This window comes from Azoarcus indigens (assembly GCF_004361735.1).
Lineage (GTDB): Bacteria > Pseudomonadota > Gammaproteobacteria > Burkholderiales > Rhodocyclaceae > Azoarcus > Azoarcus indigens.
This window is the reverse complement of record NZ_SNVV01000033.1, coordinates 1-41,187: the sequence shown is the minus strand read 5'-3', so window position 1 is coordinate 41,187 and position 41,187 is coordinate 1. Positions and strand designations below refer to the sequence as shown.

Here is a 41,187-nt window from a genome sequence, read left to right as displayed (position 1 = left end):
CTCGGCAACGACAAGCTCTATGGCGGCACCGGCAGTGACGCCCTCTATGGTGGCGAAGGCGATGATTCCCTCTATGGTGGCGACCACGGAGATGTTCTGGACGGGGGCGCCGGTAACGACCTCCTCAGCGGCGACGCCGGCAGCGACACCTACCTCCTGCGCCTAGGCTCCGGCAACGACACCATCTACAACTACGACACTGCCGCCGCAACCACCAACACCGACACCATCCGGTTCGAAGACCTCGCCTCCACAAGCCCCATCCGCTTGCTCCGCTCCGGCAACGACCTCGTCATCGCCTACAGCGACACCGACTCCGTCTCCATCCAGAACCACTTCCTCAGCCCCTATTACTACATCGACCGTGTCCAATTCTCCGATGGCGTCACCCTCAGCCTCGAGCAACTGCTCGCCGCCTATCCCATCACCCTATCGGCCGGTGCCGACAGTGTCAGCTTCGGCTCCACCAATGACATCGTCCAGGGCCTGGAAGGCAACGACACCATCGATGGTGGTGCCGGCAGCGACGTCCTCTTCGGCAACCTCGGCAACGACAAGCTCTATGGCGGCACCGGCAGTGACGCCCTCTATGGTGGCGAAGGCGATGATTCCCTCTATGGTGGCGACCACGGAGATGTTCTGGACGGGGGCGCCGGTAACGACCTCCTCAGCGGCGACGCCGGCAGCGACACCTACCTCCTGCGCCTAGGCTCCGGCAACGACACCATCTACAACTACGACACTGCCGCCGCAACCACCAACACCGACACCATCCGGTTCGAAGACCTCGCCTCCACAAGCCCCATCCGCTTGCTCCGCTCCGGCAACGACCTCGTCATCGCCTACAGCGACACCGACTCCGTCTCCATCCAGAACCACTTCCTCAGCCCCTATTACTACATCGACCGTGTCCAATTCTCCGATGGCGTCACCCTCAGCCTCGAGCAACTGCTCGCCGCCTATCCCATCACCCTATCGGCCGGTGCCGACAGTGTCAGCTTCGGCTCCACCAATGACATCGTCCAGGGCCTGGAAGGCAACGACACCATCGATGGTGGTGCCGGCAACGACGTACTTTACGGCGGCGAAGGCAACGACAAGCTCTATGGCGGCAACGGCAACGATCTACTCAACGGGGGCTTAGGCGACGACTATCTCGCGGGAGGCACCGGCAACGACACCTACCTCTTCGCCCGCTCCGGCGGTCAGGACACCCTCTACGACTACGACACCACCACCGGCAACACCGACGTCCTCGCCTTCGGTGCCGACATCGCCGCCGATCAGCTCTGGTTCCAGCGCAGTGGCGACAACCTGGACATCAGCCTCATCGGCACGACGGACAAAGTCACCATCAGCGGTTGGTACCTGGGTAACGCCTACCACATCGAACAGCTCAAGACCGCTGATGGACTGACCTTGCTCGATAGCCAGGTCAACGCCCTGGTGTCGGCGATGGCTGCCTTCGCGCCGCCCAGCTCCGGTCAGACCACTCTGCCACAGGGCTACCAGGATGCCCTGTCGTCGGTCATCGCCGCCAACTGGCAGTAGCAAGGAAGAAGGCCGGCCTCTCGAAGGAGAGGCTGGCCTTCCCCTATACAGACGGAGCCGCAGAGAACACCGCCTGGCCGCACGCCTGCCGGCCAAGCCCAATCAGCGCATCTCCCCCGCGATCCACACGCCCTTCACCTGCATGTATTCCTCCAGCTGCTGCGTGCCGGATTCGTGGCCGAAGCCGCTCATCTTGTAGCCGCCGAAGGGCAGCGCGGGGTCGAGGACGTTGTAGCAGTTGATCCACACCGAGCCGGATTGCAGGCGACGGGCGAAGGCGTGGGCGCGGCCGACGTCGCGCGTCCATACGCCGGCGCCCAGGCCGTAGGGCGAGGCGTTGGCGCGGGCGAGGACTTCTTCGGCGCTGTCGAAGGGCATGGCGGCGAGCACCGGGCCAAAGATTTCCTCGCGGGCGATCCGCATGTGGTCGGCGACTTCGCCGAACACGGTGGGGGCAAGGTAGCTGCCGGCGGCCAGCGCGGCGCCGGTGGGGCGGTCGCCGCCGGCGAGCAGGCGGGCGCCTTCTTCCTCGCCGGCGGCGACGTAGCCGCGCACCCGCTCCAGCTGGCGGGGCGACACCAGCGGGCCGATCTCGGTGGCGGGGTCCAGGCCGGAGCCGACCTTGAGGCCGGCGGCGTAGCGGGCGACGGCGGCGACGAAGTCGTCATGCACCGCGCGCTCGACGAACAGCCGGGTGCCGGCGCTGCAGACCTGGCCGGCGTTGGCGAAGGCGGCCCAGGCGGCGGCCGGCACCGCGGCTTCCAGGTCGGCATCGGCGAAGACGATGTTGGGCGACTTGCCGCCCAGCTCCAGCGACAGCCGCTTCAGGTTGCCGGCGGCGGCCCGCATGATGGCCTGGGCGGTGGGCACAGAGCCGGTGAAGGCGATCTTGTCCACGCCGGGGTGGGCGGCCAGCGCGGCGCCGGCATCGTGGCCGTAGCCGGGCACGACGTTGAGCACGCCCGGCGGCAGGCCGGCCTGCAGCGCCAGTTCGGCGAAGCGCAGCGGCGACAGCGGTGCCTCCTCCGAGGGCTTGAGCACCAGGGTGCAGCCGGTGGCGAGCACCGGGCCGGCTTTCCAGATGGAGGCGATGAGCGGGCCGTTCCAGGGCACGATGGCGCCGACCACGCCCACCGGCTCGCGCACGGTGCAGGCGAAGATGTCGCTGGTGGTGGAGGGGGTCACCGTCTGGCCGTAGAGCGCGGTGGCCATGCCGGCGTAGTAGCGCAGCAGGCCGAGCAGCCAGTCCTTGGCGCCGCGGGTGTGGCGGATGGGCGCGCCCATGTCCAGGGTGTCGAGGATGCACAGCTCCTCGAAGTGCGCTTCGACCAGGTCGGCGAGCCTGAGCAGGATGCGCTGGCGTTCGGCCGGCCGCATGCGGCCCCAGGGGCCGTCGAAGGCGGCGCGGGCGGCGGCGACTGCGCGGTCGATGTCTTCGCTGCCGGCGCGGGCGACGCTCGCCAGCCGCTCGCCGGTGGCGGGGTCGTGGCTGTCGAAGGTCTGGCCGGCGGCGGCCTGGGTCCAGTCGCCGCCGATCAGCATGGGCTGCGGGCCGGCGGCGAGGCGGGTCTTGATGGCGGCGATCAGGCCGGGATCGGGTGCGTGCATGAGTGGATTCCTGTGGGCCCGTTCAGGCTGCCGCGGCGAGGCGGGCGAAGCCTTTTTCCAGGTCGCGGATGAGGTCGTCCGGGTCTTCCAGGCCGGCGTGCAAGCGCAGCGCCGGGCCGGGGTCTTTCCACTCGGTGGCGGTGCGCAGCGTGGCCGGCCAGGTGGGCACCACCAGGCTTTCGTAGCCGCCCCAGGAATAGCCCATGCGGAAGAGCTCCATGTGGTCCAGCATGGCGGCGAGCTGCGCCGGCGAGCAGGGCTGCAGCACCGCGCCGAAGAGGCCGGAGGCGCCGTGGAAGTCGCGCTTCCACAGTGCATGGCCGGGGTCGTCGGACAGCGCCGGGTACATCACCCGCGCCACTTCCGGCCGCTGCTGCAGCCAGCGCGCCACATGGGTGGCCGTTTCCTGGTGGCGCTTCATGCGGATGGGCAGGGTGCGCAGGCCGCGCAGCGCCATGTAGACGTCGTCCGGGCCGCCGCAGTAACCGGAACCGGAGGCGGTTTTCTTCACCGGGATGAAGGCTGGCTCGGTGCACACCGCGATGCCCAGCATCAGGTCGGAGTGGCCGGAGATGTACTTGGTGGCGGCATGCAGCGAGACGTCCACGCCATGGTCCAGCGGGCGGAAGCACAGCGGCGAGGCCCAGGTGTTGTCCATGATGGTGGTGATGCCGCGCTCCCGGCAGGCGGCGGCGATGGCCGGCACGTCCACCACCTCGAAGGTGAGCGAGCAGGGCGATTCCAGGTAGACCACCTTGGTGTTCGGCTGGAACAGTTCGCGGATGCCGGCGCCGATCAGCGGGTCGAAGTAGGTCACTTCCACGCCGAAGCGGATGAGGAATTCGTCGCAGAAGGCGCGCGCCGGGCCATACACGCTGTCGATGATGAGCAGGTGGTCGCCCGCCGACAGGAAGGCGGTGAGCGAGGCGGCGATGGCGCCCAGCCCGCAGGAGGTGACCACCGCGCGGTAGCCGCCCTCCAGCGTACTCACCGCGTCTTCCAGCGCGCGGGTGGTGGGCGTGCCTTCGCGGCCATAGGTGAATTGCTCGAAGGCGCCGCCGGCACGTTCGTGGCGGGTGTCGATGAGCTGCTCCACCGTTTCGAAGATGAAGGTGGAGGCGTGATAGACGGGCGGATTGACCACGCCGTGGAAGCGCTCAGGGTGGCGGCCTGCGTGCAGGGCGACGGTGTCTATGCCGTAGCCGGCAAGTGCGGGATCGGCGCCGGGCGGCAGCGCTGCGGCGGAAGGGGCTGGGGTATCGCTCATGTTCTCTCTGTATTTGGTTCGTTCTGGTTCGGGGCTGTGGCTTGCGGATACGCGCTACCTTCGGGCCGGGTTGCTTGCGCCGCAGCGCCGCTACACCACCGTGCCCGCATCCACCACGATGTCCTGCCCGGTGCACATGCGACCGGCGTCCGAGGCCAGGTGCAGCACCGCGCGGGCGATGTCTTCGCCTTCCACCAGGCGGCCGAGCGCGCTGCCGGCGGTGAAGCGCTCCAGCACCGCCTCATAGCTCATGCCTTCGCGGGCGGCGGATTGCTGGAACAGCCTGGTGAGCCGCGGGCCGGCGACGCCGCCGGGCGAGACCAGGTTGGCGGTGATGTCGTGTTCGCCGACTTCGCGCGCCACCGATTTCACCAGCCCGCGCAGGGCCCACTTCGATGCGGCGTACAGTGCCGAGCCGGCCACGCCCTTGTGGCCGTAGGTGCCGCCTATCACCACCACCCTGCCCTGCTTGCGCGCCACCATGGCCGGCAGCACTGCGCGCAGCGCCAGCATCACGCCGAGCACGTTGATGTCGAAGCAGGCGTGGTAGTCGGCGGCATCGCATTCCCACACCGGCTTGCGCGGACTGCCGACGCCAGCCACGCACAGCAGCAGGTCCACCTTGCCGAAGCAGGCCAGCGCGGCCCGCGCAGCCAACTCCATGTCGTCGCCGGCGGTCACGTCGGCGGCCAGCGCCAGCGCCTCGCGGCCCAGCTGGCGGATCTCTGCCGCCACCGCATCGCCCGCCTCGCGGTCGCGGCCGACCAGCGCCACATCGGCGCCGGCCCGGGCCAGCATCAGCGCCAGCTCGCGGCCCAGGCCGCGGGTGGCGCCGGTGATGAAGGCGACCTTGCCGTGCATCACGCCGGTCTCTGCCAGTGGTTTTTCGCTTGCGGCCATTCCGGTTGTTTCCATGTCAGTTGCTCCGCCGCACCCAGCGCGCGCCACACAGGCCGCCTGCGCCGCAGATGGCGAGGGCAATGGGCCCGAGAACACGCTCATCGCGCTCACTGCCCCCACTCGATCACCGCCACCTCGAAGGCGATGGTGAGGGTGAAGAACACGTAGGCGGCGCTGGTGCTGGCCAGCACTGCCGCCCACATCAGCGCGAAGTCCTGCCGGGCGTAGGCATCCAGCATCAGCGAGCCGAGGCCGGGCGCGCCGGACAGCCACTCGGCGAACATCGCGCACAGGATGGCGGTGCCGGCGGCGATGCGCAGGCCGGTGAAGAGGTAGGGCAGCGCGCACGGCAGGCGCACCTTGAACAGCGTCTGCCAGAAGCCGGCGCCGCAGGTGTGCATCAGCTCCATCAGGTTGCGGCCCGGCGCCTGGAAGCCCTTCTTCGCCGCCAGCATGATCTGGAAGAAGGTGAGCAGCACCACCATGCCGACGGTGTTGCCCTGCTCGCGGCCGAACACCAGCACCAGGATGGGAGCCACCGCGATCATCGGCACGGTGCGCATCAGCAGGATCAGCGGCATCACCACCCGGTCCAGCAGCGGGCAGGCGATGAAGCCCACCGCCAGCAGCGTCGCCAGCACCAGGCTGATCGCCATGCCCAGCAGGGTGGCGAACACCGTCCAGCCCACAGCGCCAGCCAACAAGGCCCCCTCGCGCGCCATCGCGGCAAAGCACTGCGCCGGGCTGGGCATGAGGTAGGCCGGCACCTGGAACACACTCACCAGCGCATGCCACAGCAACAGCGCCAGGCCCAGGCAGGCGAGGTAATTGACCAGCCGCGCCAGCGTCACCCGCAAAGGCGCCGGCAGACCGCGGCCCAGGGTGGCGCGACGGATGGCGCCCAGTGCGGGGCTGCCGCGCTTGCTCAAGGTCACCGCGCTCATCGCACCGCCCTCCCCGGCCGGCCGGCAGCCGGCGCCGCCCGCCGCGCGCATGGGTGGAAAAGCCGCTTCATACCGCCTCCCCTTCGCGCAGGTCGGCCGGCAGTGCCAGCCGCTCCAGCAGGCAAACGTAGGCGTAGGCGGCGGTGGACACCACGCAGGCCAGCAGCACCGTCGCCCACAGGCGATCCACCTGCAGGCCGAACATCGCGTTCAGCATTACCACGCCCAGGCCGGACTCCGCCCCGGTCCATTCGCCCACCAGCGCGCCTAGCAGCGCGAAGGGCGCAGTGATCTTCATGCCCATGAAGAGGTAGGGCAGCGCCCCCGGCAGCGCCAGCAGGCGGAAGCGCTGCAGCGGCGTGGCCGCCAGCACGGTAAACAGCTCGGCGGCCGTGGCGCGGCGGGTGTTGAGCCCCTGCACGAAGGCGATCAGCAGCGGGAAGAAGCACACCACCGCGGTGATCGCCACCCGGGTGGACAAGGACAGCCCCAGCCAGATGATGAGCACCGGCGCGATGGCGATGATGGGGATGCTGTTGAACACCGCGCCTACCGTCAGCACCGTGCCCTCCAGCGACTTGTACAGGTAGGCCAGCGAGCCCAGCGCCAGTGCTACCGCCAGGGCCAGCAGATAGCCCCAGGCGGCAGCGAACAGCGTCGGCGCCAGTTCGGCCAGCAGGCCGGCGTACTCCGCCGCCAACAGCCGCAGCACCGCGCTGGGCCGCGCCACCGTCAGCGGCAGCCAGCCCAGCCGCGCCGCCGCCTCCCAGCCGGCGAGCGCCGCCAGCAAGACCAGCGCCGGCGGCAGCCAGCGAATGAGGGCGCGGCCGGCGCCACGGCCCGGTCTGCGCATCTCAAGCATCCTGCAGCATCTCCACCATGTCGCCGAACAGGCTCTTGCGCGCCCGCTCCACGAGGGCGACGAAGTCCGGCTCGCCGATCTGCGACAGCCGGCGCGGGCGCGGCAGGTCCACCTTGATCTCATCGACGATGCGGCCCGGTCGCGCCGCCATCACGAAGATGCGGTCGGCCATCAGCACCGCCTCCTCGATGGAGTGGGTCACCATCAGCGCGGTGGTGCGCGACTCCGCCCAGATGCGCAACAGCTCCAGGTTCATGCGGAAGCGCATGATCTCGTCCAGCGCGCCGAAGGGCTCGTCCAGCAACAGCATCTGCGGCGAAGTCACCAGCGCGCGGGCGATGGCGCAGCGCTGCTGCATGCCGCCGGAAAGCTGGGAGGGCCGCGCATGCTCGAAACCGGCCAGCCCCACCAACTCCACCAGCGCCTGGATGGCCGCCGGGTCCACCGCGCGACGCCCGCCCACCACCTCCAGCGGCAGGCGGATGTTCTCGCTCACCGTGCGCCAGGGCAGCAGCGTGGCATCCTGGAAGACGAAGCCGATGTGGTGCGCCAGCCGCGCCTTGCGTGGCGCCTCGCCGGCCACCGAGATGTGCCCGCTGGTGGGCGACACGATGTCCGCGACCATGCGCAGCAGCGTGGACTTGCCACAGCCGGAGGGGCCGATCAGGGCGCCGAACTCGCCGGGGGCGAGGTCCAGGCTCACCGAATCGAGCGCGGTCACGCTGCGGCCGTCGATGTCGAAGGTCTTGCTGATGTTGTCTATTGCCAGGGCGGCCATCGTCGCGTCCGTGAAATCGTGGAAGGACGCGCCGGGCGCGCCTCGTCGGAATCAAGACTAACCAATGGCCAGCGGCTGGGGAGATGCCATTTCCGCGCCGCGGCGGGGCCGGTTTGGCTACGCCCGCCGGCACGCTTCCCGACTCGCCCGCCGCCGGGGCGAAGGCGGACATTGACCGCCGCCGCCCTTGCCTAGAGAATGAGAACCATTATTGATTAAGTTTTACCCGCGCCGCCGGCAAGCCTGCCGCAGCGGCGGCTTCCCCTGGAGCCTGCAGTGACCGACGCCTGCGCCCCGTCCGACGAAATCGCCGACCTGTACCGCGGCCACTACGGCTGGCTGCACACCATGCTCAGGCGCAAGCTGGGCTGCCGCCACCATGCGGCGGACGTCGCCCACGACACCTTCCTGCGCCTGCTCGGCCAGCGGCGGCTGGACCTCGGCCAGCCGCGGGCGCTGCTCACCCACATCGCCCGCGGCATCATGGTGGACCACTGGCGCCGGCAGGAAGTGGAGCGCGCCTACCTGGAGACCATCGCCCACCTGCCGGAACCGGAAGCGCCCTCGCCGGAGAGCCGCCTGCTCATCCTCGAAGCCCTGTACCGCGTCGAGGCCATGCTGCGCAGCATGCCGGCGCGCACCCGCGACATCTTCCTGCTCTCCCAGCTCGACGGCCTGGGCTATGCCGAGATCGCCAGCCGCATGGACGTCTCCCTGGCCACGGTGAAACGCCACATGCGCAGCGGCTTCATCGCCTGCCTGAAAGCCCTGTGAGCGCCCGCGCCACCGTGGCCAGCGAGATCAGCGACGCCCTGCTGGAAGAAGCCGCCGACTGGCTGGTTCGCCTGCACGCCGGCGAAGACAGCCCGGCGCTGCGCCGCGAACTCGAACGCTGGCGCGGCCAGAGCCCGGCGCACGCCGCCGCCTGGCAGCAGGCGGAAATCGTGCTGGGCAGCTTCCGCCAGGTGCCGGGGCAGATCGGCCGCCGCACCCTGGACGGCCTGCCGCGCCACGGCCGCCGCGGCGCCCTGCGCGGCCTCGGCCTGCTCGCCCTGGCCGCGCCCGCCGGCTGGCTGCTGTGGCGCCATCAGCCGTGGAGCGCCTGGCAAGCGGACTTGCGCACCGCCACCGGCGAACAGCGCAGCCTGCAGCTGGCCGACGGCACCCTACTCACCCTGGCCAGCGCCAGCGCGGTGGACATCCGCTACACCGAACATGAACGCCAGCTGCGTCTCATCGAAGGCGAGGTGATGATCACCACCGCGCCGGACAAGCAGCCCCGGCCCCGCCCCTTCGTCGTCCTCACCGCCCAGGGCCGCCTGCTGCCGCTGGGCACCCGCTTCTCGGTACGCCAGTTCGACGGCGCCACCGAGCTGGCGGTGTATGAAGGCGCGGTGCGCATCCACACCCGCGCCGGTGCCGAGCGCACCGTGCCCGCCGGCGAGCGCGCCCGCTTCGATGGCGGCGCCATCGCCGCCAGCCGCCCGGCCGCCGCCGGCGACGCCCTGTGGGCAGACGGCATGCTGGTCGCCCGCGACATGCGGCTGGCCGACTGGGTGGCCGAGATCGGCCGCTACCGCCCCGGCGTGCTGCGCTGCGACCCGGCGGTGGCCGAGCTGCGCGTCTCCGGCGCCTTCCCGCTGCAGGACACCGAGGCCAGCCTCGATCTGCTGCTCAAGACCCGCCCGCTGGCCGCCCGCCGCATCACCCGCTACTGGATCAGCCTGGAAGCGCCGCCGGAAGGCGTGTGACAGCCGCCGACCGGGCCGGGGCCGGCATTCGTGCCGCGGGGAATCACGCCGGCATCCCCCGCCCCTGTCCCGCACTCCCGGCGGCAAGCCGCTGACACTTTTTTTCCGCTCATGCGGTGTACCGGATGAAAGCGCCAGAACAAGGCGCATGCCCACTCATCCGGCTCACCCTTCTGAAAGGAAAGCACCGCATGTCGCACCGCCCCGCCTCCAGCCCGCGCCCGCTCGCCCTCCGGCCCCTCGCCCTCTCCCTCCGGCTGATGCTGGGCGGACTCGCCGCCGCCGCGCTGGCGCCGCAAGCCCTGGCCGCCGAACCGGCCGCCGCCGCCCGCAGCTACCAGATCGCCGCCGGCCCGCTGGGCGACGTGCTCGCCCAGTTCGCCGCGCAGACCGGCGTGCGCCTGTCCTTCGACCCGGCCCTGGTCGCCGGCTTGCGCAGCCCCGGCCTGCAGGGCAGCTACGGCGTGGGAGAAGGCTTCGCCCGCATCCTCGCCGGCAGCGGCTACGAGCTGGCCGACCTCGGCGGCGGCGCCTACACCCTGCGCAAGGCGCCGCCGCCCCCGGGCCGCGAGACCACGCTGGCGCCGGTCACCGTCACCGCGTCCGCCGGCGCGGGCGCGGAAACCGCCCTCGGCCCGGTCAAGGGCTACATCGCCACCCGCAGCATCACCGCCAGCAAGTCGGACATTCCGCTGATCGAGACGCCGCAGTCGGTCTCCATCGTCACCGCCGAGCAGATCGAGGTGCAGAACGCGGAATCCCTCGCCCAGGCGCTGCGCTACACCTCGGGCGTGCATCCGCTGGGCGGCGACAACACCACCAGCGACGGCATGGTGATCCGCGGCTTCAACGTCACCGGCTCGGCGCCGATGTACCTCAACGGCACCAAGCTCTCGCGCAACACCTTCTCCGGCGTGTCCGAGCCCTACGCCATGGAGCGCATCGAACTGCTGAAGGGGCCGGCCTCGGTGCTGTACGGCAACGCCGCGCCCGGCGGCATCATCAACATGGTGAGCAAGCTGCCGCAGGCCGAAACCCAGCGCGAGGTGAGGCTGCAGCTGGGCGACTACGACCGCCAGCAGATCGCCGGCGACTTCACCGGCGCGCTGAACGAAGACGGCAGCCTCACCTACCGCCTCACCGGCCTGGTCCGCCGCAGCGACACCTCGGTGGACCACGTCCCCGACGACCGCAACTTCGGCGCCGCCGCGCTGCGCTGGCAGCCCGGCGCCGACACCTCCTTCACCCTGTTCGCCAACTACCAGGAGAACGACACCGTCTACAACTACGGCCTGCCGGCCTCCGGCACCGTCAGTCACAACGTCAACGGCCGCATCCCGCGCGACCGCTTCGTCGGCGAGCCCGGCTTCAACAAGTTCGAGACCGAGAACAGCACCGTCGGCTACCTCTTCAGCCACCGCTTCAACGAGCAGCTGAGCTTCCGCCAGAACCTGCTCTACTTCACCGCCAGAAGCGACTACCGCGACATCTGGCTCGACTCCTTCGCCGCCACCGACAGCAGCATTTTCCGCGGCGCCTACACCCGCAACGACAAGAACCGCTCGTGGACGGTGGACAACCAGCTAGAAGGCCGCTTCCAGACCGGCGCGGTGGCGCACACGGTGCTCGTCGGCATCGACTACTCCGAGTCGGAATTCAAGCGCCTGCAGTACGGCGGCAGCGCCGCGCCGCTCGATCTCTACAACCCGGTCTACGGCAGCCCGGTCATCCTGAATGCCACGCCCCAGAGCCACTTCCGCGAGAACACCCGCCAGCTCGGCATCTATGCGCAGGATCACATGAAGATCGCCGAGCGCTGGGTGGTGATGCTGGGCGGACGGCATGACAAGGTCTATGGCCGCTCCAAGGACTACCTCAGCGGCAGCTCGGCCACCGACTACGACGACGACGCCACCACCGGCCGCGCCGGCCTGGTGTACCTGTTCGACAACGGCTTCGCCCCCTACCTCAGCTACGCCGAGTCCTTCGAGCCCACCACCGGCCGTGATGCGGGCGGCCGTGCCTTCAAGCCCACCGAAGGCAAACAGTACGAAGTCGGCCTGCGCTACCAGCCGGCCGGCCAGGCCCTGTCGGTCACCGCCTCCGCCTACCAGCTCACCCAGACCAACGTCACCACCAACGACCTCAACAACCCGGGCGAGTACATCCAGGAAGGCGAGGTGGAATCCCAGGGCTTCGAGGTCGAACTGCGCGCCCATTTCACCGAACGACTCAGCGTGATCGCGGCCTACGGCTACGTCGACAACAAGGTGACCAAGAGCGACTCCGGCACCAAGGGCAACCGCAGCGCCAGCGTCCCCATGCATACCGCCTCGGTGTGGGCCGACTACCAGCTCACCCCGGCGCTGAAGCTGGGCGGCGGCCTGCGCTATTACGGCGAAAGCTACGACGGCGCCAACACCGCCAAGGCCCCCGACTTCACCGTCGCCGACGCCATGCTCAGCTACCAGTTCACGCCGCAGTGGCAGCTGTCGCTGAACATCAACAACCTGTTCGACGAGCGCTACGCGACCTGCTCCTACGCCTGCTTCTACGGCGCCTCGCGCTCGGCGGTGGCGACGGCCACTTACCGCTGGTAAATCTCCGCCCGCCGCCGGGGACGCCTGGCCGGGCGCTTCCGGCGGCTCGCGAAACAAACCTCCGTGCACCGCGCCGCGGCCTCCTGCCCCGGGCGCATGCCCCCGCAGCGTAACGGCCTCGCGCGGGTACTCCCGCGGGGACGCCCCTTGCCCGCCCGCGCGAGCTCCTGCAGCACAGGCCCATCCGGCTGCTGGCCTCTGAGCCCAGCGGCAGCCGCAGAAAGCCCGCCCTCACCCGGCATCGCGACGAGCGCGTATGCTGGCCTTCATCCCCCTCCTCCGTTCGCAGCAGCGCACTCCGTACCGCGCAAACCGGAGACCACGCATGTCCTTACCCACCCCGCCCACCGCCCCATGAACACCGGCCGGCGAAATCGCGGCAGCACCTCCACCCTGCCCGCGCGTCTGCTCGACAGGGTCACGCCGGCCTTCGCCCGCTTCCTGCGCATCGAGGCGGCCGGCGGCACGGTGCTGCTGGCTTTCACGCTGGCAGCGGTAGCGCTGTCCAACTCGGCGTGGGCGACGGCCTTCTCGCAGCTGTGGGAGATACCGCTGGGACTTCACTTCGGCGAGGTGGATTTCAGCCGCAGCCTGCACGCGTGGATCAACGATGGGCTGATGACCCTCTTCTTCTTCCTCGTCGCCCTGGAGCTCAAGCGCGAGCTGGTGCTGGGCGAGATGGGCTCGCCGCGGATGGCGGCGCTGTCCATCGCCGCCGCGCTCGGCGGCATGGCGGTGCCGGCCGCGCTCTACTCCTTGCTGCAGTGGAACGCGCCCGGGCAGAGCGGCTGGGGCATCGTCATGGCAACCGACACCGCCTTCGTGATTGCCTGCCTGGCGCTGCTCGGCCCCCGCGTGCCGCACAGCCTGCGGGCATTCATGCTGTTCCTGGCCATCGCCGACGACATCGGCGCCATCCTCGTCGTCGCCATCGGCTACAGCCACCAGATGGACTGGCGCATGCTCGCGCTCGCCGCCTGCTTCCTGCTCTTGCTGCGCATGGCCGCGGCCGCCGGCGTGCGCAGCATCCCGGTCTATTGCCTCATCGGCGCGGCAGTCTGGCTTGCCATCGACGCCTCCGGCATACACGCCACCCTCACCGGCGTCGCCCTGGGGCTGATGACGCCTGCCCGGCGCTGGGTGGACGACGTCCGCCTTTACGCCATCCTCGACCGCGTCGTCGCCTATCCGTCCGGGAACGAGGGCAGCGGCGACACCCGCGACCGCGCCACGCTGAGGCTGGCCGAACGGGCGGCGAGGGAATCCCTCTCCCCGGTCGAGCGCCTGCTGATGGCCTTGCACCCCTGGGTCACCTTCGGCGTCATGCCCCTGTTCGCCTTCGCCAATGCCGGCGTGAAACTGGCCTGGACGGGAATAGACAGCGCCCTCGCCACCGCGGTCTTCCTCGGCTTCGCCGTCGGCAAGCCGGCCGGCGTGCTGCTGTTCTGCTGGCTGGCGCTGCGCATCGGCATCGCCACCCGCCCCCCCGGCCTGGACTGGCGCCTGCTTGCCGGCGGCAGCCTGCTCGCCGGCATCGGCTTCACCATGGCCCTGTTCATCGCCCACCTGGCCATCGCCCCGGCCTTGATGGACAGCGCCAAGATGGGCATCTTCCTCGCCTCCCTGTTCTCCGCCGCGGCCGGCCTGGCGCTGCTGGCCCTGCGCCGCCCGCCGGCGGCACGCAGCGGCCGGGCGGGCGGCTGAAGCACCGGCGCCGCCCCCGCCCTGCCGAAACTAATCGGACGCCCCCCGGGAAAGCGAGTAGGATGGGTCGCGTGGACATGTGCAAGACCGTCACTCCCTAGGTTTTTCCTCGCCTCCCCGCCGGCCTGAAGGCGGATGCCGTCGACTCTCCCACCGATGATTTTCTTCGCATCTCTGCGCCGGATGCATCTTCGCTGCCGGCCAATATTGCAAGGAATCGACATGACGACAAAAACCGGAACCGTGAAATGGTTCAACGAAGGCCGGGGCTTCGGCTTCATCGCCCCCGACGGCGGCGGCAAGGACCTGTTCGCTCACTTCCGCGACATCCAGACCGGCGGCTTCAAGACCCTGGTGGAAAACCAGCGTGTCCAGTTCGAAGTCACCGAAGGCGCCAAGGGGCCCCAGGCCTCCAACATCCGCGCAACGGAGTAAGTCCGGCGGGCCCGTCCGGGCCCGGCCCGCACCCGGAGAAACGCGGCTCGTCCGCGTTTTTCCTTTTCAAGGAGGCGCATGCGATGAAGAACCTGCAGGATGTCACCGAACGCGTCTGTGAACTCAAGGGCAGCCTGGTTGCCATCGATGCCCTGCTGCCCGCGCTCCTCGACGCACAGCCGACCGCAGGGCGCAGCGCCCTGGCCGCCGCTTTCGATGGCAACGCCGAAACCGCCCGCACCGTATTGCTGCATGCGCCGGTCTCGGACCATGTGCTCAACGCCTTCGAGCGCCAGGTCTCCCACCTCCACAAGCTGCTAGCAGAACCCGTGCACGCTCCACCGCGCAACGCCGGCGATCCGGTGCTGTTCACCACGACACGCATCCGCACCCTTGGCGGCGGCAACCCGCTGACCGGTGCCAGCGGCTTTTTCTTCCGCCGCGGCGAGCGCTTGTTCCTGATAACCAGCCGCCATGTGCTCTTCGATGAGCCCAGCCACCATTTTCCCGACCGCATCGAGATCGACCTGCACACTCACCCCAGCGACCTCACCTGCAGCACCGGCTACGCCATCCCGCTCTATTCCGGTGGCCTGAGCCTCTGGCGACAGGCGGACGACAGCGCCGGCACGGTGGATGTGGCCGCCATCGAGATCGACATGGCCCGCCTGCCCGGGGGCACCATCCTCCATGCCTTCGAACCCCGGCATCTCGCACCCGACGGCGCCGTGGAGGTCGGCGATGCCCTGGCCATCGTCGGCTTCCCGCTGGGCTTCCACGATACCGTGCATCACCTGCCGGTGGTCCGCAACGCCTCCATCGCCTCGGCCTATGGCGTGCGCTTCCAGGGCCACGGCTACTTCCTCACCGACGCCCGCACCCACCGCGGCAGCAGCGGCGCGCCGGTACTGCGGCGCAGCGGCGTCAGCAACAGCGGCGACCCCTTGCCCTGGCAATTGCTCGGCATCCATTCCACCCGCATGGACATGGGCGCCCGCGATCTCGCGCAGGACGAATCGCTGGGGCTCAACTGCGCCTGGTACGCCGACGTGCTGATGGCGCTGACGGCCTGATCCGGACTGGCACCGAAACCCGGCAGCAGCCTGCGCTGCTACGGCGAAAGCTACGACGGCGCCAACACCGTCAAGGCCTCCGATTTCATCGTGGCAACGCCCTGCTCAGCTACCAGTTCACCCCGCAATGGCAGCTGTCGCTGAACATCAACAATCTGAGACCTGCTCCTCGACCTGCTTCTACGGCGCTGCGCGCTCGGCGGTGGCGACGGCGACTTATCGCTGGTAAGTACTCGGTTCACCGCAGGCCGCGCTTCAAGACATCCGGCCAGCCCGCGAACCCTTCAGCCCTGTAGCTCCATGCAAGAAAAGCCCGGCTGTCTCTGCATTGTCAGAGACAGCCGGGCTTTCTCGCTCAGACAACAGGCCTTGCAGACGACGCTGTCGCCTGTGGTGGTCATGAATACGCTCGCACCTCATCGCCAAACAGTGCCCACACTGGCCCCTGTCTCACCCATTTGAGGCTTGATGGCAGCATCCACCCATGCCATAGCTGGCTCCTTCCAGCCCAAATAGCCCAGCTCAAATAGAGACGCCTCTACTCCTGGTGGCAGACAAGACCCCAAGGAAGCCTTCGTCTATCAAGCTCAAACCTCAAGCGCATGAGGGTTCGCCATGAGAAGCCTTCGCAACACCTCAATCCCACTTTTCGTTCTTCTCGTCGCGACCTATGTACTGGAAGTACTACCAGGCGGCCCCTATTGGCGACCGCATGACGTCGTGGAGACGACATATGAGGCAGCTAAAGACGCCCTGGAGTTCATGAAAGACTGGGCCATCTGGATGGCGGGCATACAAGTGGCGACCCTGGGCGCGGTGGCCGCCCTTGCGAAAGACGGAGCGCTGACGGAGAGACAAAAATCTGCAGCCATTCCCGCGACCATATTGAATACCGTCGGATTGCTCTTCACGGCATGGACGCTCAGCTCAATCCCCTCGCTTCTCCTCCGTATGTCCGGGCCATGCAAAGAACTATCGACCAAGGTTGCCGGATCATGCGATTTCTACGAGCTGCCATTCATGGATGTTGATATCGCACCGCGCTTCGCGTTCTTCTCAATATGGCAACACTGGCTATGGGCAGCGGGCTTATGTGCCTTTTTGTGGCTTGCATACACCTCGATCAGCACCCCCGCTAGAAAGCCCTAGATGCAAAACCATCAATCGAGAGCATCAAATGATGCTTGCGGAAGCAGGCCCATCCCCCTATCCCATCTCAGCGGATTCAACCCGCCCTGCTCACGGGCTTGATCTGCCCGGCTGCGTAGCTGGCCGCCGAAGCGCTATCCGCACATCCTGTTCTATGTCGAACATGGCGAACCTATCGACATCTGGCGGGTGCTGCATGCGGCGCCTCCCCGCATGGCTGCGGGGAGACGACGGCACAGCGGATTGAGCCGCTCAGCACCGCTCCATCACGATCTCCTGCGCTCCTTCCCACAGGCACTTCAGCCCCAGCGCGCGCAGGTTCTCCTTGCCTTCGACGATGGTCAGGAAGTGGTTGCCCGCCAGCTGCCCGAGCTTGCTGGAGAAGGAGCAGGCGCCGTAGGCCAGGATGATCTCGGTTTCGCTGTAGCCGCCGGGGTACCACAGGATGTCGCCCACCGAAGGGTGGCTGGTGTGGTTCTCGAAGCCGACGCCGAGCTGGAAGTCGCCCAGCGGCACCCAGCAGCCTTCGCCGCTCCAGCGTACGTGGATGAGCTTCTGGCGGTAGGGCAGCAGCTTTTCGAAGGCGGCGACGGTGAGGGGGGCGTCCGGGTGGGTTTCGGCGGCGAAGTCGAAACCGCCGGCGTGGATGGCGATGCGGCTCATGCGCTTGCTCCTGCGGTTGCGGCGGGCGGGGCGAACCACTTTTCCACCACCGGCGGCGTCCATGCTGCCATGGTGGTGATCAGCGCGTCCGGGTCGGCGTCCAGCAGCACCATGTCGCAGTGTTCCTGGCGCAGGAACTGGGCCTGGGCCATGTGCTGCAGCAGGGCGCGCAGCGGGTCGAAGAAGCCGCTGACGTTGAGACCGGCGCAGGGCTTGGCCTGGTCGCCGAGCTGGGTCAGGGTGGCGGCTTCGAACAGTTCTTCCAGCGTGCCCAGGCCGCCCGGCAGGGCGATGAAGCCATCGGCCAGTTCGGCCATGCGCGCCTTGCGCACGCGCATGTCGGCCACCACCTCGTGGGCGCTCAGCTGCTGGTGCAGATGGCCCTTGGCGGCGAGGCGTTCGGTGATGACGCCGTAGGCTTCGCCACCGGCGGCGAGCACCGCGTCGGCGAGCACGCCCATCAGGCCCTTGTGGGTGCCGCCGTAGACCAGGCGGATGCCGCGCGCCGCCAGGCAGCGGCCGAGTGCGGCGGCGGCTTCGGCATAGGCCGGCGAGTTGCCGAAGTTAGAGCCGCAGAACACGGCGATGCTGTTCAACCCCATCCTTCCTCCTTCTGCTGCGCGTAGAGCGCGACGACCTCCGCCGGGGTGGCGTCCGCCGGGATGCCCGGCGGGGTGGCGAGTATCGCGCTTGTGGCCTTGTCGGTGTTGCGCGGCTGCGGCGCCGGCATCTGCTGCACCGGCTTGATGGAGCGGCCCCAGCCGGCGGCGTCTTCCACCAGCTTGCCTTCGCGCATGACGAAGCGGCCGCGCACCAGGGTATGCACGGGCATGCCCTGCACCGGCCGGCCGTTCCACGGCGACAGCTTGGCGACGGTGTGCAGTTGGCGGTTGGAGAGCACGCCGCAGCGGCCGAGGTCGACCAGGGCGATATCCGCATCCGCGCCGACCTCGATGGTGCCCTTGCGCCCGTACAGGCCCCAGGCCTTGGCCGGCGCCACCGCGCTCCAGCGCACGTAGTCCATGATGCTGGCGCGGCCCTTGTTCACTTCGGAGAGCATCAGCGTCATCTGCGTTTCCACGCCGGGGAAGCCGCAGTCGCAGCTCCAGATGTCGGCGCCGGTTTTCTCTTCCGGCGCGTGCGGGGCGTGGTCGGTGGCGATCATGTCCACCGTGCCGTCCAGCAGCGCCTCCCACAGCGGCTGGTTGTGGCGCGGCTCGCGGATGGGCGGGTTCAGCCGCAGCACGCCGCCCAGGCGCAGCATGTCGTCGGTGTTGAGCAGCAGGTATTGCGGACAGGTTTCCACCGTGATGTCCACGCCGCGGCGCTTGGCCTCGCGCACCAGCCACAGGGCGTCGGCCGAGCTCTTGTGGGCGATGTGCACCCGCGCGCCGGTCCATTCGGCGAAGTGGATGATGCGGCTCACCGCCTCGATCTCGCACACCTCCGGCCGCGCCGCCAAGTGGGCGAGCGCGTCGTGGCGGCCGGCCTCCTGCATGCGCTGGCCGCGGCGGGCCATGATGGAGGAGTTCTCCGCATGCACCACGGTGCGGTAGCCCAGCGGCGCGAGGATTTCGAAGGCTTCCAGCAGGGCGCCGTCGGTGGGCGCCGGCAGGTTGCCGAAGGTGTTGCCGACGAAGGCCTTGAAGCTGGTGGCGCCGTGCTCGATAAGTTCTTCCAGCCGCTGCACGGTGTCGTCGCCCAGCAGCGCATGGATGCCGAAATCCACGTAGGAGGCTTCCGCCGCCTTCAGCTTCATCCGCAGCGCTTCCACGGTGCCGGTGGCCGGCTTGGTGTTGGGCATGTCGAACACCGTGGTGACGCCACCGCAGGCCGCCGCGGCCGAGCCGGTCTTCCAGGTTTCCTTGTGCGGATAGCCGGGGTCGCGGAAATGGACGTGGCTGTCGATGGCGCCGGGCAGCAGGTGCAGGCCGTCGGCGCGGAATTCCTCGCGCCCGGCGGGCATCAGGTCGTCATGGCCGACGGCGACGATCTGGCCGCCGTCTATCGCCACCGAGGCCGCCACCACGCGCTCCGGCGACACCACCAGGCCGCCGCGGATGACCAGATCTACCGTTGCCATGCGCGCGCCTCCCTCACATTCACGGCCGCCGTCATACGATCACCCCGCCATCGACCACCAGCTCCTGGCCGGTGATGTTGCGGCCGCCGTCGCCGGCGAGGAAGCGCACCATCTCCACCACGTCCGCGGTTTCGCTGGGGCGGCGCAGCACCGCGCCCATCTCGGTGATGTAGCGGTCTATCGAGGTCTGCACATCCACGCCTTCGTCCTCGGCGCGCTTTTCCCAGCCGGCGCGCATGCGGTCCACCGCGATCGGGCCGGGGGCGATGTAGTTCACGGTGACGCCGTAGCGCCCCACTTCCAGCGCGGCGCTGCGGGTGAGGCCGCGCAGCGCCCACTTGGAGGCGGAGTAGCTGGAGCGGCCGGCGCGGCCGCGCATGCCGTGGTTGCCGCCGATGTTGATGACGCGGCCGCGGCCCAGCTTGCACATCACCGGCAGCAGGTGGCTCATGGTGAGGAAGGGGCCGCGCAGATTGGTCGCCATCACCGCGTCGAAGTCGGTCACCGCCAGCTCGCCCACCGGCACGCCGACCGGGCCGGGAATGCCGGCGACATTGACCAGCAGGTCGATGCGGTCGCCGGACCACTTCAGGAAGGTCTTCATGCTGGCGGCCACCGCTTCCTCGTCCTGCAGGTCGCACACCAGGGTGCAGGCGGCGCTGCCGAGCTGCTTCACCCGCTCGGCCACCTCCTTCAGCGCCTCGGCGCGGCGGCCCAGCAGGGCGACGTGGTAGCCATCCACCGCCAGCGCCAGCGCCAGGTCGGCGCCGGTGCCGCTGCTGGCGCCGGTCACCAGGGCGATCTGGCCGCCGCCGTTCATGCCGCCGAATACGATGTCATCCATTTCAGGCCACCTTTTCGAAGTAACGGGAACTGACCTGCGCCTGGCTCTTGTAGATCGAGATGCCGGCCTCGGCCGGGAAGGGCAGCTTGATGGGGTTGGGCTCGCAGCGCGCGGCGCTGGTCTCCGGCCCGGCGACGATGCGGCTGTTGTATTCCGCCCAATCCACTTGATAGAACAGCGGGAAGGCATCCGAGGCGGCGTATTCCAGGAACAGGATGCGGCGCGGCTTGCCGGAGCGGTTGGCGCCGGAGCCGTGGAGGGTCATCGGGTGGTGGAAGGAGACCGTGCCCGCCGGGCCGGTGAGGGCCTGCGCCTGCGACAGGTCCAGGCCGTCGCGCACCACGTCCACCGCGCCGACGAAGTTGTTGCGCTCGTTGTGGTGCTCCAGCAACGGGCCGAGGTGGCTGCCCGGCAGCACCTGCATGGCGCCGTTCTCCAGGCTCACGTCGTCCAGCAGCACCGAGGCCACGCAGGTCGACATATTGGTGTGCGGGGCGAAGGCCCAGTCCTGGTGCCACTCCAGCGGCGAGCCGACGCGCGCCGCCTTCATGTTCATCTTGGAGTGGGACAGGCGCACGCCCTGCCCGCACACCGCCTGGATGAAGCCGAGGATGCCGGGGTGGCGGGCGAGGTCGAAGAAGTAGGGATGCACACGGTGCGGCTTCTTGATGCGCTGGATCTGCGGCGCTTCCGGCGTGGAGCCGTCTTCGAAGTCGAACACGCTGTCGTCCTCGCTCTTGCCGATGGCGCTGGCGCTCACCTCGTCGGTGATGGCGCGCAGGGTCTGCAGCTCCCCGGCGCTCAGCAGGTTGGGCACGACCACATAGCCGTCCCTCTGGTATTGCTGCAGCAGACTGTTCATGTCCATGGGATTACTCCTGTTGCCCGCCGGGGCGCGGCGCCGTGGCTGGCGCGGCCGCCGGTGTGTCGGTGTTGTGTGCGGAGGTGTGGATGAAAGAGCTTGAAGGCGGCTCTTGCGCATGGCCCGGCCCCCAGCCCGCCGGCGCGCCGACGACGTCGGCGATGGGCAGGTCGGTGACCAGCATGTGAGCCTTGTAATGGGTGATGCACAGCGGCAGCGCCGCCCGCAGCGCGGCGAGCTGGGCGGTTGCGCCGCAGGGCCAGAACACCGGCAGCTCGTCCGCCCGCAGCGAGGTGAGGCCGTGGCCGCCGTAGGGCCGGGCGAGGTCATCGATGCCGATGGCCTGCGGCATGCCGAGGTGGATGGGCGCGCCGTGGAACTGCGGGTGGCGCGCCGAAACGATGGTGGCGCGGATGGCGTCGGCGGCGGTGAGCGCCCGCATGGACACCACCAGCGGACCGCCGAAGCGGCCGGCCGGCACGGTCTCGATGTCGGTCACATACATCGCCGACACGTTGCCCTCGTCCAGGTGCCGCAGGCGCACGCCCTCCACCTGCAGCACCCGTTCGAAGGAGAAGGAGCAGCCGATGGCGAAGGCGACGAAGTCCTCGCGCCACAGCTCGCGGATGTCGGCCGGCGTGGCCACCAGCTTGCCCTCGCGGAACACCATGTAGCCGCCGACATCGCGGCGCAGGTCGAGGTCGGCCGCCAGCTGCGGCATGCCGACCTCGCCCGGCCGGCTGCGCGCCAGCAGCGGCAGCGCGGCGGCGTTGCGCCGGCAGTAGGCCTCGAAGGCGTCCGCATGTTCGGCCGGCAGGATCATCAGGTTGGCCTGCACATGGTTGCGCGCCACCAGGTTGGTGAAGCCGCGGAACTCGCCCTTGCGGATGGCGCGGCGCAGTGCCGCCGGGTCGTCCATGCCGGCGGCGGGCGGCAGCGGCCCGCGCATGAAGGAATCGCCGGGGATCATGGCAGCACGAACTCCACGGTGACGGTGAATTCATGCTTACCCTCGCCCGCCCACAGCTCCGCCGGCATCGCCGGGTAGCTGCCGCCGCGCACGATGGCGAGCGCCTGCTTGTCCAGGATGCGGGAGTTGGAGCCCTTTTCCACCTCGGCGTCGACCAGCTTGCCGGCGCGGTCCAGGGTGAAGCGCACCACCACCGCGCCTTCCGGCCGCTGCCGGCGGGCTTCCCCGGAGGTCGGGTACTCGGTGATGCCGCGGATGTAGCCGCGCAGGCGGGCAACGTAGCCGGCCTCCAGGCTGGCGGTGCTGGGCCGGGGCGGCTGCGGCGCGGCCTGCGGCTGGGGCGGCGGCTGCACCGGCTGCGGTGGCGGAGGCGGCGGTGCCGGCTGCGGCGGCACCGGAATCGCCGGCTCCGGCAGCGCAACGGGCGGCGGCGGCGCCTTGGGCGGCGGCGGTTTCGGGGTCGGCTTGGGCGGCAGCGGTTTCGGCTCCGGGGGCTTGGGCGGTGGGGGCGGCGGCGGCTCGGGTGCCGGCGGCGGTTCTTCCAGCGCCACCGTGATGCTGGCCTCCTCCGGCGGCGGCGGTGTCACCGCGCGCGTTACCGGCGGCAACGCCAGCAGCGCCGCGGTGGCGCCAGCGGTGAGCAGCAGCGCCGCGCCGTTGAAGTAGCGTTCCATCGGGTCGCGCGCCATGCTCACTTGGCCTTGGCGATGATGGATGCCGCCGGAATGCCGGCTTCCTTGAGCAGGTCGAGCGCATCCACCAGCTTCTGCAGGTTGGCGCCGCCGTCGCCGGCGATGATCACCGCCGGCTTGTCGTCGCTGGCCGCCATGCCGCGCAGCCTGCCCACCAGCGCGCCGGCCTCGATGGCCTCGCCTTCCAGGTAGTAGTGGCCCTCGGCGTCGATGGTGAGGGTGAGGCGCTTGGGTTCCTTGATGCGCTCGGTCTGCGCCGACTGCGGCAGGTCGACCTTGAGGCCAAGCGCCGGCAGCACATTGGTGCTGATGAGGACGAAGAAGGCGAGCAGGAACATCATCACGTCTATCATCGGGATGATCTCGATGCGCGCCTGACGCTGCTTGCGTTGGGGAAAGACTCTCATGCTGGTGTCCCGTTCCGTATTGCGCGGAACGCGCCCGGCGGCGTCGGCTGCCCGCCGCCGGTCACGCGCTCGTCATGCCGTGGTTTCGAGCAGGAAGCCCTTGAAGTCCTCGGTGATGCATTCGCCGATGCGGTGCAGGATGTTGTGGCCGATGAGGCCATACACCGCGGTGCCGATGCCGATGGCGGTGGCGAACAGCGCCGAGCCGATGCCGCGGCTGACCGCGCCCGGATCGGACACCCCGCCGGCGGCGAGGGCGTTGAAGGTGTCCATGATGCCGAGGATGGTGCCGAGCAGGCCCAGCAGCGGCGCGGCGGTGACGATGGTGTCCAGGATCCACAGCCCACGGTTGATGCCGCCATCCACGCGCAGGAAGAGCGCCGCCGACAGATCCTCGATACGGCTGCGCGGCACCTCGCCGCCGCGCTGGGCGGCGACGTATTCCTCCATCGAGCGCGTCAGCACGTCCTTGCCGGCGGGCAGCTCCGGCAGCGGGCGGGAGGCATCCTTCGCCACCGCCGCCTCGATGGCGCGGGCGATCCTGCGCCGGCTGCTGCCGAGGTAGCCGTAGTAGAACAGGCGCTCGATGATGACGAAGGTGAGGATGGCCACGCACACATAGAGCAAGTCTATGGTGATGGCGTGCAGCAGATCCTGGTCGATTGCGAAACTCATCTCAGAACCCCGTGGCGAAGGTGAGGACGGCGGTGAAGCTGTTGCCCACCAGGTAGCTGGGCGCGGTGCCGCCCACGGTGGCGCCGCCGACGCTGGTGGTGGCATTGGCGTTGAAGGTGGGGCTATACACGCCGGAGAGGTAGCGCTTGTCGAACAGGTTGAGCAGGTTCAGGCGCACTTCCGGCCGCTTCAGGAAGCCGGCGCTGTGGAAGCGGTAGCCCAGGGTGGCATCCACCGTGGTGTAGCTGGGAATCTTCTGGTCGTTCATGAAGGTGGCGTACTGGGAGCCGACGTACTTCACCGCCAGGTTGGCGAACTCCACGCCGGTGTCGTAATCCACCGCCGCCGCCGCTTGCCATTTCGGGCTGCGCACCGCGTTCTTGCCCTTGGTCGGCAGCACGTTCCCGCCGGTCTCCAGGTCGCTGAGGATCTCGGTGTCCATGTACTCGGCGGAGAAGTAGGGCCGCAGGTTGTTCCACGGCTTCAGGCCCATCTCGAAGTCGATGCCGGTGGCGCGCTGCTTGCCGCCGTTAATGGGCTGCGACAGGCAGGCCGGATCGCACACCGAGGCGGAGATCTGGCGGTTCTTGAACTGGTAGTTGAACAGCGAGGTGGAGAGGTTGAGCAGCGAGCCGTGGTAGCGGTAGCCGACCTCGAAGGCGGTGGATTCCTCGGAGGGCTGGTCCGGGTTGGCGCGGGTGGCCAGCGCACCGGAGCTGGCGTTGTAACGCGGATACAAGGCCCCTGCGGCGAGCACGCGGTAGCCCTTGCCGGCGCTGGCATAGACCTGGTGGCCGGCGCCGAACTGGTAACGCACCGCCAGCGTGGGCAGGGTGGCATCCCGGTTGGCTTCGGTGTCGCCGACGTCGTTCGGCACCTTGTTCACGCCCTCGCGGGTCACCAGCAGGCGCTTCACGCCGACGTCCAGCTTGAGGGCGTCGTCTAGGAAGCTGATGGTGTCGCCGACGAACAGCGCCTTGAAGCGGTCGCGGGTGTCCTGGTACCACTGGTAGATCTTGTGGCCGTCGGCGGTGCGCACGTAGTGGGATTCGCCCTTGTAGTCGCTGGGCGTGCCGTCGGCGTCCATGGTGCTGTAGGGGCGGTACAGCTCGTCGCGGGAGTACTGGTACCAGATGCCGGCGACCAGTTGGTGGTTGTTCCAGGTGTAGTCGCCCTTCACGGTGATGCCGTAGCGCTTGTTGTCCTCGAAGATGGGCGCATACACCAGCACGCCGGTGTCGGTGGTGGTGCCGTTGCCGTTGAGATCCACCGCCTGGCTCTGGTTGCCGTAGGCCACCGAGCTTTCGCTGGCGAACACCGTCGCCCCGCCGGAAGCGCCGTAGCCGTAGAAGAAGTAGGGGGTGACGCTGAGGCGGAAGTCATCCGACAGCACGAACTCGCTGGGCGCGGAGATCAGCAGGTTCTCCCACGGATTGCGCATCTGCTTGTAGTAGCTGGTGCGGGTGCCGGTGGTGCTGGTGTCGTAGTGGTCCAGGTAGTTGGTCTGGTCGCCTTGCAGGCCATCGGCCTTCCACTGCGCCAGCGTCGGGTTCTTGTACACGTCGCGCAGCATCTTGGTGTAGGTCATGGCCAGCTTGGTCTTGCTGCCGCCGCCCCAGTCCTTCACCAGCGCGGCGGCGAAGTGGTCCTTCTGGTCGCGGCCGGGGCCGCGGAAGTGGTCGGCCTCGGCGTGGGAGTAGGAGAAGAAGGCGCGCATGCCGCTGTCGCCCATTTCGCCGGTCTCATAGCGGAAGAAGCCGCGCTTGAAGTTGTTGGTGCCGACCGAGAAATCCACCAGGCCGCCGCGCTCCTTCTCCGGGTTGTGCAGGAAGAGATCGACCACGCCGCCGGTGGCGGTGACGTTGGGCGAGGCGAGGTCGGCGGTGCCCTGGTTCAGCGTCACCACATCGGTGTTCTCGGTGTCTATCCACTGGCCGGGGAACACCGACCAGTTGGAGGCGACGTTGAGCGGCATGCCTTCGAAGTTGAAGCCCATCTGGCCGCCTTCCAGGCCGCGCACCGAGATCAGGCCCTGGTTGAGGCCGTAGGCGTCGCCGGCGGCGGCGTTGGCGCCGGGCGAAAGCTTCATGATCTGGAACACGTCGGCCGAGGGTTGCTGCTTCTGGATGAAGTCGCGGGTGACCGAACTCTTGGCCTTGGGCACGTCTTCTTCCACCATCAGGCCGCCGGCCACTTCCTTGCGGGTGACGCCGGTAGCGGTGGGGGCGTCGAGCTCGTCGGCGGTGCCGCCGCTGGCGCCTCCGGTGGCACCGACGCGGCCGATGTCGGTGGTCTGCGCCAGGGCGGCGGTGGGCAATACCGCGCCGGCAAGCAGACAGCTGATTAGCACTCGATTCTTCATCCTGGACTCCATGAGCAAGATGGCAATGGGCGGGGGTCGGGGGTGCGGGACCGGCTTCGGGGAAAGGGCTGGCCGGTCGTCCGTCGAAGGGCAGATTAGCGGCGATGGGGGCAGCGCACGGGTGCTCTTTTTGCGCTGCGGTATGACCGAAAGGTCTACGCAAAAAACGCTTTGCAAACAATAACTAGCGGCGGCATTCCGGCCCAGGAGAAGGCGAGCGGCTGCAGCCCGCGCTTCCCTTGCGGAAGGCGGGCGGCGATGCGTTCTGCATCGGCGGGGAAGGCCCTCGCCGGCGTTCGCCGCCGGCGGAGCGTCGGGCGCGGCCCGGCCTCAGTCAGGGGCCATGGCAGCCCGCCCGGTAGTAGTCCTCCACGCCGGCCCGCAGGCGGCCGATGCGGCTCTCGTCCGGCGGTGCCAGCGCGCGTGCGGCGCGCGCCAGCGCGGTGAGTTCGGCCTCCAGGGCCGGCAGGTCCACCCCGCAGGCGCGGCCGCCGACTGCCACCGCGCGGCCGCCGATGTAGAGGGCGGCGATGTCTTCGGCGCGCATGCGCGTCAGCATCAGCGCCAGCCACTGGTCGCGGCCGGGGGCAAGGCAGTCGCGGCTGAAGCGGCGGCTGTCCAGCAGCAGCAGGTCGGCCGGCGCGCCGACCGCGATGCGGCCGCCGCCATCGTCACCGAGCACGCTGCGGCGGCCATCCACGCAGGCGGCGGTGAACAGCGCGCCGGCGTCGAAATCCGGCTCGCCGGCAGTGCCGCGGTTGAGCTGGCGCAGCAGGCGCATTTCGCGCAGCAGGTCGTCGTCGTCGTCCAGGCTCATGCCGTCCATGCCGATGCCGAAGCGCAGGCCGCTGGCGCGGAAGGCGCGCACCGGGGCGATGCCGGAGCGCAGCCGCAGGTTGGAAGAGGCGTTGGCGGCGACGATGACGCCGCGCTCGGCCAGCAGCTCGCACTCGGCCGGCGTCAGCCACACCGCGTGGGCGACGGTGAGGCGCGGGCTGAGCAGGCCGATGGCGTCCAGGTGGGCGATCAGCCCGTCCGCGTAATGGGCGTCCGCCCACTCGCGCTGGTAGCGCGTCTCCAGCAGGTGCATGTGCACCCGGCGGCCGCTGTCGGCGGAGCCGCGGGCGATGGCGGCCAGGGTGGCGTTATCCACCCACTGCGGCCCCACCGGGCAGTATTGCAGCTGGAAGCCCGCGTGCTCGAAGGCGGCGGCCTGCTCCATCAGCGCCAGGTTCTCCGCCAGGCTGCGGCCGCCGGCGCGCATCGCGCGCAGGGCGTCGTGATCGCCCGGCGGCACACGCTGCAGCAGGCGGTCCAGCTCGCCATACACGACCGCGTTGCGGCCGGCGAAAGGCAGGGCGAAGGCGATGCGCAGGCCGACGTCGGCGGCGGCCTTGGCCACGCCCTGCGCCTCCTGCAGCAGGCGGTCGCCGCGCTGGGTGTTGTGGCAGTGGTTGGCGATGCCGGCGCCGCCTTCCACCATGCGGCCGAAGGCCACCGCGGCGCGCAGCCAAGGATCGACCAGCGGTTCGCGGGCGAGGCCGGCCAGCCAGGTTTCCAGCGCCTCGTCATGGGCGCCGAAGGCGGCGCTGCGCAGGCCGCGGCCGTGGTCGTGGGCATTGGCCGGCGCCGGCAGGGCGATCAGCGGCTGCACTTCGGATGCGTCCTCGGGCAAGCCATTGCCCAAGGGCGTCAGCGCGGCGATGCGGCCGTGCTCCAGCCGGATCTCGGCCGGGCCGTCGAGGCGGCCGGCGGCCGGATCGGCCAGCACCGCCGCCACCCGCAATACGGTAGCCGGCGCGCTGCCGGCCGCGGCGCGGGCGTTGATGCTCACAGCATGGCCCAGCCGCCATCCACCGGCAGGTCAACACCGGTGATCTGGCGCGACACGTCGGAGGCGAGGAAGAGGCAGGCGGCGGCCACGTCCTCGTCGTCGCTGATGCGGCGCAGGGCGTAGTCGGCGGCGTGGCGGGCCACCGCCTGTTCTTCGCTGAGGCCCTCGCGCTTCATCATCTCGGGGATGACCTTGGTGCGGAAGCGCTCGCCGTCCACCATGCCGGGCGCCACCATGTTCACATTCACATTGAAGGGGCCGGCCTCCAGCGCCGCCGACTTGGTGGCGCCGCGCAGTCCCCACTTCGAGGTGGAATAGGCCATGCGGCCGGCGCGCCCACGCATGCCGAAGGTGCCGCCGACATTCACGATCTTGCCGTAGCGCTGCTCCACCATGCCGGGCAGCACCGCATGCATGGTGTTGAAGCAGCCGGTGAGGTTGAGCTCGACGATCTGGTCGAACTCCGCGCGGCTGGTGGTCCAGGCGGTGCGCCCCAGCGGACCGGTGCCGCCGGCCACGTTCACCAGGATGTCGATACGGCCGTAGGCCTCGATGGCGGCGGCCGCCAGCGCCTCGGTCTCGCTGCTGCGGGTGACGTCACACTGCACCTGCAGCACCTGGGCGCCGAGGGCGCGCGCCTGCGCCGCCACCTCTGCCACCGCTGCCATGTCGCGGCCCGCTAGCACCAGGCGGCAGCCCTCGCGGGCGAAGGCCAGGGTGATGGCCGCGCCCATGCCCTTGGCCGGGCCGGTGATCACCGCGACCCTGTTGCCGAGTTTCAAATCCATCCGCTGCGCTCCGTGGGGTGCCGGCGCGCTGTCGCCCGCCGGTCGTTCTCCGAATGGCACCAAAGTTGCAGTGCACCGTCCAGGCCGGCAAGGCGGCGTTCCCCCCCAAGGACCCGCGCGCTTCAAGACCGACCGCCACAAAACGATACGTGACTGGCTTGCGCGGGGATGTGCCAAAACCGCATCCCCTCGTTGCCCTTTTAGAAACTGCGCGCTTCCCGCCCGGGCGACGCGCGGTTTCCCAGCCCCAGGAGAATGAATTGGCCTTCAGGAACATGCGCGTCTGGCGCTATCTAGAGGAAGTGGTCAAGGCGGGATCGGTGCGGCACGCGGCGGAGCGCCTGTATGTCACCCCGTCCGCACTGTTGCGGCGCATCCAGGACATCGAGTTCGACCTCGGCACACCGCTGTTCGAGCGCAATGCCTCCGGCGTGCAGCTCACCGCCGCCGGCGAGCTTTTCATCGGCTGGGTGCGCACCCAGAACGCCGAGCTGCAGCGGGTGTGCTCGCAGATCGAGGAGCTGTCCGGCCTGCGCCGCGGCGAGATCCGCATCCACGTCAGCCAGGCCGCCGCGCGCAGCCTGCTGCTGGAGGAAATCAACCGCTTCCGCGCCCAGCACCCGCTGGTGAAGTTCAAGGTCACCGTCTCCGACCATGACACCGCGATGCGGGCGATGACCCAGTACGAGACCGACCTCATCCTCGTCTTCCGCCCGGTGCACGCCGCCGAACTGCAGCCGCTGATGTCCATCGGCCAGGGCATGGTGGCGGTGATGGCGCACGACCATCCGCTGGCGGAAAAGGCAGTGCTGCGGCTGCGCGAATGCCTGCAGTACGACATCGCCCTGCCGGACACCAGCTTCTCCGGCCGCCAGGTGATAGACGAAGTGCTGTCGCGCGGCACCGCGCGGGTGAACCCGGTGATGGAGGCCAACTCCTTCGAGCTGCTGTCCGACTTCGTGCGCCACAGCAACGCGCTGACCTTCCAGATCGACATCGGCGCCCGCCTGTGGCGCGACGACCCCACGCTGGCGGTGCGCCCGCTGGACAACGTCGATTCCGCCCACGGCCCGCTGGTGCTCGGCCAGCTGCGCGGCCGCAACCTGCCGGTGGCCGCGGCCAAGTTCGCCGAACAACTGGCCCGCCGCCTGGACGACATGCGCAGCCTGCCGCTGGCCGGCGGCGATGGCGAAGCCCCCGGCGGCAAGCCCGATGCCGGGGACGACGACGCCGGCGACGCCCCCGTCCCGCTGCTGCGTACCGCCTGAGCGCCCCATGCACATAGGTGGCACACCACTCTGGTGCGGGGATATCGCAAACGCACCCCGACGGGGCGAAAAACGGCCGGCAGCCGGCATGCCACCTGACTGAAACCGCCAACAGGCCAGCGAAACGCATCGCTTTTTTCGCACGCCGGTGTAGCCCAAAAGGCCACACCCGCCACGCGGGCGCTCCTCTAGCATCCTCGCCGGAAATACGCCGCAGCCGGAGGTCCCCCCGCCTCCAGGCCTGCGGTGACTGCGGTGACTGCGGCGACTGCGGTGACTGCGGTGACTGCGGTGACTGCGGTGACTGCGGTGACTGCGGTGACTGCGGTGACTGCGGGCAGCAGGGTTTCTGACCCGGCGGAGCCCAAGCCGCCCCACTGCGCGGTCCCTCCCCTCCCGGATCGGAGATCGTCAGCGCAAGCTGGATGAAAGGCCCGCCGGGCACGCGCCACACTCCCAAACACCCCGCCAAAGACGTACCAGGAGATGAGATGCCCGCCTGACACGCGCGGTCTTTCCCCCTCCCCCTTGCGGGGGAGGGCCGGGGAGAGGGGGTCGCCCCGCAGAGGCGGCTGCCTGTCAGCGCCGCGAGCACCGCCTCCTCTCCCCCGGCCCCTCTCCCGCAAGGGGCGAGAAGAGAAAACCAACCGACCCGCCGAGACATGCAGGGATACCCCCTATGCCCACAGCGCCCCACCCCGCCGATGACGCACCTGAAGACCCCGCCCGCCGCCAGTTGCTGAAAGCCGGCGGCAGCCTGCCGCTGCTCGCGCTCTCACCCACGCTGACCGCCTGCGGCGCGCTGGCACTGCGCGACGCGCCGCCGCCCGCCATCGCTGCCGCCGCCCCCGCGGCGGAGACCGCAAGCCTGCCTCCCTTCCGCCCGCCGCCGCTCACCGGCAGCCTCCCGGTCACCCTCACCGAAGGCACCAACCTCGCCTTCGCCCTGTCGCCGGACGGCCGCAGCCTGGCGCTGGACCTGCAGGGCCTGCTATGGACGCTGCCGCTGGAGGGCGGCGAAGCCCGGCGGCTGGGCGGCGACCTGGACGACATCGCCCGCCCGGCCTGGTCGCCGGACGGCCAGCGGGTCGCCTTCCAGTCCTACCGCAGCGGCGGTTTCCAGCTGTGGAGCGTGCGCGCCGACGGCAGCGACCTGCGCCAGCACACCGACGGCGAACACGACTGCCGCGAGCCCTGCTACTCGCCGGACGGCCGCGAACTCGCCTTCGCCTCCGACCGCGGCGGCCGCTACGCCATCTACGCGCTGGCACTGGAGAGCGGCGCCATCCGGCTGGTGGCCGACAGCGACGGCGAAGACGGGGAACCGGCCTGGAGCCCGGACGGTCGCCACCTCGCCTTCTCCAGCAGCGGCCGCATCCTGGTAGCGGAGGCGCATCCGCCGGCCGGGCAGGCGCCCGCGCCGCACGTCGCCGTTGCCGGCCCCGGCGCCAGCGCGCCGGCATGGACGCCGGACGGCGGCGCCCTGGTCTATCGGCTGCTCGAAGGCAGCGGCCGCGACCTGCGCGCCAGCCGCCTGTGCCGCAGCCGCATCGACTGGCAGCAGCCGGATGACGGCAGCGCGGCGCGCGCCGGCTGGCCCTACCGCGTCGCCCTGAGCGAGGCCGGCGAAGACGTCTTTCCCTGCGCGGCGGCCTGGCTGGGCGCGCAGGAAGTGCTTTACGCCGCCGACGGCCGCCTGCGCCGCCGGCAGCTGGCCGCCCCCGCCGGCGGAGGCGGCAGTTCAACCGCCAGCACCGACATCCCCTTCTCCGCGCGCCTCGCCGTCACCCCGGCCGGCAGCTACCCCCGCCGCTACCGCGACTTCGACGACAACCAGCCGCGGCCGGTGAAAGGCATTGCCTTCCCGCAAAGCTCGCCGGACGGCAGCCGCATCGTCTTCGGCGCCCTCAACCAGCTCTGGCTGCTGCAGGTCGGCACCGCCACGCCACGCCGCCTCACCCACGACGGCTACGGCAAGACCTACCCCGCGTGGGCGCCGGACGGCAGGCGCATCGCCTACGCCTGCGACCGCGACGGCAACTACGACCTCTGGCTGCTCGATGCCGACAGCGGCGCCGAACGCCGCCTCACCCGCAGCCCTGTGCCGCTGAAGCAGGCCGCCTGGGCGCCGGACGGCCAGCACATCGCCTGCGCCGGCGAGGACGGCCGCATCTACCTGGTAGACGCCGACAGCGGCGCCATGCGCCCGCTGCTGCGGCAGACGGTGTGGTCCGGCCGCCCCAGCTGGTCGCCGGACGGCCGCTTCCTCGCCTACGCCGCCGTGCGCCCCTACGGCGCCCGCTACCGCGAAGGCCTCAACGCCATCCTGGTGCACGAACTCGCCAGTGGCCGGGCGCACTACCACCTGCCGCGCGCCGGCAGCGGAGTGGACGTGCGCAACGCCGCCGGCCCCTGCTGGTCCCCGGACGGCCGCCACCTCGCCCTCATCATGGCGCGGGTGATCTGGCGCCTGCCGGTGGCCGCCGACGGCAGCCCCGCCGGCGAGGCCGAAGCGCTCAACGCCGAAGACAGCGACGCCCTGTGCTGGACACTGCACGGCCGCGCGCTGGACTACCTGCACCACGGCCGCCTGCGCCGCCTGCACCTCGCCTCGTCTTCCCCCACGGGCGGCGGCGCCGGCCAACACCGCATCGAGGACATCCCCCTCGACCTCCGCTGGCAGCCCGCCTGGCCCACCGGCACCACCGTGATCCACGCCGGCCGCCTGTGGGACGGCCGCGCCGACCACTACCTGCGGGACGTGGACCTCGTCATCCACGGCCAGCGCATCGCCGCCATCGAGCCCCACCGCGCCGAACGCAGCGGCGTGCGCTGGGTGGACGCCAGCCGCCACTGCGTCATGCCCGGCCTCATCGACATGCACACCCACCGCGAGATGGGCAACCAGCTGGGCGACCGCGAGCCGCGCATCTTCCTCGCCTTCGGCATCACCACCACCCGCGGCCTCAGCGACAACGCCTACCTCTTCTTGCAGAACCGCGAAGCGGTGGAAGCCGGCGCCCGCATCGGCCCGCGCCACTTCGGCACCGGCGAAGCGCTGGACGGCCGCCGGGTGTTCTACGACAACATGCACCCGGTGAGCGACGAAGCCGCGGTGGCGCGGGAACTGGAGCGCGCCCGCGCGCTGGACTACGACCTCATCAAGACCTACGTGCGCCTGCCGCCCGCCCTGCACCGCCGCGCCACCGCCGGCGCCCATGCGCTCGGCATTCCCATCACCTCCCACTATCTCTTCCCCGCCGCCGCCTTCGGTGCCGACGGCTACGAGCACATGGGCGGCACCAGCCGCTTCGGCTACTCCCGCACCGGCAGCCAGACCGGCGTGATGTACCAGGACGTGCTCGCCCTCAGCGCCGCCGCCGGCCTGTGCCGCACCCCCACGGTGTTCGGTCTCGAAGGCCTGCTCGGCGACACCCCGGAACTGGTGCTGGACGACCCGCGGGTGCAGACCCTGTTCCCGCCCGCCGAACGCGCTGCGCTGGAAAAAGCCGCCCGCGGCGGCCCCTACCGCCCGCTGCCGGCGGTGGTGCGCCAGATCGACGCCATCCGCCGCATGCTGGCGGCCGGCGTGCGCATCGTCAGCGGCAGCGACTTCCCCATCGCCGCCGGCGGCATCTCGCTGCACCTCAACCTGCGCGCCATGGTCCGCCACGGCATCGCCCCCGCCGACGCCCTGCGCAGCGCCACCAGCGTGCCCGGCGCCGAACTCCACCCCGATCTCGGCACGCTGGCCGCCGGCAAGCTCGCCGACCTCGCCATCGTGGACGGCGACCCGCTGGCGCATATCGAACACGCCGCTGCCATCCGCGCAGTCATGGTCGGCGGCCGCCTGCACACCGTGGAGGAGCTGATCGCCCCCTACGCCGGCAAGAACGATCTGCCGCCCGCCCCCGCAGCCAGCCCTTCCGCCCATGACCGCCACTACGCCAGCGCCGAGGGCTACTGGTGGCACGATCCGCAATGGGTGGCAGAGGTGAGGCGGGCCTGCTGCGACCTGGGCTGAGGTGGGGCAGGAACGCCGGGGAGCAGGGTGTCAGACCGGTCCTGGAGCCGGTCCCGGGCCCGGGCACTGAGCGCCAGGCCATGGGCGCAGGGAATGGGGCGCTACGTCGGGCACGGGGCCGGATTGCAGCGCGCGGGTTCTGGCGTCCGGGAGCCGGAGAAGGCAGCCGCTCCGTTCAGCCCCTCCCCCTGGCGGGCGCCCCCTCTCCCCGGCCCTCCCCCGCCAGGGAGGAGGGAGAACCCTCCGCTCAGCGCGCTCCCCCCGACGCCTCATACCCCAGCGCCGCGAATATCCCCCGCCACTCCGCCTGCTGCCGCTCCAGCACCGGCTGCTGCCAGCGCTCCGGCCGCATGAAACCGTAGGGCGCGATCTGCTTCAGCAGCGCCATCCCGTCCTCCACGATGCGCGCCCGCTCCAGCTGCTTCTGCGCGATGAACACCACCTGCAGCTGGCGCAACTCCGACTGCATCGCCTCGTACTCCTCGTCCACCGGCCGCCGGAAGTCCAGCGTCTGCTCCGCGATGGCCCGCGTGAAATAGCCATCGAACAGCTCCGCCGCATGCTTCACCTTCTCCCGTGTCGCCCGCTCCTCCGCCCCCGGCCCGGACAGCGCCGAAGCGATCTCCCCGCCCAGCCCCGCCAGCCTGCGCGCGGAGTCGCTGAAGGTAGCGATGCCGCCCAGGACGATGCCGAGGATGATCAGGCTGGAGACGAAGCGGTTGCTGCGCGCCCACAGGAGGAAGCGATCCACCCGGGTCAGGGAAGGAGAAGACGGCTCGCGGACCATAAGCGCACCTGGAACAAGACGGATATGACCAGCATAGACGCTGCACCACACCGGCAAAGCCCCGCGATCAACCAGCCTCAACCCCTGCGGACCGAGGCAATCGGTGCTCCACGGAAACGCGCATTGCCTTCCATCGAACAGGTGGAAACAGCCCTGCGCCTCGCAGCCGCACTCCCGAATCCGCAAAGGTGGCGACTAGCCCAGCTCGCGAACGCCGGTCATTACCACGCTGCGCCGGCGCAGTCCGGCCAGTTGAGGCGGCTCCCGCAGCGTCAGAGCAGCCGGGGCGGCACGCCGCACAGGCGGGCAAGCACCCGATGTCAGCCGCCTGGAGGAAGCGCCATCTGCCGCAAGCCCTAGCGCCCCAGCCACGCATATCCCCCCAGCAACACCCCCACCACATAGGGCGCCGCCAGCGCCCAGCGCAGGAAGCTCAACCAGGCGGCGTTGTCGCGGTGGGCGAGCGGTCCGATGAGATGGCCCTTGGAGTCCTTCGGGTTGCCCAGCATCTCGCCCACCGCGGCCCACAGCTTCTTGAGGTTTTTCGACAGGCCGATCTCGAACACCAGGAAGAGCAGCGACAGGAAGATGCCGGTGCAGATCAGCAGCATCTCCGGCACCGGGTTGCCGCTCTTGTAGTACTGCCCGGCCAGCGCGCCGACGATGGACAGGTAGATGGGCAGCAGGATGTAGCGCACGCCGCCGTAGTAGCGCAGCGTGGCCATGGTCTCCTGGTAGGCGGTGGCCGGCGGTACCGCGGCCTGCGAGGTTTCGCTGCGTGGCAGGCGGTACTCGAGGCTGACGACGCGGCCGGCCTGCCCCGCTTGTGGCCCGCCCGCCAGCGCGCCCAGCAGGCGCTGCTCCTGGTGCAACTGGAATTCCGCCAGCTCGTCGGCGCTTGCCGCGCGGGCGTCGATCACGAATCGGATCGGCATCGCTCTCTCCCCGGGCCGCCCCGCGGCCATCCTGGGAGCATAGGCGATCGGGGCACGCAGTACAGCACCGAACGCAATCCTCGATGCCGGGATTGCCGCCCTGGCGCTCCGGCCCGCGGTGGCGCTGGCCTCATAAGCACATGGAATGGCTAGGGATTCCCAGGCCGGGGAGTACCACTTTCGCCTCAGCGGCCAGGCCTCCCCGCGGCGGCATTGCTGGTGTAGCATCCACCGCTCTTTGCCGGCCGCCGGGCGGGCCGGGGCAACGGAACGACGACACGCGACAGATGGGCATGAACCGCCGAACACGGGTACGGAGCAGCTGGATGGCGCTGGTCGCCTTCCTCTTCGTCCTGTTCGCGCCCAGCGCCGCGCCCGCCTTCCTGCAGCGCGCGGACAGTCCGCCCTGGATGCAGATCTGCACCATGGACGGCCTGGTGTCCATGCCCATGGAGATGGACATGGGCGATGGCGCCGGCAAGGCCGACGGCCAGCCTGCCGCCTCGCCCACCGGCCACTGCCTGCTGTGCTTCCAGCCGGCCACGCCGCCGGCCAATGAAACGCTGACGGTTGCCAGCCTGCCGGTGCTCGGTGGCGATCCGCCGCCACTGTTCTACCGCGCACCCTATCCGCTGTTCGTCTGGGCGACTGCCCAGCCCAGGGCCCCGCCGCTGGCGGCCTGATCCTCTCCACGCCCGCCGTCCGCCGCCGCATTCATCGCTGGCGCGAACGGGTCCGCGGCCACTTTCATCCTCCGGGACATGGCAGTTCGCCGGCCTTGCGGCCGCAGCGCGAGCGGCTGTCCGCATCAGGCCACCCGCACGCCTGCGGCAAGCACCGCCGGCGTCGCCAGCCTGACCGGCACCCGCTAGCCCCACGCTGCGCCGGCGCGCTGCGCGCCGACCACGCCTGCGTACAGAACGCGCCGGCGCGCCGCCGGCCGGCCGCCCTGCCCGGACAACACCATGAGCAGCAAGGATCATGTCCGACACCATCAGCTTCAGCCGCTTCACCCGCTTCAGCCACAGCATCTGCCCTTCCACCCGCCCGGCCCGCGCCGGCCTCGGCCTGAACGCCGCCCTGCTGCTCCTGCTCGCCCCCGCCGCCGCGCTGGCGCAGGACAGCGAGCGGACGCTGGCCGATGTCGTCGTCAGCGCCAGCGAAGGCGGCGCCGGCCTGTCGCTCAAGGCACCCGCCGCCACCGGCTCCACGCTGGGCCTCACGCCGATGGAAACGCCGGCCAGCCTGGACGTCATCAGCCGCGAGCAGCTGGAACAGCGCGGCGACCGCAGCCTCAACGACGCCATCACCCGCGCCGCCGGCATCAGCGCCATGGGCCACCCCGGCAATGGCGGCAGCGCGCTCTCCACCCGCGGCTTCACCGACGGCACCTCGGTGATGCGGCTGTACGACGGCCTGCGCCAGTACGGCGGCATCGGCGTCACCTTCCCCTTCGACACCTGGTCGGTGGAACGCATCGAGGTGCTGCGCGGGCCAGCCTCGGTGATCTACGGCGATGGCGCCATCGGCGGCGTGGTCAACGTCATCCCGAAGAAGCCGACGCGCGGCCCGATAGAAAACGAGGTGGAAGCCACCGTGGGCACCCTGGGCACCGCCCGCCTGGGCCTGGGCAGCGGCGGTGCCATCGACGAGCGCTGGTCCTACCGGGTGGACCTCAGCGGCAGCCGCAGCGACGGCTGGGTGGACCGCGGCGACAACCGCGACGCCACCTTCTCCGGCGCGCTGCAGTTCGATCCCTCGGCCGAACTCAGCCTGCGCCTCAGCCACGCCCACGGCTACCAGGAGCCGATGCGCTACTTCGGCACGCCGCTGGTGAACGGCCGCCAGCTGAGCGCCCTGCGCGACAAGAACTACAACGTGGCCGACGCCGAGATCCGCTACCGGGACGACTGGACCGCGCTGGACGCCACCTGGACGCCCAACGCCGCGACCACCGTGCGCGCCCGCCTCTACCACATCGAAAGCCAGCGCAACTGGCGCAACGCCGAGCGCTATGTCTACAACGCCGGCACCGGGCTGATAGACCGCTCCGACAACACCGACATCCAGCACGACCAGCGCCAGACCGGATTCACCGCCAACGCCGCCTTCGAGGGCCAGCTGTTCGGGCTGGACAACACCGTGTCCGTCGGCTTCGATGTAAACCGCAGCCGCTTCCGCCACAGCAACAACACCTATGTCGGCAGCTCCGGTCCGGTCGATCCCTACGACCCGGTGCCGGGCGCGTTCCAGAGCAGCATCCCGACCATTCCGCGCTACCGCAACACCGCCGAACAGCATGCCGTCTTCATCGAGGACAAGCTGGCGCTGAACGCGCAATGGACGTTGATCGCCGGCCTGCGCCGCGACCATGCCGACATCAGCCGCAAGGATCTGCTCACCGGCAGCCGCGCCTTCGAGCAGACCTACGACGACACCGGCTGGCGCCTGGGCACGGTGTTCCAGCTCAACCCCGACCTCGCCCTCTACGCCCAGTACGCCGAAGCCGCCGACCCGGTGAGCGCGCTGCTGATGCTGAGCACCGCCAACAGCGCCTTCGACCTTGCCCGGGGCCGCCAGAGCGAGATCGGCCTCAAGCAGCGCTTCTGGCAGGGCAAGGGCGAATGGACGCTGGCCGCCTACGAGATCGTCAAGACCGACATGCTGACCCGTGACGCCGCCAACCCTGCGCTGCGGGTGCAGGTGGGCCAGCAATCCAGCCGCGGCCTCGAAACCAGCGTGGCCGCCGACTTCGCCGCCGGCTGGCGGGTGGAAGCCAACGCCGCGCTGCTGCGGGCGCGCTACGACGACTTCACCGAGTCCGTCGGCGGCGTTGCCACCTCCCGCGACGGCAAGACACCGCCCAATGTGCCGGAGCGCCTCGCCAACCTGTGGCTGAGCTGGCACTTCCTGCCGCAATGGACCGCCAACGCCGGCCTGCGCCACGTCGGCAAGCGCTACGCCGACAACGCCAACACCCTGAAGCTGCCCGCCTACACCACCACCGACCTCTCCCTGCGCTGGGACATGGCGCGCAGCACCAGCCTGACCCTGAGTGGCTACAACGTGTTCGACAAGGAATACTTCACCACCGCCTACTACACCGCCACCCAGTGGCTGTACGGACCGGGCCGGCGGGTGGAACTCACGCTGAACCACCGCTTCTGAGCGCCAGCGCATGAAACCCGCCGCCCGCGCCAGGCGCCTCACCTACCTGCTGCACCGCTGGACCGGCATCGCCGGCTGCCTGCTGATGGCGCTGTGGTTCCTCAGCGGCGTGGTCATGCTCTTCGTCGGCTACCCCAAGCTCACGCCCTGGGAAAGGCTGGGCGCGCTGCCGCCGCTGGCGGCCGGGGGGCTGCTGTCGCCGGAGGCGGCGCTGGCGGCGGACATCGGCGGGGCGGCGGGCCTGGCGGGCGGATCGGCACAAGCTTCCGCCGCCGATCCGCCAGCCCAGCCGGGCCCCCGGCTCGCCACCGCCCGCAGCCTGGTACTCACCACCATCGCCGGCCAGCCGCGCTACCTGCTGCGCGAGACCGACGGACAGTTCCGCGTGCTGGAAGCAAACGGCAACACGGCACGCCCTGGCTCTCCAGTGAGCGCCGAAGCCGCCCTCGCCGAAGCGCGCAGCTACCTCCCCGGCGCCATCGCCCACTATGCAGGCCAAGTGGCGGAAGATCGCTGGACCCACTCCCGCGGCCTGGACGCCCACCGCCCGCTGCATAAAGTGGAAATGGAAAGCGGCGGCCAGGACCCGGCAGGCGGCGGCGAGCTCGGCGCCGTCACCCTCTACATCTCCGGCACCACCGGCCAGCTCGTGCTCGACGCTCCCCTCGCCCAGCAGCGCTGGAACTACCTCGGCGCCTGGCTGCACTGGCTCTATCTGTTCCGCGACCGCCCGGTCGACCCGGTATGGAGCTGGACGGTGATCCTGCTCTCCGCCCTGTGCACCCTCACCGCCCTCAGCGGCACCGTCGTCGGCCTGTGGCGCTGGCGCTTCGGCAGCCGCTATGCCTCCGGCTCCCGTTCGCCCTACCGCGCCGGCTGGATGCGCTGGCACCACCTCATCGGCCTGCTCTTCGCCGCCTTCGTCTGCACCTGGATCTTCAGCGGCCTGATGTCGATGAACCCGCTGCGCATCTTCGACCCCGCCGGCCCCGGCCCCAGGCTCGCCGCCTACCAGGGCGGCCCCCTGCCGCAGCCGCCGGCGCAAGCCGCCAGCGCCCAGCCGGGCCCGCCGGGCGGCGCCGGCCCGAACGCGCTTTACCCCGCCGCCCTCGCCATCCATCAGCTCCGCGCCGCCGGCTTCGAGCCAGTGGAACTCGCCTGGCGCAGCCTCGCCGGCCAGCCCTACCTTTACGCGCTGGACGCGCGGGGCAACAGCCGCCTGCTGGATGGCCCGCCCGAGGCCCCGCGCATCCGCGACACCTGGAGCGAAGCCGAAATCCGCCAGGCCGCCGCCCGCCTGTTCGACGCCCCCATCGCCCACCACCTGCGCCTCGACGCCCACGACGCCTACTACTACGCCCGCCACGCCGAAGCCATGAACGGCGCCCAGCCCCGCCGCCTGCCCGCCCTGCGCCTGGACTTCGCCGACGCCAACCGCACCCGCCTCTACATCGACCTCCACAGCGGCGACGTCGAACAAGCCCTCGCCCGCAGCCAGCGCGTCGGCCGCTGGCTGTTCTACTTCCTCCACAGCTGGGACCTCCCCGCCCTGCTGGCACTGGGCAGCCTGCGCGACGCCACGCTGATCCTGCTGAGCCTCGGCGGACTGGCGCTGGCGGCAAGCGGCACGGTGATCGGGTGGCGGCGGCTGCGGCGCGGGAAGGGCGAACACGCCTCGCCGCAGGCGCGGCGAGGCGTACAAAGGCAGTCCAGCTGAATGCCGGGGCGGCAGGCCACCCCCCTCGGCATCAAAGCGCCTTGGCCGCCTTGCCAAACTCGCGGTCCAGGATTTCCCGCCGCCGTTGCTGCCAGTCCTGCTCAGGAATTCAACTCGGCTTCGACGTCCGCGGTATCGAGCAAGGCGTGCCGCATCAACGCTCCTTGGCGAACTTGAGCACCTTCTTGCGCAGGGCCGCCCCGTCCTCGCGGGTGAAGTAGTGGTTGCGGGCGTCGATGTACTTCACCACCGTCCTGCCCTTGTTGGTGATCTGGAACTCGATCCATTCCGCCACGTCCTCCTCGCTGCAGTGGGCTTTCACCGTCAGCCAGAGCCGGCATCTCCCCCTTCGCCCTGGCACGGCGCGGCGCCTATCCGCCCCAAAAGAAAAGGTTCATCGCGCCTTTCCGGGGAAGGCGGCCTTGATCTTCAGGAAGAAATAGGCTGAGTCGCGGAATCCGTAGGCCATGCGCTTGATGACCTTGA

At 69.9% G+C, this 41,187-nt stretch carries 34 protein-coding genes; 13 read left to right on the top strand and 21 right to left on the bottom strand.

Annotation, left to right across the window (positions count from 1 at the left end; genetic code table 11):
* Nucleotides 1-1,551: calcium-binding protein (locus tag C7389_RS25775; RefSeq protein WP_281275411.1), on the top strand; the 1,551-nt coding region annotated here is incomplete at its 5' end.
* Between the two features lie 102 nt (nt 1,552-1,653).
* On the opposite strand, the gene C7389_RS23175 is transcribed toward C7389_RS25775, so the two are convergent.
* The 6 genes from C7389_RS23175 to C7389_RS23150 form a co-directional block, all read right to left on the bottom strand.
* Nucleotides 1,654-3,159 (bottom strand): aldehyde dehydrogenase family protein, encoded by a 1,506-nt coding sequence (locus C7389_RS23175; RefSeq protein WP_211168525.1) that lies wholly within the window; start codon nt 3,157-3,159, stop codon nt 1,654-1,656.
* 22 nt (nt 3,160-3,181) lie between these two features.
* On the bottom strand, nt 3,182-4,426 hold the full coding sequence (metC, locus tag C7389_RS23170) for a cystathionine beta-lyase (RefSeq protein ID WP_133595034.1): 1,245 nt from the start codon (nt 4,424-4,426) through the stop codon (nt 3,182-3,184).
* 90 nt (nt 4,427-4,516) lie between these two features.
* Complete coding sequence (locus C7389_RS23165; protein WP_211168524.1) at nt 4,517-5,326, bottom strand: SDR family NAD(P)-dependent oxidoreductase; 810 nt, start codon at nt 5,324-5,326, stop codon at nt 4,517-4,519.
* Nucleotides 5,327-5,433: 107 nt separating this feature from the next.
* Nucleotides 5,434-6,270 carry an ABC transporter permease gene (locus C7389_RS23160; protein WP_162851821.1) on the bottom strand — a complete coding sequence of 279 codons (837 nt, stop codon included), beginning with the start codon at nt 6,268-6,270 and terminating at the stop codon, nt 5,434-5,436.
* 67 nt (nt 6,271-6,337) lie between these two features.
* On the bottom strand, nt 6,338-7,123 hold the full coding sequence (locus tag C7389_RS23155; RefSeq protein WP_162851820.1) for an ABC transporter permease: 786 nt from the start codon (nt 7,121-7,123) through the stop codon (nt 6,338-6,340).
* A 1-nt stretch (nt 7,124) separates the two neighbouring features.
* The gene (locus C7389_RS23150; RefSeq protein WP_133595031.1) at nt 7,125-7,910 is read right to left on the bottom strand and encodes an ABC transporter ATP-binding protein; all 786 of its coding nucleotides are present in this window, start codon (nt 7,908-7,910) and stop codon (nt 7,125-7,127) included.
* A gap of 276 nt (nt 7,911-8,186) precedes the next feature.
* Between C7389_RS23150 and C7389_RS23145 the strand changes: the two genes are divergently transcribed.
* The 7 genes from C7389_RS23145 (at nt 8,187) to C7389_RS23115 (ending at nt 16,622) form a co-directional block, all read left to right on the top strand.
* Entirely contained in the window at nt 8,187-8,684 is a 498-nt protein-coding gene (locus tag C7389_RS23145; RefSeq protein WP_211342532.1) for a sigma-70 family RNA polymerase sigma factor, read from the top strand.
* Entirely contained in the window at nt 8,681-9,661 is a 981-nt protein-coding gene (locus C7389_RS23140; protein WP_211168523.1) for a FecR domain-containing protein, read from the top strand. Before C7389_RS23145 ends, C7389_RS23140 begins: the two co-directional genes overlap by 4 nt.
* A 191-nt stretch (nt 9,662-9,852) precedes the next feature.
* Entirely contained in the window at nt 9,853-12,261 is a 2,409-nt protein-coding gene (locus C7389_RS23135) for a TonB-dependent siderophore receptor (RefSeq protein ID WP_133595029.1), read from the top strand.
* A gap of 354 nt (nt 12,262-12,615) precedes the next feature.
* Nucleotides 12,616-13,965, top strand: coding sequence for a Na+/H+ antiporter NhaA (nhaA, locus tag C7389_RS23130; protein ID WP_133595028.1), 1,350 nt, complete (start codon nt 12,616-12,618; stop codon nt 13,963-13,965).
* A 222-nt stretch (nt 13,966-14,187) separates the two neighbouring features.
* Nucleotides 14,188-14,400 (top strand): cold-shock protein, encoded by a 213-nt coding sequence (locus C7389_RS23125; RefSeq protein ID WP_133595027.1) that lies wholly within the window; start codon nt 14,188-14,190, stop codon nt 14,398-14,400.
* Between the two features lie 83 nt (nt 14,401-14,483).
* Complete coding sequence (locus tag C7389_RS23120) at nt 14,484-15,473, top strand: S1 family peptidase (protein WP_133595026.1); 990 nt, start codon at nt 14,484-14,486, stop codon at nt 15,471-15,473.
* Between the two features lie 615 nt (nt 15,474-16,088).
* A complete protein-coding gene (locus C7389_RS23115) occupies nt 16,089-16,622 on the top strand; it encodes a hypothetical protein (protein WP_133595025.1) in 534 nt (177 codons plus the stop codon).
* Nucleotides 16,623-16,874: 252 nt separating this feature from the next.
* On the opposite strand, the gene C7389_RS23105 is transcribed toward C7389_RS23115, so the two are convergent.
* From C7389_RS23105 to C7389_RS23050, 12 genes are all read right to left on the bottom strand, one after another.
* Entirely contained in the window at nt 16,875-17,285 is a 411-nt protein-coding gene (locus C7389_RS23105) for a DUF3830 family protein (protein WP_133595024.1), read from the bottom strand.
* Nucleotides 17,282-17,887 (bottom strand): LOG family protein, encoded by a 606-nt coding sequence (locus C7389_RS23100; protein ID WP_246034944.1) that lies wholly within the window; start codon nt 17,885-17,887, stop codon nt 17,282-17,284. The genes C7389_RS23105 and C7389_RS23100 overlap by 4 nt, the downstream gene beginning before the upstream one ends.
* A complete protein-coding gene (gene allB / locus C7389_RS23095; RefSeq protein ID WP_133595023.1) occupies nt 17,878-19,368 on the bottom strand; it encodes an allantoinase AllB in 1,491 nt (496 codons plus the stop codon). Before allB ends, C7389_RS23100 begins: the two co-directional genes overlap by 10 nt.
* Before the next feature lie 31 nt (nt 19,369-19,399).
* Nucleotides 19,400-20,212, bottom strand: a complete 813-nt coding sequence (locus C7389_RS23090) for an SDR family NAD(P)-dependent oxidoreductase (RefSeq protein WP_211168522.1) — start codon at nt 20,210-20,212, stop codon at nt 19,400-19,402.
* Nucleotide 20,213: 1 nt separating this feature from the next.
* The gene (locus tag C7389_RS23085) at nt 20,214-21,080 is read right to left on the bottom strand and encodes a phytanoyl-CoA dioxygenase family protein (RefSeq protein ID WP_133595022.1); all 867 of its coding nucleotides are present in this window, start codon (nt 21,078-21,080) and stop codon (nt 20,214-20,216) included.
* 4 nt (nt 21,081-21,084) lie between these two features.
* Nucleotides 21,085-22,044 carry a D-glutamate cyclase family protein gene (locus C7389_RS23080; protein WP_246034943.1) on the bottom strand — a complete coding sequence of 320 codons (960 nt, stop codon included), beginning with the start codon at nt 22,042-22,044 and terminating at the stop codon, nt 21,085-21,087.
* Nucleotides 22,041-22,733 carry an energy transducer TonB gene (locus tag C7389_RS23075; protein WP_133595021.1) on the bottom strand — a complete coding sequence of 231 codons (693 nt, stop codon included), beginning with the start codon at nt 22,731-22,733 and terminating at the stop codon, nt 22,041-22,043. The genes C7389_RS23080 and C7389_RS23075 overlap by 4 nt, the downstream gene beginning before the upstream one ends.
* A 2-nt stretch (nt 22,734-22,735) precedes the next feature.
* Complete coding sequence (locus C7389_RS23070; protein ID WP_133595020.1) at nt 22,736-23,143, bottom strand: ExbD/TolR family protein; 408 nt, start codon at nt 23,141-23,143, stop codon at nt 22,736-22,738.
* Nucleotides 23,144-23,215: 72 nt separating this feature from the next.
* Nucleotides 23,216-23,818 carry a MotA/TolQ/ExbB proton channel family protein gene (locus C7389_RS23065; RefSeq protein ID WP_133595019.1) on the bottom strand — a complete coding sequence of 201 codons (603 nt, stop codon included), beginning with the start codon at nt 23,816-23,818 and terminating at the stop codon, nt 23,216-23,218.
* A gap of 1 nt (nt 23,819) precedes the next feature.
* Entirely contained in the window at nt 23,820-26,180 is a 2,361-nt protein-coding gene (locus C7389_RS23060) for a TonB-dependent receptor (RefSeq protein ID WP_162851819.1), read from the bottom strand.
* A 334-nt stretch (nt 26,181-26,514) separates the two neighbouring features.
* Nucleotides 26,515-28,014, bottom strand: a complete 1,500-nt coding sequence (locus C7389_RS23055; protein WP_211168521.1) for an amidohydrolase family protein — start codon at nt 28,012-28,014, stop codon at nt 26,515-26,517.
* Nucleotides 28,011-28,802 carry an SDR family NAD(P)-dependent oxidoreductase gene (locus tag C7389_RS23050; protein WP_133595017.1) on the bottom strand — a complete coding sequence of 264 codons (792 nt, stop codon included), beginning with the start codon at nt 28,800-28,802 and terminating at the stop codon, nt 28,011-28,013. Before C7389_RS23050 ends, C7389_RS23055 begins: the two co-directional genes overlap by 4 nt.
* 260 nt (nt 28,803-29,062) lie before the next feature.
* Between C7389_RS23050 and C7389_RS23045 the strand changes: the two genes are divergently transcribed.
* Together C7389_RS23045 and C7389_RS23035 are read left to right on the top strand one after the other, a co-directional pair.
* Nucleotides 29,063-30,070 carry a LysR family transcriptional regulator gene (locus tag C7389_RS23045; RefSeq protein WP_211168520.1) on the top strand — a complete coding sequence of 336 codons (1,008 nt, stop codon included), beginning with the start codon at nt 29,063-29,065 and terminating at the stop codon, nt 30,068-30,070.
* A 679-nt stretch (nt 30,071-30,749) separates the two neighbouring features.
* Complete coding sequence (locus C7389_RS23035; RefSeq protein ID WP_133595015.1) at nt 30,750-34,094, top strand: amidohydrolase family protein; 3,345 nt, start codon at nt 30,750-30,752, stop codon at nt 34,092-34,094.
* A 247-nt stretch (nt 34,095-34,341) separates the two neighbouring features.
* On the opposite strand, the gene C7389_RS24980 is transcribed toward C7389_RS23035, so the two are convergent.
* Both C7389_RS24980 and C7389_RS23025 read right to left on the bottom strand, forming a co-directional pair.
* On the bottom strand, nt 34,342-34,881 hold the full coding sequence (locus tag C7389_RS24980) for a hypothetical protein (protein ID WP_168977725.1): 540 nt from the start codon (nt 34,879-34,881) through the stop codon (nt 34,342-34,344).
* 356 nt (nt 34,882-35,237) lie between these two features.
* Complete coding sequence (locus C7389_RS23025; protein WP_133595014.1) at nt 35,238-35,816, bottom strand: hypothetical protein; 579 nt, start codon at nt 35,814-35,816, stop codon at nt 35,238-35,240.
* Between the two features lie 326 nt (nt 35,817-36,142).
* On the opposite strand from C7389_RS23025, the gene C7389_RS24975 reads away from it, so the two are divergent.
* The 3 genes from C7389_RS24975 (at nt 36,143) to C7389_RS23010 (ending at nt 40,701) form a co-directional block, all read left to right on the top strand.
* On the top strand, nt 36,143-36,499 hold the full coding sequence (locus C7389_RS24975) for a DUF2946 family protein (protein ID WP_162851817.1): 357 nt from the start codon (nt 36,143-36,145) through the stop codon (nt 36,497-36,499).
* 298 nt (nt 36,500-36,797) lie between these two features.
* A complete protein-coding gene (locus C7389_RS23015) occupies nt 36,798-38,984 on the top strand; it encodes a TonB-dependent receptor (protein WP_133595012.1) in 2,187 nt (728 codons plus the stop codon).
* 10 nt (nt 38,985-38,994) lie between these two features.
* The gene (locus tag C7389_RS23010; protein WP_133595011.1) at nt 38,995-40,701 is read left to right on the top strand and encodes a PepSY domain-containing protein; all 1,707 of its coding nucleotides are present in this window, start codon (nt 38,995-38,997) and stop codon (nt 40,699-40,701) included.
* A 154-nt stretch (nt 40,702-40,855) separates the two neighbouring features.
* Here C7389_RS23010 and C7389_RS24970 read toward each other — a convergent pair whose 3' ends face one another.
* Nucleotides 40,856-41,023: a hypothetical protein gene (locus C7389_RS24970; protein WP_162851816.1), complete on the bottom strand. Its 168-nt coding sequence runs from the start codon at nt 41,021-41,023 to the stop codon at nt 40,856-40,858.
* Nucleotides 41,024-41,187 lie beyond the last annotated feature (164 nt).

Excerpts from the sequence above, each read along its gene's own strand:
- C7389_RS23025 (WP_133595014.1), bottom strand. The coding sequence starts at position 35,816 with ATGCCGATCCGATTCGTGATCGACGCCCGCGCGGCAAGCGCCGACGAG.
- C7389_RS23035 (WP_133595015.1), top strand. The coding sequence starts at position 30,750 with ATGCCCACAGCGCCCCACCCCGCCGATGACGCACCTGAAGACCCCGCC.
- C7389_RS23010 (WP_133595011.1), top strand. The coding sequence starts at position 38,995 with ATGAAACCCGCCGCCCGCGCCAGGCGCCTCACCTACCTGCTGCACCGC.
- C7389_RS23075 (WP_133595021.1), bottom strand. The coding sequence starts at position 22,733 with ATGGCGCGCGACCCGATGGAACGCTACTTCAACGGCGCGGCGCTGCTG.
- C7389_RS24980 (WP_168977725.1), bottom strand. The coding sequence starts at position 34,881 with ATGGTCCGCGAGCCGTCTTCTCCTTCCCTGACCCGGGTGGATCGCTTC.
- C7389_RS23125 (WP_133595027.1), top strand. The coding sequence starts at position 14,188 with ATGACGACAAAAACCGGAACCGTGAAATGGTTCAACGAAGGCCGGGGC.
- C7389_RS23100 (WP_246034944.1), bottom strand. The coding sequence starts at position 17,887 with ATGGGGTTGAACAGCATCGCCGTGTTCTGCGGCTCTAACTTCGGCAAC.
- C7389_RS23050 (WP_133595017.1), bottom strand. The coding sequence starts at position 28,802 with ATGGATTTGAAACTCGGCAACAGGGTCGCGGTGATCACCGGCCCGGCC.
- C7389_RS23070 (WP_133595020.1), bottom strand. The coding sequence starts at position 23,143 with ATGAGAGTCTTTCCCCAACGCAAGCAGCGTCAGGCGCGCATCGAGATC.
- nhaA (WP_133595028.1), top strand. The coding sequence starts at position 12,616 with ATGAACACCGGCCGGCGAAATCGCGGCAGCACCTCCACCCTGCCCGCG.
- allB (WP_133595023.1), bottom strand. The coding sequence starts at position 19,368 with ATGGCAACGGTAGATCTGGTCATCCGCGGCGGCCTGGTGGTGTCGCCG.
- C7389_RS23160 (WP_162851821.1), bottom strand. The coding sequence starts at position 6,270 with ATGAGCGCGGTGACCTTGAGCAAGCGCGGCAGCCCCGCACTGGGCGCC.
- C7389_RS23065 (WP_133595019.1), bottom strand. The coding sequence starts at position 23,818 with ATGAGTTTCGCAATCGACCAGGATCTGCTGCACGCCATCACCATAGAC.
- C7389_RS23090 (WP_211168522.1), bottom strand. The coding sequence starts at position 20,212 with ATGGATGACATCGTATTCGGCGGCATGAACGGCGGCGGCCAGATCGCC.
- C7389_RS23165 (WP_211168524.1), bottom strand. The coding sequence starts at position 5,326 with ATGGCCGCAAGCGAAAAACCACTGGCAGAGACCGGCGTGATGCACGGC.
- C7389_RS23155 (WP_162851820.1), bottom strand. The coding sequence starts at position 7,123 with ATGCGCAGACCGGGCCGTGGCGCCGGCCGCGCCCTCATTCGCTGGCTG.
- C7389_RS23135 (WP_133595029.1), top strand. The coding sequence starts at position 9,853 with ATGTCGCACCGCCCCGCCTCCAGCCCGCGCCCGCTCGCCCTCCGGCCC.
- C7389_RS24975 (WP_162851817.1), top strand. The coding sequence starts at position 36,143 with ATGGCGCTGGTCGCCTTCCTCTTCGTCCTGTTCGCGCCCAGCGCCGCG.
- C7389_RS23060 (WP_162851819.1), bottom strand. The coding sequence starts at position 26,180 with ATGAAGAATCGAGTGCTAATCAGCTGTCTGCTTGCCGGCGCGGTATTG.
- metC (WP_133595034.1), bottom strand. The coding sequence starts at position 4,426 with ATGAGCGATACCCCAGCCCCTTCCGCCGCAGCGCTGCCGCCCGGCGCC.
- C7389_RS23015 (WP_133595012.1), top strand. The coding sequence starts at position 36,798 with ATGTCCGACACCATCAGCTTCAGCCGCTTCACCCGCTTCAGCCACAGC.
- C7389_RS23105 (WP_133595024.1), bottom strand. The coding sequence starts at position 17,285 with ATGAGCCGCATCGCCATCCACGCCGGCGGTTTCGACTTCGCCGCCGAA.
- C7389_RS23120 (WP_133595026.1), top strand. The coding sequence starts at position 14,484 with ATGAAGAACCTGCAGGATGTCACCGAACGCGTCTGTGAACTCAAGGGC.
- C7389_RS23080 (WP_246034943.1), bottom strand. The coding sequence starts at position 22,044 with ATGATCCCCGGCGATTCCTTCATGCGCGGGCCGCTGCCGCCCGCCGCC.
- C7389_RS23150 (WP_133595031.1), bottom strand. The coding sequence starts at position 7,910 with ATGGCCGCCCTGGCAATAGACAACATCAGCAAGACCTTCGACATCGAC.
- C7389_RS23175 (WP_211168525.1), bottom strand. The coding sequence starts at position 3,159 with ATGCACGCACCCGATCCCGGCCTGATCGCCGCCATCAAGACCCGCCTC.
- C7389_RS23115 (WP_133595025.1), top strand. The coding sequence starts at position 16,089 with ATGAGAAGCCTTCGCAACACCTCAATCCCACTTTTCGTTCTTCTCGTC.
- C7389_RS23085 (WP_133595022.1), bottom strand. The coding sequence starts at position 21,080 with ATGGACATGAACAGTCTGCTGCAGCAATACCAGAGGGACGGCTATGTG.